Raw genomic sequence first — 55,741 nt, 5'->3', positions numbered from 1 at the left:
CGTTCGGCGAGGATGCGGCCGGTCGCGGTGATGCCGTCGACGCCGGGCATCCGCAGGTCCATGACGATGACATCCGGCGCGAGGCGGGCGGCCAGCGCGACGGCGTCGCGGCCGTTGCCGGCCTCGCCGACGACGGTCAGGTCCGTTTCGGCGTCGCAGAGCATCCGCAGCCCGGCGCGGATCAGCGGCTGGTCGTCGACGAGCAGGATCCGGATCACGCCGGCCCCGGTGAAGACAGCGGCGGCAGGACGGTCTCGACGCGCCAGCCGCCGGCCACGGGTCCGGCGGTGAGGCGGCCGCCGAGCACCTCGACGCGCTCCCGCATGCCGGTCAGGCCGTGGCCGCCGCCGGACGGCAGGCCGGGCGACACCCCGCCGCCGTCGTCCGACACCGACCAGATCAGGTCGCCGTCGACCAGCGTCGCGCGCAGCCGCGCCCGGGCCGTCGTTCCCGCGTGTTTCGCCACGTTGGTCAGTGCCTCCTGGGTGAGCCTGAGCACCGCGAGCCCGCGTACGGAATCCAGGGTGCCGACCTCCGGCGCGAGCGCGACGTCCACCGTCAGACCGGCCCGGCGTGCCGTCTCCACCGCCGCGGCCAGCGCCTCCGGCAGGGCGCCGGGCTCGATCGCGGTGAGCGCCGCGTCCGTGCGTACCGAAGGATCCCGCAGCACCGCGACCAGCCGGCGCAGGTCCGCCAGGGCCGCGGTGCCGGTGCCGTGCACGTCGTCGAAGACCTCGGCGACCCGGGGGTCGACGTCCGGCAGGACGTGCCGGGCGACGCCGATGCGCAGCACCATCGAGGCCACGTGGTGCGCGACGACGTCGTGCAGCTCGCGGGCGATCGCGGCGCGTTCGTCGGCGCGGGCCGCCCGGCTCTCCGACTCGCGCCGGCGCTGCTCCTCAAGCGCGCGTTCCTGTGCCTGGACGCCGAGCTCGCGGGTGGTCCGGACGACCAGCCCGAGCAGCACCGGCACGCCGACGACGATGAAGAGGCCGAAGATCGGCGCGGAGATCGGCGAGGGTCCCCGACCGAGGGTGAAGACCAGGTAGACCGCCGCGACCAGGCCGGCGCCGGACCACAGGATCCGGGGGCGGGGCGCCCACATCGCGAGTTCGAGGAGCGCCCAGCTGGCGCCCACCTGGTTGATCATCGTGTCGTCGATGAGGCGGAAGGCGAGCACCAGCAGCACGGTCTGCGCGACCAGGTTGAGCACCCGCCGGCGGTGCAGGACCAGCGCGCACCCGAACGCGATGACGGCGAGGATCCACTGCGCCGTGGTCGGCTCGCGGCCCGCGTGGGTGCCGAAGAGCAGGTAGCTGATGCCGCTGAGGTCGAGCAGCACCATCCGCACGAACGTGTCGCGCGCGTCGAAGAGCCGGCCTACCCATCCCACGCCGCCCACCCTAAGACCTCTCGGTCACCGGGTAGCGGGTCCGGATCAGCAGGTAGGACAGCAGGCCGAGCGGACCGAGCAGGATCGTGAGCAGCAGCACCGGCGACATGATCAGCGCCGGGACGCCGCGGTCCCGGCTGTCCAGCCAGGACCACCGGCCGGCGAAGAGGTCGAACGCGATCATGTGCGCCCAGGCCGCCGCCGCGCCGTCCGCGGTGCCGAGCAGGTCGCGCAGGCCGTCGAGGGTCGGCGACACCACGGCCGGGAGCACCTCGCCGAGCGCCGGGATCACCAGCAGGGCGTAGATCACCAGGCCGGGGAGCACGATCAGCGGCGACTCGACGATCCGCCGGGTCCACGACCAGCCCGGCAGCAGGATCATCAGCGCCCAGAACGGCGCCGCGAGCGTGAACGCCAGCCCGAACAGCGCCCCGGTCACGCCGAGCCGACCTTCTCGGCGCGGTTCGCCGCTGCCGCGGGCCCGGTGTCCGGGCGGCGGCGCCGGGCCAGCACCGCGACGGTCGCCGCGGCGACCGAGACGGCCAGCGCCGCCCAGGCGGTGAGGGTGAGCGCGTCCGGCCGCAGAAGCGGCTGACCGCGCAGCGCCTGCCAGGTCAGGAGCACGATCAGGATCCCGTACGCGCACCCGCCGACCAGCAGCAGCCGGGTCCGGGTGAGCTGGTCGAGCCGGGTGCCGAGCAGCAGGGCGAGCAGCGGCAGCGCCTGCAGCGCGTGCAGCCCGACGAAGTGGCCGATCCGCAGGTCCCCGCCGGTCGTGCTCCAGCCGACCAGCGGCAGGCCGGGGCCGCCGTCGGCCACCCCGACGCTGTGCGCGCCGGAGACGTCGTCGTAGCTGGGCGGCGCCTGGCCGGGCGGTGCCTGGCCGGGCATGACCATCGGGATCGCGGCCAGCATGCCGACCAGCGAGAGCCCGAGTCCCCAGCGGACGGCGTGCGCCGACACCCGGTCGGCGAGCCGCGCCCGGAGAATCACGAAGCCGAGCACGAAGTGCGCCAGGAACAGGATCAGGATCGAGGTGCCCATGACCTGGAACAGGGCCGAGTTCAGCGGCGTGCTGTTGTTGTAGTGGCTGGTCTGGCCGCGCAGCACCTGGGTGACGATCACGACGATCTCGGCGACCGAGGTCGCCAGGATCACGGTTGCCGCGATCTCGGCGACCCGGCTGCGGCGTGGCAGCAGGGAGAGCATCCAGGCGAGGGTTGCGGCGTACGCGACGAAGGACACCGCGAACTTGAACGGCTTGAGCCAGATCGGGGCGCCGGTGAGCACCCGGGGGTCGGTGAAGACGCCGATCCCGGCGATCACGGCGAGGACGGCCATCGCGGCGGTGAAGACCATCAGCGGGCGGTGCCAGCGCAGCACGTTTGTCATGCCCCGATGCTCGCGGCGCCGGCTGCGCGTTTCGCCCGTCCCGGGGCCGGTCCGGCGGCCTGCGGTCGGAGCCCGCCTCCTCCCTGCGTAGGAGGTGCCCGGTGGTCCGGATAGGACGTACGCTCCCGGCATGGAGATCGCCGGTCTGGTGCTGGCGGCCGGCGCCGGCCGGCGGTACGGCATGCCGAAAGCGCTGGTGGCGCACCGCGGCGTGCTGCTCGTACGCCACGCCGCCGCCGTCCTGAGCGATGCCGCGGTCACGCCGGCCCTCGTCGTCGTCGGCGCGCAGGCGGCGCGGGTCCGCGCGGCCGCGCCCGAATTGGCCTACGTCGCCAATCCGGACTGGGCGACGGGGATGGCCTCGTCGCTGCGCGCCGGCCTGGCGGCGCTGGCCGCCACGACGGCCGGCGCGGCGGTGGTCCTGCTGGTCGACATGCCCGGCGTCACCCCCGCGGCGGTACGCGCGGTGACCGCCGGCGCCGGGCCGGATTCGCTGGTCATGGGCGGGTACGACGGGCGCCGCTCGCATCCGGTGGTGCTCGGGCGCGACCACTGGGCCGGAGTCGCCGCGAGCGCGACCGGCGACCACGGCGCCCGCGACTACCTGCGCCGGCACTCGGCGCGGGTGCGGGTCGTGCCGGTCGGCCACCTCGCCGACGACGCCGACCTCGACGTACCGGCGGCGGCGCATCATGCGTGACGTCCTCGACGAGCTGCTGCGCGCCTGGCGCGCGGGCGAGGCCGCCGGCCTCGCCACGGTGACGGCGACCTGGTCCAGCGCGCCCCGGCAGCCGGGCGCGGCCATGCTCGTCGGCGCCGACGGCACGGCGACCGGCAGCGTCTCCGGCGGCTGCGTCGAGGGCGCGGTCTACGAGCTGTGCCGCGAGGTCGCCGCCGCGGGGGTGCCGCGGACGACCCGGTTCGGCATCACCGACGACGACGCGTTCGAGGTCGGCCTGCCCTGCGGCGGCACGATCGAGCTGTTCGTCGAGCGGGCGGGCTTCGCCGAGCTGCCGCTGCTCGCGGGCGAGGTCGCCGCCGGCCGGCCGGTGGCGCTGCTGACCTGTGTGGACGGCCCACCGGAGCGGGTCGGCCGGCACCTGGTCATCACTCCGGACGGCCGGCACGGTTCGCTCGGCGGCGACCGGATCGACGACGCGGCGACCGACGACGGCCGAGGGCTGCTCGCCGCCGGCCGCACCGGCCTGCTGCACTACGGCCCGGACGGCCAGCGGCGCGGCGCCGGGCTCGGCGTGCTGGTCACGTCGTTCGCGCCGGCGGCACGGATGCTCGTCTTCGGCGCCACCGACCACGCCGCCGCGGTCGCCCGGATCGGCGCGTTCCTCGGCTACCGGGTGACCGTCTGCGACGCCCGGCCGGTCTTCGCCACCGCGCGGCGCTTTCCGGAGGCGGACGAGGTCGTCGTCGACTGGCCGCACCGCTACCTCGCCGCCGAGTCCGGCGCCGGGCGCCTCGACGGCCGGACGGTGGTGTGCGTGCTGACCCACGATCCGAAGTTCGACGTACCGGTGCTGGAGGTCGCCCTGACGCTGCCGCTCGCGTACGTGGGCGCGATGGGTTCCCGGCGCACGCACGACGACCGGCTCAAGCGGCTGCGGGAGACCGCCCTGACCGCCGGCCAGATCGCCCGGCTCTCCTCGCCGATCGGCCTCGACCTGGGCGCGCGCACGCCCGAGGAGACCGCGGTCAGCATCGCCGCGGAGATCGTCGCGGCGCGCTGGAGCGGCACCGGTCACCGCCTGTCCGGCACCTCCGGTCCGATACACACCTAAGCCGCGTTGAGCTGGCTGACCAGGGATCGCAGCCACGGCTGCGCCAGGGCCGGCTCGCCGTCGACGGCCCGGGCGAGGGCGCGGCGGCCGTCACCGCTGCGCCCGTAGGAGACCACGGCGACCGCCTCCGCGAGTGCCTGCCGGGTCAGCTCATCGCGGCGCGGGCCGTCCGCGTCGGCGAGCCAGTCGCCCGGCCGGAACGATCTGGTGAGCTTCGTCTGGTGGTCGCCGAAGTAGGACCACACCCCGGGATCGAGGGACACGTTCAGGACCGCGCGCGCGGGCAGCCGGCGGGTCCAGGGCTCGTGCTGCTGCCACCGCCACGTCTTGGGGCTCGTCGGGCGGCGGATCGTGACGCCCACGAAACGCAGCTTCTTCCTGATCACCTCCCACGGCTCGCGGGACTCGACGATCCACTCGTCCAGCAGCGTGAACAGTTCGGAGAAGGTTCCGCCCTCGTCCACCACGTCGACGAACACGGCCGGGCGGGCACGCCGGGCCAGGGCGTACGGCGTGATGCCGAGGCCGGCCAGGAGTCGGCGGGCGGCCGCCCGCTCCTCGGCCGAGAGCGGCGCCCGCCGCCACTTCGTGCGGCGCACCCGTATGACGCGGCGCTGAAAAGAGAACGGCGCGCGGCCGACCCGGTTCGGCGCGGGCAGGTCCGCCAGGGCGCCGCCGAGGAGGTCGAACATCGAGTCCAGCGACCGGCCGACGAAGAACAGGTCGCCGTTGCCGCTGCGGGCCAGGACCTTGCCGGCGCACCGCACCAGGTCCGGCATGAACCACAGGCTGGGCTCGGCGGCGCCGTCGAGCATCGAGCCGAGCTCGTCCGGGCGGACCAGTTCCCGGCGGAACGGCTGGCCGTCGACCGGATCACTCATACCGCGAGTGTGACCACCGTCGTGGCGGCCGACCAGCGAATTCAGGCCACGAGCTGATCGTTAATGGGGTGCGGTCGGGCGCGGCGGCGGCGGACAATCACCGGCGTGCATTCGGCCGTCACGGTGACCCCCGCCCAGCTGCCCGGCCTGCTGCTTCACGTGGCGGTCGTGCGGCCGGTCTTCGTGTGGGGCGCGCCGGGGATCGGCAAGAGCTCGCTGGTGCGCGACTTCGCCGCGTCGCTGGGGCTGGACTGCGTCACGCTGGTCGGCACCCAGCTCGCCGCCGAGGACCTGATCGGCGTGCCCGAGCTGCGCGACGGCCGCAGCCGCTTCGCGCCGCCGGAGTCGATCGCCCGGGACGAGCCGTACTGCCTGTTCCTGGACGAGCTCAACTCGTCGAGCCCCGAGGTGCAGAAGGCGTTCTACTCGCTGATCCTGGACCGCCGGATCGGCGGCTACGAGCTGCCGGCCGGTTCGATCGTGATCGGCGCCGGCAACCGGTCCAGCGACAACGCGCTCGCCCGCCCGATGGCGTCCGCACTGGTCAACCGGCTGATCCACGTCCACCTGCGCGCGTCGCACGGCGACTGGCTGAACTGGGCGCTCGGCGCCGGCATCCACCCGTGGATCCTCTCCTACCTGGACGAACGCCCGGACCACCTCTGGGCCGCCCCGCCGAAGACGGAGGAGGTCTTCTCCACGCCGCGCAGCTGGCACATGCTCTCCGACGCCCTCCACTCGTTCGGCGCCGATCCGGACGAGGAGGCGGTGCGGCTGCTCGCCGCGGGCACGCTGAGCCCGGTGCACGCCGCGGCGTTTTGCGGCTACCTGAAGATCGTCCGGCACCGGTACGGCCTCGAGGCGATCCTGCGCGGCGACGCCGGCTGGCCCAAGGCCCCCGACGACCGCGACCTGCTGTACTTCCTCGCCGAGACGTTCCGGGTCCGGCTGGTCAAGGACCTGCCGGCCGAGAAGGAGAAGGCGCCGCCCGCGGTGCGCCGCTTCGCGCACCGGGCCAAGGCCCTGCTCGTCGAGCTCTCCGAGATCTCGCTGGAGTGCGGCCGGCTCGTCATCGCCGCCGACCCGGACGGCGCGCCCGTGCTGCCGGCCTGGTTCCTGGTCGAGGTCAGCCGCGACCTGCCCCGCCTGGTCGCCGGGCGGGCCTAGGATGGCCCGCCGCAAGCCGGCGCCGGAGCTGGACCCGAACGCGCTCGCGTTCGCCTCCGCCTGGAACGGTCTGCGATTCCACCCGATGTTCCGCCCGCTCACCGAGGGCTCGTGGCCGCGCCCGAGCGCCGGCGCGACACTGGCCGACGGCTCCGGGATCGGCTACGCGCGGGTCGCGACCGACGGCACGATCCTGGCCGGCCGGGCGCACCGGCTCGATGCCGACGAGTGGACCTGGGTACTCGCGCACTGCCTGCTGCACCTCGGCTTCGGTCACCTGGACCCGCGGCACGGCGACGACCCGGTGTTCCAGGACGTGGCGTGCCTGGTGGTCACCCGGTTCCAGCGCGCGGTGAAGCTCGGCCGGGAGCCGCAGCCGTTCCCCGCGGAGCTGCCGAACGGTGACGAGGACGTCCTGTCACGACTGTGGCGCCGCGACGGGGTGCCCGCCGGGCTCGCCGGCTGCGGTGCGGGACGGCCCGACCTGCTCACCCAGGCGACCACGTACCCGCCGGGTCGCGAGCCGCGGTGGCCCGAGCGGTTCGCCCTGGGGCTCTCGGCCGCCGCGGCCGCCGCCGTCGACGTCGCCGGCGGCGCGCGCTCGTCGCTGACCGGCGCGGCCGAGCCCCGCCAGGTCTGGGATCGGGCGCTGAGCTGGTTCGTCGGCTCGTACCCGCTGCTCGGCGCGCTGGCCGCGCGTTTCACGCTGGTCGCCGACGCCGACCTGGCCCGGGGCTGGGACATCTCGGTCGCGGCGGTCTCGGCCGAGGCCGGCGAGATCTACGTCAACCCGCTGCGGCAGCTGAGCGAGGCGCAGTGGCGGTTCGTGCTGGCGCACGAGATGCTGCACGCCGCCCTGCGGCACGGCGACCGGGTCGGGCCGCGCGAGCCGTACCTGTGGAACGTCGCCTGCGACTACGTGGTCGACGGCTGGCTCGTCGAGATGGGCGTCGGCGAGATGCCCGAGGGTCTGCTCTACGACCCGCGACTGGCGGGCGCGTCGGCCGAGGACGTCTACGACCGCATCGCCGGGGACCTGCGCCGGCTGCGCAAGCTCGCCACGCTGCGGGGCCGGGGCCTCGGCGACATGCTGGGCGAGCCGCTGCCCTGGACCGGTTCGCGCTCCGGCGGCGTCGACCTGGACGACTACTACCGGCGCGCGCTGCTGACCGGGTACGCGTACCACCAGCGCGACGGGCGCGGCCTGCTGCCCGGCGGGCTGGTCGAGGAGATCCGGGTGCTGGAGCAGCCGCCGCCGCCCTGGGACGTGCGGCTGGCGCGCTGGTTCGACGAGCACGTGCCCGCGCCCGAACGGCGGCGCGGCTACGCGCGGCCGTCGCGCCGCCAGGCCACCACCCCGGACATCCCGCGCCCGGGCTGGCACCTGCCCGAGGAGGCGGTACGGCGCAGCACGTTCGGGGTCGTGCTCGACACCTCCGGCTCGATGAGTGCCGAGACGGTCGGCAAGGCGCTGGGCGCGATCGCGTCCTACGCGACGGCCCGGGACGTGCCCGCGGCCCGGGTGGTGTTCTGCGACGCGGTGGCCTACGACGCCGGCTACCTGCGGGTCGACGACATCGCCGGACGGGTACGGGTGCGCGGGCGCGGCGGCACCGTGCTGCAGCCGGGCATCGACCTGCTGGAGCGGGCGGCGGACTTCCCGCCGGCCGGGCCGATCCTGGTGATCACCGACGGTGACTGCGACGTGCTGCGGATCCGCCGGGCGCACGCGTTCCTGATGCCGCGCGGCGCCCGCCTGCCGTTCACCGCGCGCGGCCCGGTCTTCCACCTCAGCTGAGCAGGCCACCCAGCTCGGCGAGGGACGCGATGCGGTGTGCCTCGCCGGGCGGGCCGTGGCCGAGGCGGTCCAGGTGCGCCGCGCGCAGGCCGGCCGCGCGGGCGCCGAGCACGTCGAGGGCGTGGTTGTCGCCGACGCTGAGCACCTCGCCGGGCGCGAGACCCCAGCGCGCGCAGGCCCGGCGGAACGCGTCCGGGTTCGGCTTGGCGACGCCGAGGTCGTCGACCGTGTAGATCGGACCCACCCGGCCGCCCAGCCCGGTCGCCTCGAGCTTCCGGCGCTGCTGGTCGCGGGCGCCGTTGGTCAGCACGGCGGTGCCGAGCCCGGCGGCCGCGATCGCCGCCAGGGCGCCGGCCACGTCGTCGTAGGCGCGCCATGCGCGCTCGTAGTGGGTCAGGTAGCCGGCGAAGACCTCGTCCAGCTCCGCGTCGCTGCCGCCCGTACCCAGAAAGTCGCGGAGCCGGCGGCGACGCTGCTCGGCGTAGCTGATCCGACCTGCCCGCCACTGCGCGAGGTGGGCCTCCTGCACCTCGCTCCACCGCGCGACGGCCTCGTCCGTCGGCGCCAGCCCGAGCGACGGCAGCCAGGCCCGCAGGCCGGCCGCGGCCGCGCTCTCGTGATCGACCAGCGTGCCGTCGAGGTCGAGCAGCACACCGCGCAATTTCACGGACAAGATCCTATGACCACCACCCCGGTGCCGCCCTAAACTCGGCGGCGTGGATGTGACGCCGATCTCACTGGGCACCTGGCCGACGCCGCTCGAGCCGGCGCCGCGGCTCGCCACGGCCCTGGCGCTGGACGAGCTCTGGATCAAGAGGGACGACCTGACCGGCCTCGGCGGCGGCGGCAACAAGGTGCGCAAGCTGCAGTACACCTGCGCGCAGGCGCTCAAGGCGGGCGCGACGACGCTGGTCACCACGGGTGCGGCGCAGTCGAACCACGCCCGGCTCACGGCCGCCGCGGCGGCCCGGCTCGGCCTGCGGTGCGTACTCGTGCTGGGCGGGCATCCGCCGGCGGCGGCCCGCGGCAACCTGATCCTGGATCACCTGGCCGGCGCCAGGATCGTGTGGGCGGGCGACGCGCCGGTCGCGGAGGCGGTCGCCGCGCAGGAGGGCTTCGTGATCCCGTTCGGCGGCACCTCGGCGTTCTCGGCGCTGGGCTACGTCGACTGCGCCCGCGAGCTGACCGTGCAGCTGCCCGACCTCGGCACGGTGGTGGTCGCGGTCGGCTCGGGCGGCACGATGGCCGGGCTGGTCGCGGTGCTCGGGCCGGGCCGGGTGTTCGGTGTGGACACCGGCGCGCTGCCCGACGCCCGGGCCGCGGTCGCGGGCCTGCTCGACGGCATGGGCGTGCCGGTCCGGGCCGAGGAGCTGCAGATCGACGGCACGCACGTCGGCGCCGGCTACGCGACGCTGACCGATCCGGTACGCGGCGCGCTCGAACTCGCCGCGCGCACCGAGGGCCTGTTCCTCGACCCGACCTACACGGGCCGGGCCATGGCGGGGCTGCGCGCGAACCCGCCGGACGGCAAGGTCGTGTTCCTGCACACCGGCGGCCTGCCGGGGCTGTTCGGCCACCCTGAAATCTAGCGGGACACGTTGTCGGTCGCCGAGAGCAGCGACTCCAGGTCCGCCCGGGTGGGCAGGCCCTCGCAGTCGCCCGGGACCGTCACCGCGAACGCACCGGCGGCGATGGCCGTCGCCAGCCGCGCGGCCGGGCCGGCGCCGGCGAGCCGGTCCGCGAGATAGCCCGCGACGAACGCGTCGCCCGCGCCGACCGGGTCGACCACCGTCACCTCCAGGGCTTTCACCGCGTGGCGCTCCCCCGCGATCAGCGCCGCGCAGCCCCGCGCCCCGTCCTTGATCACTGCCTCGTCCGGCCCCAGCTCCGCCAGGCGCTCGGCCGGCGATCCGCCCGACCCGAGCACCAGTTCGGCCTCGTCGGGGCCGGCGAAGACCACCTGCGCGCGGCTGACGAGGTCCCGCAGCACCGGCGCGGCGTCGTAGCTGGACCACAGCTTGCTCCGGTAGTTGACGTCCACCGACACCGTCACGCCGGCCGCCCGGGCGGCCTCGACCGCGTGGAAGACCGTCGCGCGGGCCGTGCCGCTCAGCGCCGGGGTGATGCCCGTGACGTGCAGGATGCCGGCCGACTGCACAGCGCCGGCCGGCACGTCCGCCGGGACGAGACGCGAGCCGGCGCTGCCGGCCCGGTGGTAGTCGACGTGCAGCAGGCCGCCCGTCCGGCGGTGCTTGACCATCAGGCCGGTGAACGAGGCGTCGCGGATCACCGTCGCGTGCACGCCCTCGCCCCGCAGCCGGCGCTCGATCAGGTCCCCGGTCGCGTCGCGGCCGACCCGGCCGATCCAGGTGGCGCCGCCGCCGAGGCGGGCCACGCCGATCGCCACGTTGCTCTCCGCGCCGCCGATGCCGAAGGCGAAGCCGCGGGCGAACTCGAGCGAGCCGATACCGTCCGCCGCGACCAGGCCCATCGTCTCGCCGAGGGTGACCAGGCCGCCGCTCATGAGCGGGCGAACGCGACCGCGGCGGCGGCGTGCCGCGCGCGGGCCGCGAGGCGCTTCAGGTCGCCGCCCGTCGCGGCGTCGCCGATCAGCGGGCCGCCCAGGCCGACCGCCGCGGCTCCGGCGGTGAGCCAGTCCGCGATGTCGGTGATCTCGATGCCGCCGGTCGGCATGATGCGCACCCCGGGCAGCGGTCCGTGCAGGTCCTTCAGGTAGCGGGGGCCGAGGCTCGCCGCCGGGAAGAGCTTGACCAGCGGCGCGCCGGCGCGGCTGGCGTTGAAGACCTCGGTGGGGGTGAACGCGCCCGGATAGACCGGCACCTCGAAGCCGTCGAGCGCCGGGACGTGCACGGGCGAGACGAGGAACGCCGCGCCCGCGTCCACGCTGGCCTTGGCGTCGTCGAGGGTGAGCACCGTGCCCGCGCCGACCGCCACGCCGGCCGGCAGCTGGCGGCGCAGGCCCGCGATGGCCTCGAAGGAGCCGCGGGACGTGAGGGTCACCTCCAGCGCCGTGATGCCCGCCTCGACGAGCACGTCGCCGATCGCCGCGAAGGCGTCGGCGGTCGGCGCCCGCAGCACGGCGACGACGCCGCTGCGGATGATCGCATCAGTGACCGAGATATCCGACATGGGCGCCTCCCGAGGTGTCCGCCGACGCCCTTCAGTGTCCACTAAGGCGACGAGATCATCCAGAGACGCGGGACTCCTCGGCCGCGGCGGGGGTCCGCCGGATGTACGAGCCCAGGCCGCGCCTCGGCGGCACCACCAGCGGCGCCGGCGGGGTCGCCTTGATCTCCAGCTCCTCGCGGACCGCGGCCTCGAACTCCTGCATCACCAGCGGCACGTGGCCCAGCATCTCGCGCACCGACTTGCCCGGGTCGACGCCCGGCGGCGGCGTGGGCCGCGAGGCGTACAGGCCCTCGATCAGCAGGTGTACCGCGAGCGCGGCGCTGCGCACCTGGCCGGAGGCGAGCAGGCGGACCTGCATGAGCGCGGGCCCGACGGCGTCGAGATACGCGAACGGACCCGGCGGCGGCCGGTCCCCGTCGTACGCGGCGCGCAGCCGGTAGGTGGCCCGCTCGAACTCGGTCATCAGCGCGATGTACGCCTCCTTGCGCTCGGCGTACCACCGTTTGGTCCGTTTGGCACGGCTGCGAGCGTAGCTGTCGCGGGCCGACACCAGCAGGGTCACACCCGCCCCGAACAGGGCAGACACGGCTGCGACGAGGGGAAGCCCCCACCACGGGATCTCAGACACCCGCCAACGGTAGCGATGCCCGCCCCGGCGGGAGCGGCGGAGGGTCAGATCGTGACCTGGGCGCGGCACTTGACCTCAACCCGGCTTCAGCTTGCAGAGTCGCCGCATGAGAGCAGCGGTATTCGACAGTTACGGCCCGCCCGAGGTGCTGCGCATCGCCGACCTCCCCGATCCGGAGCCGGGCCCGGGTCAGGTCCGGATCCGGGTACGGGCGGCCGGCGTGCAACCCTTCGACGTCGCCGTACGCCAGGGGTGGATCAAACGGGGACCGGAGCACTTCCCGCACCAGGTCGGCCAGGAGTATTCGGGGGTGGTCGAACTGCTCGGCGAGGGGGTCACGGGCCTGGCGCCCGGCGACCCGGTGCTCGGCTCGACCATGATGGCCGGCCAGGCGACCCACGTGGTCGTGCCCGCCGCCGACGTGGTGGCCAAGCCGCCGGAGCTGGACTTCCCGACCGCGGCGGCGCTGGTGGCGGCCGCGCAGACCGCCTCCGGCGCGCTGCGCGAGCTCGGGGTCGCGGCCGGCGACACGCTGCTGGTACACGCGGCGGCGGGCTCGGTCGGCACGATCGCGGTGCAGCTCGCCCGGCTGGCCGGCGCCACGGTGATCGGCACGGCCAGCCCGGCCAACCACGACCACCTGCGCCGGCTGGGTGCGCTCCCGGTCGCGTACGGGGACGGGGTGGTCGCGGCGGTCCGGGCGGTCGCGGATGGACCGGTGACGGTGGCGCTGGACGCCGCCGGTCGCGGCGCCATCGCCGCGTCGGTGGAGCTCGGCGTCCCCCGCGACCGCATCGGCACGATCGTCGACGACAAGGCGGCCGCCGAGTTCGGCACCATGGTGGTGCGGGCGGGCCGCTCGCCGGCCCGGCTCGCGGAGGTCGTCGCGCTCGCGGCGCGCGGCGTGCTCACCATGCCGGTACGGGCGTACCCGCTGACCGAGGCCGCCGAGGCGCACCGGGTCGTCGAGGCCGGCCACGGCCGCGGAAAGGTGGTGCTGATCGTGGAGCCGTAGGACGGGCGGCTCAGTCGTCGAGGACGAGGATGTGCTCGTCGACGTCCGCGCCCGTACCGATGCGGGTGGAGACCTGGGACGCGATCCGGCGGGTCAGCAGCTTGCGCAGGCCGGAGCGGCGCAGCGCCGACCACGTCGGCCGCGCCGCCCGGCGCATCCGGACCGCCTGCTCACGGACCGCGGGCTCGATGAGCGGAAAGTCCATGTAGACCGCGCGGTTCTCCGGCGAACCCAGGTAGGCGAACGGCCCCGAGTCGGCGAGGGTGCGCATCGGCGCGCCGATCATCGAGATGTTGCGGTACGCGCCGCGGTCGAGCATCGACACCGCGTGCCGCACGGCGCGGCGGCGGCCGATCACCACAAAGGTGCGGTAGAGCATCGAGCTGACCAGCAGCGACGACCGTCCACCCCGGTAGCGCGGCAGCACCGCGAGGGTCGCGCAGTCCCAGACCCGCTCGCCGTTCATGCCGTGCGCGGCCAGGATGGTGCCGACGTCGACGCCGATGTGCCGCGGCGCGTCGTCGATGGTCTTCACCCCGGCGCCGGCGCCCTCGATCATGCGAGCCACGCCCGCCGGGACCCCACGGCGCCGGTCGATCACCACGAAGAACAGGCTGTTCGCCTCGTACGGGCCGTACTCGGCGGCCATCACCGTGGCGTCGTTGCCGAACGTCTCCTCGAAGACCTGGAGTTCCAGGGCGCGCCCGACGCGGGCGAGCTCGGAGCCGGGGCCGACGACCGCCGTCACGAAACGGCCGGTGCCGGCCGGGTACGCGGCCAGGAACTCCGCGGTGATGCGCTGCATCCCGGCGGCGTCGAGGTCGTAGCGGACGGTCGTCGTGGTCACGCTCAGAACTCCTTCGAGACGATCTCGGTGGTCTTGAAGTAGTCCTTGGTGAAGTCGAGGACGACCTGCGGGTCGAACGCCTTGCAGGTGTAGATGTCCACGCTGAAGAACGAGATCGGGCGCTCCCACGAGTAGAAGTGCGCGCCGGAGGTCTCCCAGTGGATCCAGCCGGCCCAGCCGTACAGCTCGCTGACGTGGGTCACCGGTTCGATGATCGTGACCATGTCGGTCACGTCCGAGAGCTTCTTCAGGTAGTCCTTGATGTGCTCGTCGGTGATCACGAAGGTCGGGTAGCCCTCGACGACCAGGCGCTGACGGGTGATGGTCGGGGCGAGGTCCTTGAAGTCCAGCATTTCGTGCCTTTCGGGGTGCAGGCGACCGGGGGCGGTCGGGGGCGGCGGCGCGCTGAAGGTTGGCTTGCCGCAGGCGCGTAAAGATCACCGCGCGGAGGCGATGCCATACCACTTCGGCAGCCGGCGGCGGCGCATGAGAAATCGGACCTTCACCCCGGCGGGTACGTGACTGGGATCACTGGAACCGGCAACTCGGCACATTCCCGACTAGTTCGATTCATCCTGAGTTGGCCAAATCCAGTGTTTTCGCGGGGAGAGACGTGGAGAAGACGCACAGGCGAGTCATCGCCACGATGCTCGGCACCGCAGTCGCGCTCAGCGGCGCGGCAGCGGGTGCGGCGAGCAAGGGCGGGGGCGACTCTCGGCGGGAGGTAGCGGCGAGTCGGCTCAGCCGGGCGCCCACCGAGCCGACGCTGCAGACGATCGAGCTGGCCCCGGCGACCGGCTCGTCGGCGGGCGGCCGCGCCTCCTCCGCGGTCGGCGCCCGGGCGGTGCCCCGGCGCGCCACCCGGCCGTTCAGCCTCGTCGGTGCGACCTGGACCGACCCGCGCGCCGCGCTCGCCGGCGCGGTCGAGGTCCGCACCCGGCGGGCCGCGGACGGCAGGTGGACCGGCTGGCAGCCGCTGGAGGCCGACGGCGTCTCCCCCGCCGAGCCAGGTTCCCGGGGCGGCACCGATCCACTCTGGGTCGGCGCCTCCGACGGCGTGCAGGCGCGGGTCGCCGCAGGACCGGGCCGCGCCGCACCGCCGGCCGGGCTGCGGCTCGACCTGATCGACCCCGGCGATCCGCCGGCACCGGCGCCGGCGCCGCGCGCGGCACCGCCGCAGGGCACCGCGCGCGTCGCCGTCCAGCCACGGCCGGCGCCGCGGCTGGTGAGCCGGGCCCGCTGGGGCGCGGACGAGTCGATCGTGCGGGCCGCGCCGGAGTACTCGGCGGACGTGCAGGTCCTCTTCGTGCACCACACGGCCGGCACCAACGGCTACCGCTGCGCCGAGTCGGCCGCGATCATCCGCGGCATCCAGGCGTTCCACGTCAAGAGCAAGCACTGGGACGACATCGGCTACAACTTCCTCGTCGACCGGTGCGGCACCCTGTTCGAGGGGCGCGGCGGCGGGGTCGCCCGGGCCGTCGTCGGCGCGCACACCCTCGGCTTCAACTCGCGCAGCAGCGCGATCGCGGTGCTCGGCGACTACACCGGGCGCCCGGTGCCGGCGCGGGTCAAGCGGGTGATCGCGCAGGTCGCGGCGTACAAGATCGGGGCGTACGGGAACACGCCGGCCGGCCGGGTCGCGATGGTCTCGAACGGCAGCGACCGGTTCCGGATGGGCAGCCGGGCGACGCTGAACCGGATCGCCGGGCACCGCGACACCGGCAAGACCGAGTGCCCCGGCGACCGCCTGTACGGCCAGCTCGGCTCGATCCGCAGCATCGCGGCGGCCGGGCCGCGGAGCCTCGCGCTGACCAAGGTGAACGGCGCGAGCAGGTCCGGCCGTACCTGGTACACGCGCGGCGTGATCCGGCCGTTCTGGCGCGTCGGCACCCCGACCTCGCTCATGTACCGCTTCGACCTCCTGGTCGACGGCGCGCTGGCCGCGTCGGCGCCGGGCGGGCACCGCAGCGGGCCGCTGCGGATCCCGGCCGGGCGGCACAAGCTGCGGATCCGCGCGGTGGCGCTGAACGGCCGCACGTCGAACGTCAACGTGACGGTCGTGTCGGACCGCACGCTGCCGCGGTTCACCGGCGGCCCGAGCGTGCTCCTTCGCACCGGCTCGCTGAACGGGGTCGTACCGGTGCGCGTGCGCTGGGCCGCGGCCGACGCCGGCGGGCTGCGCCGCGTCACGCTCAGCGGTCCGGTCACCGCCGGCCTCGGTGCCGCCGCGAGGACCTGGGCCGGCACGGTACGCCCGGGGGTGCCGACCACCTACGGCCTGCGCGCGACGGACCGGGCGGGCAACGCGCGGTCGGTGACGGTCACCCGTACGCCGGTGGTCGTCGCGGAGTCCCGGGCCGCGCGGACCGGGGCCTGGCGCACGCTGGGCGGCCGCGCCTACCTGGGCGGCGGCGCCCTGCGCAGCACGGCCGCGAACTCCTCGCTGAGCTGGTCCTTCACCGGCCGGTCGGCGTCGCTCGCGGTGACCCGCACGGCGGCCTCGGGCCGGGTGCAGGTCTACGTGGACGGCCGGCCGGCCGGGATGATCGATCTGCGCTCGCCGCGGACGCTGAACCGGCGGGCGGTATGGACCCGGGCCTGGCGCGACAGCGCGCGGCACACCGTGCGGATCAAGGTGGAGGGCACCGCGGGCCGGCCGGGCGTCATCGCCGACGGGCTGGTCTACCTGCGGTAGTCGTCGTCCGGGTCGTGCCGCTCGGCCAGCTGCTGATCGAGCACGACCCGCAGGGACCGCATGGCGAAGTAGAGCCGCGACTTGAGCTCCTCGACACCCACCGCGCGGGCCGCCGCGGCGTCCTCGAGCGAGACGCCGCGGTAGAAGAGCTCGATGAGGATGTCCCGATGCGACGCGGCAAGGTCGTCCATCGCCGCGACGATCGTCGTGGCCTGTCTGGTGCCCCGGTCGGGCACGACGACCTGAGGCCTGTCGTCGTGCCCGGCCGGGGCGAACCGCTCACCGTCACGCAGCACCTTTCTGGCGGTCAAGACGAGCCACGGACGTACCGCGGACGCACGCTGGGGATAGCGTCCGGGGTCCTGAGCGGCGCGGTAGAAGGTCTCCTTGAGCACACTGCGGGCGGCCACCTCGTCGCCGCCGGTCAGCCGGCGCACGTAGGCGGCCAGCTCCTCGCGGTGCGGCTCCACCAGGCTGTCGAACGCCGCCTCGGCGCGGGCCTGCGCGTAGCGCTCGGCCGCGCTGCCCGGCGTCGGCGAGAACAGGTCGGAGTGCAGCGGTGGTCGGCCCGGCCGGTCGGCCGCGTGGCGGCCCATGTGCGCCCCCCTCTCTGTAGGTCGGCGTCCATGGTGATCCACCGGACCCGCCGCCGGACACGGGAGAAGTACCCGCGAGCCGGTATTCGGGTACGGGTCGGGTAGTTCCCCGGTGTCTCACGCGGCGGTCGCGACGAACTCTTGGTCGCTGGAGGACCAACATGCTGTGCGTGCACGTGCCGCCCTGTCCCGGGGCCACCCAGACCGACCACCACGCCGCGCCGGTGGTAGCCACCCACCCTGAGCAGGGCTGGAGCCTGCTCTGCAACGGCGTGGTGACGTTTGACGACGACGGCGAGCTGCTACCGGACGGCCGGGCGGTCGCCCCGCGCGTCGACGCCGGGCTCGCCCTCGTTCGCCGACTCGATGCATCCTTGGGCATCCGGTAGCCCACTTTCGGAGGTCACACCTACTAACGTGCTCCTATGAGCGCCGCCACAACCTCGCGCGGTCCCGTCGGCAACCTGCCCGCCGAGGTGACCAGCTTCGTCGGCCGGCGGCACGAGATGACCGCCGTCCGGCGGATGCTCTCCACCAGCCGGTTGGTCACCCTGACCGGCGCCGGCGGCGTCGGTAAGACCCGGCTCGGCATGCGCGTCGGGCGGGAGATGCGGCGCGCGTTCACCGACGGCGTGTGGCTGGTCGAGCTGGCCGAGCTGCGCGATCCGGATCTGGTCGCGGTCACCGTCGCCGAGGCGCTCGGGGTACGCGAGGAGTCGGTCAGCCCGGACGCGCCGGGCCTGGCCACGTTCCTCGCCGACCGGCAGGCGCTGCTGATCCTCGACAACTGCGAGCACCTCGTCGGCGCCTGCGCGGACCTCGCCGAGACCCTGCTGCGCGCCTGCCCCGACCTGCGGATCCTGGTGACCAGCCGGCAGGCGCTGCGGATCTCGGGCGAGGCGACGCTGACCGTGCAGCCGCTCTCGGTGCCGGAGCCCGACGCCGCCTGCACCCCGGCGGACCTGCCCCGCTACGAGTCGGCCAGCCTGCTGGTCGAGCGCGCGACGGCGGTGCAGCCCGGCTTCGAGGTCACGGACGCGAACTGCGCCACGATCACCGCGCTGTGCCAGGCGCTGGAGGGTATGCCGCTGGCGATCGAGCTGGCCGTCGCCCGGCTGCGGGTGCTGTCGTTGCAGCAGATCCTGGAGCGCCTGACGGACCGGTACCGCCTGCTCACGGCGGGCGCCCGCAACGCGCCGGCACGGCAGCAGACGCTGCGCGCGCTGATCGACTGGAGCTGGGACCTCTGCTCCGAACCGGAGCGCGTGCTCTGGTCCCGGCTGTCGGTCTTCTCGGGCGGCCTCGAACTGGACGCGGCCGAGCAGGTCTGCGCGGACGAGAAGCTGTCCGCGGAGGCGATCCTCGACCTGATCGCGTCCCTGGTGGACAAGTCCGTCATCTCCCGCACCGGCGACGGCCCCCGGGCCCGCTACCGGATGCTGGAGGTGGTCCGCGAGTACGGCGCCGCCCGGCTGGCCGACGCCGGGGAACAGCCCGCGATCGCGCGCCTGCACTGCGACTGGTTCGCCGAGCTCGCCGCGTACGGCGACGCGCACTGGGCCAGCCCGGACCAGGCGGCGCTGATGCTGCGGCTGCGCCACGAGCAGGCGAACCTGCGGGTGGCGCTGGAGTTCGCGGTCACCGAGGGCCCGCCCGAGACGGCCCTGCGCTTCGCCGCGGACCTGCAGAACCACTGGTTCGTCCGGGGCTTTCTCTCCGAGGGCCGGCACTGGCTCGACCGCGCCCTGGCGATGCCGGCGCCGCGGCACTGGACCCGGGTGAAGGCGCTGCGGGTGGCGTCGTGGATCGCCTGCGTGCAGAACGACCGGCCGCGCGCCTACGTGCTGCTGGCCGACGCCCGGTCGCTGGCGGGCAGCCTGCCGCCGTCGCCGGAGTCGGCGTTCATCCCGCTGGTCGAGGGCAACATCGCGATGTTCGGCGGTGACCACGCGCGGGCGCTGCCGCTGTTCGAGCGGGCGCAGGCCGTCTTCCGCGACATGGGCGCGCTCAGCGGCGAGATGTGGACGCTCGCGGTGCTCGGGCTCGCCCGCGGCCTGTCCACCGGCGACCCCGCCCTGGGCTACCCGGACCTGATGGCCTGCCGCGACCTCGCCGCCGCCAACGGCGAGGTGTGGTGGCGCTCGTTCGCGCTGTGGGCGCTGAGCGTGCTGCGCTGGCGGGCCGGCGACACGGCGGGCGCGGCCGATGCGGCGAAGGAGAGCCTCGAGGTCGGCAAGCTGGTCGAGGACGAGCAGTTCGGCATGGGCCTGGCGCTGGAGGCGCTGGGCTGGGCGGCCGGCAGCGAACGCCGGGACCAGCACGCGGCGCAGCTGCTGGGCGCCTCGGAGCGGGTGTGGCGGGCGATGCACGCGTCGCTGTCGTCGTTCCGCAGCCTGCACGACTTCCACCACGAGTCGATCCTGGAGATCCGCGGCCGGCTCGGCGACCGGGCGTTCGACACCGCGTTCCGGCGCGGCGCGGCGCTGACCACGGCCGAGGCCGTCGAGCTGGCCCTGGACCGGGCGCCCCGCCCCGCCGCGGCGGCGGTGCCGGCGCCGCGCGCCGAGGCGCCCGCGGTGCCGCCGGCCTCCGACGCGCGCCTCGCCGACCTGGGGCTGACGCCCCGCGAGCGCGAGGTGATCAAGCTGATCGCGGAGGGCCTGAGCAACCGCGAGATCGCGGCCCGCCTGGTGGTGGCGCAGCGCACCGCGGAGGGCCACGTGGAGAACATCCTGAGCAAGCTGAGCTTCACCTCGCGGGCGCAGGTGGCGGGCTGGCTGGCGGCGCGCCGAGATACCTGACAGGAGGTGTCAGTCTCTTTCGGCAGGATCGGTGTTGACGGCGGCGACCGGCGCCGCCGACAACAGAGAGGTTCTGCCATGCCCGGATTCGCGTCCCTGGCAATGATCAACCTTGACGCCGAGGACCCCGCGGCCCTGGCCACGTTCTACTCGCAGGTGCTGGGCTGGAAGTTACAGCACAGCGACGCGGAGTACGCCATGATCGGCGACGGCTCGACCACCATCGGCTTCGGCAAGGTGCCGGGCTACTCGGCGCCGGGCTGGCCGAAGGAGGCCGCGCCCAAGCGCTACCACCTGGACCTCTACGTCGACGACCTGGACAAGGCGGAGGAGCAGGCCTTGGCGCTCGGCGCGACCAAGCCGGCGGAGCAGCCGACGCCGGACCGCTGGCGCGTCCTGCTCGACCCGGCGGGCCAACCGTTCGACATCTGCCTGCGCTCCTGATCCAGCGCTGAGTGACGCGGGCCCGCCCGCGTCACTCAGTTGGCGTGCCAGATGGCGGCGTTCAGGGCGGTGGCGAAGGTGACCCACAGCCAGTACGGCACCAGCAGCCACGCCGCCGTCCGCGAGATCGGCCGGAACAGGTAGATCGTGGCGCCGATCAGCGCCCAGAGCACGACGATGTCGACCAGCGCCAGCCCGTACCGCCCGAGGCCGAAGAAGATCGGCGTCCAGGCGGCGTTGAGGGCGAGCTGCACCGCGTAGACGGTGAGCGCCGGGGTCCAGCCCGCGCGGCGCCAGGCCAGCCAGCCGGCGACGGCGATCATCGCGTACAGGATGGTCCAGACCGGGCCGAACAACCACGACGGCGGCGCCCACGACGGCTGTTCGAGGCTCTGGTACTCGCCTGCCGTGCCGGCGACGCCGAGGCCGCCGATGAGCGCGGCGGCGAGGGTGGCGGCCGCGAACGGGAGCAGGCCCCACCAGGCCGTCCGGCTCCGGTGAAGTACGTGAACGGTCATGGCCGACCAGTACCCGCGGCGCCGGAGCGGCTAACCTCCGAGCAGGCCGGCGATCATCCGGGCCGCGATGGCCTCGAAGCTCGGCGGCGGCGCCGTCGTCGTTCCCTCGCTCATCACCCGGGCGAGCTGCGGATAGGCCCCGCTCGCCACCGCCGCCTGCAGCCGCGCGACGTGCTCGCCCACCCGCTCGGAGTCGGTGACCCCGGCCCGGGCCTGCGCCAGCTCGTTGGTCACGTAGCTCGCCACGAACCCGGTGAGCAGCGCCAGGATCTCCATCTTCGCCCCGCCCGGCAGGCCGGTCGGCTCGAGCGCGACCAGCCCGCGCTCCAGGTAGCCGAGCAGATTGGGGCCGCCGAGCTGCCGGTTGGGCAGCGCGGCGGGCATCCACGGGTGCCGCAGCATCAGCGCGCGCTGCCAGCGCACCAGGCTCAGCAGGTCGTCGCCGCCGTACGCCGGGTCGAACTCGCTGACCTGCTCGAACATCAGGTCGAGCAGCTCCTCCTTGTCCCGCACGTAGGTGTAGAGCGACATCACCCCCGCGCCGAGGTCGGCCGCGAGCCGCCGCATGGTGAGCGCGTCCAGCCCGTCGGCGTCGGCGACGGCGATCGCGGCCGCGACGACCTGCGGCCGGGTGTGCGCGGGCGGGCGACCTCTGGGCACGGGCACCTCCGGGATGCTATTTTCAGTACAACGTACGGGAATGAGGTCCGGTTATGGAACGTCTGCCATTTTTCCTTCGACTGATGCGCCGCCGCGCGCGGGCGACGGCGCGATACGACGTCGAGTGGGAGCCGGGCCTCGAGGTGCCCGCCGCCGACGGCAGCATCCTGCTCACCGACCACTACGCCCCGGTCACCGACGAGCCCTGCCCGGTGCTGCTCGTGCGCAGCCCCTACGGGCGCGGCTTCCCGTGGAGCCTGCTGTTCGGCGCGGGCTTCGCCGCGCAGGGCTTCCGGGTGATCGTGCAGAGCACCCGCGGCACCGGCGGCTCGGGCGGCGACTTCCACCTGTGGCGCAACGAGGCCGCCGACGGCCAGGCCGCGGTCGAGTGGCTGCGCAAGCAGGAGTGGTTCCCCGGCACCTTCGCGACGATCGGCCCGAGCTACCTCAGCTACGTGCAGTGGTCGCTCGGGCTGGACCCGCCGCCCGAGTGGCGTGCCGCCGTCCTGCAGGTCGCCGCGCACGACTTCCACCAGGGCTTCTACCCCGGCCGGCAGGGCGCGTTCCGGCTCGAGCTCGCCCTGGTCAGCGGCACGGCGTTCTTCCACCAGTCGGCCGGCCCGGCCGCATACGCCGCGGCGATGCTGCGGCTCGCCGTGCACCTGCGGCGCGCCGTCCGGGGAGTGCCGCTGCTCGACGCCTACCGGCGTGCGCTCGGCGGCCGGCGGCAGGAGTTCGAGGACTGGGTCAACCACCCGTACCCGGACGATCTGTTCTGGGCCGGCTCCGACGCCGGTCCGGCGGCGGACCGGATGACCGTTCCGGTGAGCCTGGTCAGCGGCTGGCACGACCTCACCCTCGAGCAGACCCTCGACCAGTACGCCCGGCTGCGCGCCGCCGGGCAGGAGCCGACCCTCATGATCGGCCCGTGGACGCACACGTCGGCGTTCGACAAGGGCTGGCCGGAGCTGTTCGCGGACGCCCTCGAGCACCTGCGGGTGCACCTGCTCGGCGAGGGCGAGCGGACCACCCGCGTACGGGTGCATGTCGACGGCGAGTGGCGCGAGCTGCCGGAGTGGCCGCCGCCGAGCACGGAGCTGCGCCTGCACCTGCGCCCGGGCGGCGAGCTCGGCGAGCCGGCCGAGGGCGCAACCAGCTTCGACTACGACCCCGCGGACCCGACGCCGTCGTTCGCCGGCCAACTGCAGTCGCGCACGCAGGGCGCCCGCGACAACAAGCCGCTCGAGTCGCGCCCGGACGTCCGGACCTTCACCACCGGGCCGCTGCCCGAGGCCGTCGAGATCATGGGTACGCCGACCGCCGACCTCTACGCGACCGGCAGCACCGGCCACTTCGACCTGTTCGTGCGGCTATGCGACGTGGACCCCGCCGGCCGGTCGGTGAACGTGTGCGACGGCTTCGTCCGGCTCACCCCGGACCACGCGGACGAGGACCCGGTGCGCATCGTGCTCGGCGCGGCCGGCCACCGCTTCGCCGCCGGCCACCGGATCCGGCTGCAGGTCAGCGGCGGCGCGCACCCGCGCTTCGCCCGCAACCCCGGCACCGGCGAGCCGATCGGCACCGCCGTGCGGCTGGTCGCCACCCGCACGACGGTGCATCACGGCCCGGAGCACCCCTCGGCGCTGGCGCTGCCCGTGGTTTGACGCACCTCGGTCCCGGGGTAACAGGCCCGCCGCCAGGCTGTCCCCCACAGAATCGAGGCTCTCCGATGTCCGTTCAGGCAATCTTCTACCTCATCGCCGTCATCCTGCTCGTGCTCGCCGCCCTGCCGATCGGCACGCGCGGAGTCTCCCTGGCCCTGCTCGGCGCCGCGTCCGCGCTGCTGGCGTTCTCCTGGGACACGATCACGGCCGGCTGACCCGCCGGTAGACGACGACCTGCCAGGGTTGCAGGATCAGGTCGTCCGGTGCCGCGGCGTTGGTGAGGAGCAGTTCCGCTCCCGCCCACGCCGCGGCGTCGTCGATCTCGGCCCGGACCGTCTCGCCGGTGAAGTTGCCGATCACCAGCAACGTCGTGCCGTCGAGCGCGCGGGTGAACGCGTACAGCCGCTCGTCGTTCGGCAGCAGCATGGTGAAGTCGCCGTGCACGACCGCCGGCTCGGAGTGCCGCAGCTCGATCAGAGCGCGGTAGAAGTGGTAGACCGAGTCGGGGTCCTCGACCGCGGCGGCCGCGTTGAGCTCGGGATAGTTCGGGTTCACCGGCAGCCACGGCGTGCCCTTGCTGAAGCCGGCGTTCGGCGTGGCGTCCCACTGCATCGGGGTGCGCGCGTTGTCTCGCCCCCGCGCCCGCAGCACGGTCAGCACGTCCTCCGGCGCGCGCCCCTCGTGGGTGACCGCCTGCGCGTACTGGCCGAGCGCCTCGATGTCGCGGAAGTCGGCGATGGTGCCGAACGGCGCGTTCGTCATCCCGAGCTCCTCGCCCTGATAGATGTACGGCGTGCCGCGGTGCAGGTGCAGGACCGCGCCCAGCATCTTGGCCGAGCGCTCCCGGTAGCGCGGGCCGTCGTCACCGAACCGCGAGACGACCCGCGGCTGGTCGTGGTTGTTCCAGTAGAGACTGTTCCAGCCGACCTCGGCCAGCCCGGCCTGCCAGCGCCCGAGGATGCCCTTGAGCGTGGTGAGCTTCAGCGGGTACAGCAGCCACGGATCGGCGCCGCGGTCGACCCAGACGTGGTCGAAGCCGAAGACCATGTCGACCTCGCGGCGGGCCGGATCGGTGTAGAGCACCGCCTCCTGCACTGTCACGCCGGGCATCTCGGCGACGGTCAGCTTCGCGTCGCGGCCGGCGAAGACCCGCTCGTGCATCTCCCGCAGGAACTCGTGGTTGCGCGGCCCGTTCAGCCAGTACGGCCCGCCGTCGCCGTACGCCGAGCCGGGCCGGGGCACGCCGTCCGGCAGCGAGGTGTCCTTGGAGATGTGGTCGATGACGTCCATCCGGAAGCCGTCGACGCCCCGGTCGAGCCACCAGTTCATCATCGCGTAGACCGCGTCGCGGACCTGCTGGTTCTCCCAGTTGAGGTCCGGCTGCTTGCGGCTGAAGATGTGCAGGAAGTACTCGCCGCTGGCCGGGTCGTACTCCCACGCGGAGCCGCCGAAGACCGAACCCCAGTTGTTCGGCTCGGCGCCGGGCGTGCCCGGCACCATGCCCTCGCGGGCCGGGCGCCACCAGTACCAGTCCCGCTTGGCGCTGTCCTTGCCCGCGCGGCTCTCCACGAACCACAAGTGCTCGTCGGAGCTGTGGTTGACGACCAGGTCCATGACCAGCTTCATGCCGCGCTCGTGCACGCCGGCGAGCAGCTCGTCGAAGTCCGCGAGGGTGCCGAAGACCGGCTCGATGTCCTGGTAGTCGCTGACGTCGTAGCCGTTGTCGTCCTGCGGGGACGGATAGACCGGCGACAGCCAGATCACGTCGACGCCGAGGCCCGCGATGTGGTCCAGGTGATCGATGATGCCCCGCAGGTCGCCCATGCCGTCGCCGTCGGCGTCGGCGAAGCTGCGCGGATAGATCTGATAGACGACTGCGCTGTGCCACCAGGGGTTCTCCATAACCCCTCTTTAACACGCCGATCCACTTCATACTGGGCCCCATGAAGATCGCCCTGCTCGGACCGGTCGCCTGGCGCACCCCGCCGCTTCACTACGGACCCTGGGAGCTGATCACCAGCCTGCTCGCCGAGGGGCTGACCGAGCGCGGCGTCGACGTGACGCTCTTCGCGACGCTCGACTCGGTCACCAAGGCGGCCCTCGACGGCGTCTGCCCGAGCGGGTACGAGGAGTCACCCGAGCTCGACGGCCGGGTGTGGGAGGCGCTGCACATCGCGTACGCGCTCGAGCGGTCCGGCGAATTCGACCTCGTGCACAACCATCTCGACTGGCTGCCGCTGGCATTCTCCGGGCACTGCCGGGCGCCGATGCTGACCACCGTGCACGGCTTCTCGGGGAGCAACATCCTGCCGGCGTACCGGCGGGCCAAGTCACACTTCGTCTCCATCTCCGACGCCGACCGCTCACCCGACCTCGACTACGTCGGCACCGTCTACCACGGCGTCGACCTCGAGGGGCTGCCGTTCGACCCGGCCGGCGGCGAGGACCTGGTCTGCTTCGGACGCATCCATCCGGACAAGGGCACGCACAGCGCCATCGAGATCGCGCGCCGGGCCGGGCGCCGGCTGACGCTCTGCGGCATCGTGCAGGACCCGCGCTACTTCGCCGAGCGGGTCGAGCCGCACATCGACGGCGAGCGGGTGGTCTACCTGGGCTCGGTCGGCCCGGCGGACCGGGCCCGGATCCTCGGCGGCAGCGCCGCGCTGCTGCACCCGATCCTGTTCGCCGAGCCGTTCGGCCTCTCCGTGGTGGAGTCGATGGTGTGCGGCACGCCCGTCGTCGCGTACCGGAAGGGATCGATGCCCGAGGTCGTCGACGAGGGCGTCACCGGCCGCCTGGTGGACGACGTGGACCAGGCGGTCGCCGCCGTCGCGGGCATCGACCGGCTGGACCGGGCGGCGTGCCGGGCCCGCGCCCGGGCGCGGTTCGGCGCGGACCGGATGGTCGAGGACTACCTGCGGATTTACCGTGAATTGGGCAGCTGAAATGGCCGATCTTGTTAATGTCCTATTACCGAATTGCGGCATTTCCTTAGTCGCCGCTGAATAGCTGAGGTGTGCGCCGCGCTCTCTGCCCGCGCGCGCCGGTTCGTGCTGCGGGGAGGCAGCCGCCCGATCAGAAAGGCCCATTTCATGCCCGCCACGTACGGCTTCCTGAGCACCTATCCCCCCACGCAATGCGGTTTGGCGACGTTCAATGCGGCGCTCGCCAGCCACCTGACGGGCGGCGCGCCCGGCAGCGGTGTGGTCCGGCTGCTCTCGGCCGACGCGACCGGGGGCGGGCTGGAGGTCGACCGGACGGCGCCGCGGATCGTGCACACCTGGCACACGGACACACCCGGCGGCTGGGCGGCCGCGGCCAACGCGCTGAAGCGGTTCGACGTGGTGGTCGTGCAGCACGAGTACGGCATCTACCCGGGCGACGGCGGCGACGAGGTGCTGCCGGTGCTGCGCGCACTCAAGATGCCGACGATCGTCGTGCTGCACACGGTGCTGAGCAACCCGTCGCCGCTGCAGCGCACGGTGCTCGAGCGGATCGTCGCGACGGCCGACGCGGTCGTCACCATGACCGACACCGCGCGCCGGCGGCTGACCACCGGCTACCGGGTCGACGCGGAGAAGATCACGGTCATCCCGCACGGCGCGGGCAGCCACTGCGGCACGCCGCGCTCGGCGAGCGCCACCCCGCACCTGCTCACCTGGGGCCTGCTCGGCCCGGGCAAGGGCATCGAGTGGGCGCTGCGCGCGCTGGCCCTGCTCGGCGACCTCGACCCGCACCCGCTGTACACGGTCGCCGGCCGGACCCACCCGAAGGTGCTCGAGCAGCACGGCGACGTCTACCGGGAGTCGCTGCGCAAGCTCGCCGCGGAGCTCGGCGTCACCGACGAGGTCACCTGGGACGACGTCTACCACGACCAGGCGGCGCTGAGCCGGCTGATCCGCTCGGCGGACGCGGTGGTGCTGCCGTACGACTCCACCGAGCAGGTCACCTCCGGCGTGCTGATCGAGGCGGTCGGCGCGGGCGTGCCGGTGGTCGCGACCGAGTTCCCGCACGCCGTCGAGCTGCTCGCCGACGGCCCGGGCCTGCTGGTGCCGCACCAGGACCCGGAGGCGATGGCCGCCGCGATCCGGCACGTGCTGGCGCTAAGGGATTCGCCAGACCAGCTGGCCGGCTTCACCGGCGGCCCGACGCTGCGCTGGCCCGCGGTCGCCGCGCGCTACCAGGCGCTGGCCACCCGGCTGGTGCAGGACCGCACCCGCGTTGCTACGTCGGTTCCCGCGTGAGCATCTCCTTGCGGCTGGTACCGCCGCCCATCCGACTCGTCGACGCGCCCGAGCCCAGCTGGGCGCAGATCGCCCGCCTCTCCGACGACACCGGCCTGCTCGAGCACGCCCGCAACGCGATACCCCGGCGCTGGCACGGCTACTGCGTGGACGACGTGTCCCGGGGCCTGCTCGTCGCCGCCCGCGAGCCGCAGCCCACCGCGCAGGTGGTCCGGCTCGCCGAGCGGTACCTGGCGTTCCTGACGCACGCGCTGGCGCCGGACGGCACCTGCCACAACCGCATGGGCTACGACCGGGTCTGGCACGACGAGCCGAGCCTCGGCGACTGGTGGGGCCGGCTGGTGTGGGGGCTCGGCACGGCCGCGGCCCGCTGCCCGGTCCCGTGGATCCGGGCCGGGGCGGCCGAGGGGTTCGCCAGGGCGGCCCGGCAGCGCTCGCCGTGGCCCCGGGCCATGACCTTCGCCGGGCTCGGCGCGGCGGAGGTGCTGCGGGCCGACCCGCGGTCCCGCGCCGCGGCCTCCCTGCTCGGCGACGCCGCGACGGTCATCGGGCCGCCCGGCCCCGACCCCGAGTGGGTCTGGCCGGAGCCCGAGCTGACCTACGCGAACCCGGCGCCGGCCGAGGTGCTGATCCAGGCCGGCGATCTGCTCGGCGACGAGCCGCTGCTCGCCGACGGCCTGCGGATGCTCTCCTGGCTGTGCCGCATGCAGGAGCACGAGGGCCACCTCTCCACCGTCCCGGTCGGCGGTTGGCGGCCCGGCGTGCCGAAGCACCGGCACGACCAGCAGCCGATCGAGGCCGCCGCGACCGCCGACGCCTGCGCGACGGCGGCGGCGGTGACCGGGGACGAACGCTGGGACGCGCCGCTGTTCATGTCCATCGCCTGGTTCCTGGGCGACAACGACACCGGCACGGTGATGTACGACCCCCTGACAGGTGGTGGATATGACGGTCTGAAGCCGGATGGCCCTAATCTGAACCAAGGCGCCGAATCCACCCTCGCGCTCATCTCCACGTTGCAGCACGCACGCGCGTTGGCGAGCAGGAGCGCGACCCGACCGTCAGGCGGACTGGCATGACCGCAATCATGGATCCCAGCGACCTCGAGCCGACGTCGACCACCTCACTCGCCCTGCGTCACGCGTTGACGATGCAGCCGGACGGCCGCCGGGTCGTCATCAAGCTGTTCGTGCCCGGCGAGGACGCCCAGATCGGACAGAGCCGGGCCTCCTCGATCATCGAGCGCGTCCTGCGCCTCACCGAGGAGGAGAACGCCCGGCTGCTCGAGGACGTGCTGGCCCGGTTCGCCGGGCGCCATCACGACATCTGCGCGACCTTCCAGCACCACTACGACCTGGTGCAGCACCGGGTGCCGCCGGAGATCGAGCTGTCGCCGACGGCCCGGGCGCTGATCGGCGCGTACTTCAGCCACGAGTTCTCCGTCGAGGCGGCGGCGCTGTGCAACCCGTCGATGGTCCCGCACCCGGACCAGAGCGACCTGGCGCCGGGCGAGCTGCGCACCGCGATCAGCCTGCGGCAGATCGGCGAGGGGCACATCTCCTCGATCGGCTTCTGCTCCGCGATCCTCGGCCCGGACGACACGATCCGGCTGGAGGACCGCTCCGGCCCGCTGATGATCGGCCCGCGGGTCGGCGCCAAGCACCGGCGCGACCTGCTCGCCGCCGGCCTGGCCGAGGAGGACATCGACAACGAGATCACCGCCACTGTGCTGTCCTCGCTGCCCGACCGCTACGACGACGAGGCGTTCGAGGACGTCCTGCACAACCTGCCCGCCGAGCTGCTGGCCCGGCCGCTCGCCAACGAGACGCTGGAGCTGATCCGGCGCATCGTGGCCAGCGATTACGCGGTGACGTTCCCGGCCACCGCCCCGCTGCACCAGCGGGTGCTCTGGCCGGCCACGCCGGCCGAGAGCAACGGCATGGAGGACGCGCGCTTCGTGCAGGTCGAGGAGGAGGACGGGCGCACGGCCTACTACGCCACCTACACCGCGTACGACGGGCGGCACATCGCCGGCCGGCAGATACACACCCGCGACCTACGGCACTTCGAGGTGACCGCGCTGCGCGGCCCGGCCGCCCGCAACAAGGGCATGGCGCGGTTCCCGCGGCCGGTCAACGGGCGGCACCTGGCGCTGTGCCGCAGCGACGGCGAGACGCTGGGGCTGAGCGTCCGCGACGAGCAGAACCGCTGGCAGGAGGCCGTGCCGCTGCTCGTGCCGCACCGCGGCTGGGAGCTGATCCAGGTGGGCAACTGCGGGTCGCCGGTGGAGACCACCGCGGGCTGGCTGGTGCTCACCCACGGCGTCGGCCCGATGCGCCGGTACGCGATCGGCGCGATGCTGCTCGACCTCGACAACCCGGAGCTGGTCATCGCCGACCTGCCGCACGGGCTGCTGGAGCCGGACGAGATCGAGCGCGAGGGCTACGTGCCCAACGTCGTCTACTCCTGCGGCGGGCTCGTGCACGCGGGGCGGTTCTGGCTGCCGTACGGCGCCAGCGACGTCCGGGTCGGCTTCGCCAGCATCCCGCTCGACAAGCTCCTCGACGCCATGGTGCCGTTCGCCGACGGCCCGGGTGGGTCATGGCGGTCCTGAGGACTCCTCACGCGCGTCGTGCACCAGCAGGGCGACCTGCACCCGGTTCGTCGCGTCCAGCTTGGTGAGGAGCCGGGACACGTACGCCTTGACCGTCGCCGTGCTCATCCGCAGGGCCGTACCGATCTCCTGATTGGTGCGGCCCTGCGCCACGAGCGACGCGACGTCGCGCTCGCCGGGGCTGAGCCGCCGCAGCGCCGCGCGGGCCCGCTCCCGGGACGGGTCACCTCCGGCCGCCGCGACCAGGCCCATCATCCGGCGCAGCACCTCCGGCGAGAGCATCGGCTCGCCCGCCGCGACCCGCCGCACGGCCCGGGCGATGTCCGCCGGCGGCGTGTGCTTGAGCAGGAAGCCGCCGGCGCCGGCTCGCATCGCCCGCAGCACGTGCGCGTCGGTGTCGAACGTGGTCAGCACGATCACCTCGGGCGGGTCCCGGCGGGCGCGCAGCGACTCGGTCGCGGTCAGCCCGTCCATGCCCGGCATCCGGATGTCCATCAGCACGACGTCCGGGCGGTGGGTGTTGACCGCGGCGGCGACCTCGGTGCCGTCGGCGACCGCCCCGGCCACCTCGATGCCGTCGAACTCGTTGAGCATCATGGTCAGCCCGGCCCGCACGAGTGCGTCGTCGTCGACGAGCAGCACCCGCACCGGGGTCACGGCGTCCACGGCAGCCAGGCCCGGAGCCGGAACTCGCCGGCCGTCGTCGGCCCGTGCTCGAGGCGGCCCCCGGCGAGCTGCACCCGCTCGCCGATGCCGACCAGCCCGGCGCCGGCCCCCGGCAGCGTCTTCCCGCCGGCCACCAGGGCGTTGCCGACCTCGACGACCAGGCCCTGCTCGGCGTGGCCGGTGACCGCCACCCGCACGCTCGCGCCCGGTGCGTGCTTGCGGGCGTTGGTCAGCGCCTCCTGCACGATCCGGTACGCGTGCCGGCCCAGCCCGGCCGGCACCGGCTCGGCGGCGCCCAGCTCCAGCTCGACCCGCGCGCCGGCCTCCCGGGACTGCTCGATCAGCGCGGGCACGTCCGCGAGGGTCGGCTGGGGCCGGTCGTCGGCGGGCTCGCGCAGCATCCCGATGACCTGCCGCAGATCCTCGAGCGCCTCGTACGCGCTCTGCCGGATCACCCCGGCGGCCGCCCGCTCGTCCTGCGGCGCGTCCCGGCGCACCTCCAGCGCGCCGGCGTGCACGGCCAGCAGCGAGATCCGGTGTGCGAGCACGTCGTGCATCTCGCGCGCGATCCGCTCCCGCTCGCCCAGCCGTGCCTGCTCGAGGCGCAGCTGCTGGCCCTGTTCGGCCTGCCGGGCCCGCTCGTCGTACGAGCGGACGAGCTGCCGTTGCGAGCGGACCAGCATCGCGATCGCGACGACGATGACGTCCAGGAGCACCATGAACGTCACCGACTCCCAGTAGACGCGGGTCGGGCCGAGCGCGATCAGGTAGACGCCCGCGAGCGTGACGGCGTGCAGCGCGGCGACCCCGACGGCGACCCGGGCCGGCCGGTAGAGCGCGACGGCGAAGAGCGCGATCGGCGCGGCGCCCATCGGCATCCCGAAGAGGATGCCGAGCGGGATGAGGACGAGGGTCAGCGCGACCGGCCGGCTCCGGCGGAACAGGACCAGGCCGGCCACCGCGACCAGGCCGGCGACCAGCTCGGCCCACAGGGGCCAGCCGTCGCCCTCGCTGATGGTCGTCGCGAGGAAGAAGGAGCCCAGCAGCAGCGCGAGGACCGCCAGGACACCCTCGATCTGCCAGCGTCGCATGCCTGGACGGTACTGCGCCGCGGCCGCCGCGCGCAGTGGCCGGGTGGCGGTCACCATGTCGACTTTGGTCGACGCGGTCGCTACCTCCGCCGGTATCCGCCGCCCGGCGCGGGCCGGAGACTCTGCGGGTGTGACCGACGACTCGACGACCGTGGCGACACCGGTGTGGGCCCGCGCCGCGACCTGGGCCGCGCTGCCCGCCGGCGGTGCCGGGCTGGGCTGGGTCGTGCACCAGCTGCCGGACTGGATCCTGCGCATCCCGTTCGCGCCGATGCGCGGGCCGTTCCGGCTGGCCGCCCGGCTGCCCGAGCCGGAGGCGACGATCGGCGCCCTGCTGCTCGGCACGCTCGCCGGCCTGGTGCTGGCGTTCCTGGCCGACCGGGAGTCGCTGAGCGTGCGGATGTCGCACTCCGAGGTGACGCTGAAGCGGCCGGGCACCGTCCGGACGGTGCCGCGCGCCGAGGTGGCGGTCGCCTACCGCGAGCGCGACCGGCTGGTGCTGCTCGGGCGGACCGGGCGCGAGCTGGCCCGCGAGCCGTCACACCTGTCGTCCGCGCGGCTGGCGACGCTCTTCGGCCCGGCCTGGTCCGACCGGGACCCGTACGCGGACGCCTATCGGCGCTGGGTGCCGGGCCTGCCGGACGTCCCGGCGGAGGCGGAGGCCCTCTTCCTGGCCCGGCAGCGCGCGCTGGACGGCGGCGACGGCGACGACGCCGCGGAGCTGCGCGGGGAGCTGGCCCGGCTCGGCTTCGTGACGCGCGACGAGAAGAAGCGCCAGCACTTCCGCGTGACGGGCTGAGCCCTAGACGGTCGCGGCGACGACCCAGATGGTCAGCACGGCGAGGAAGTCGCCGTCCTCGCCGGCCCGGTCGACCTGGTCGAACCAGCGTTCCCGCAGGCCGTCCGGTGTCATCCAGGACTCCTGCGGCACCTGCGGGTTGACCATCGGCAGGACGACTGCCGCCGAGGCGGGGTCCGGGAAGTAGCAGGTGACCGGGGTCGCGCTGATGTCGTGCAGCCCGTAGCCGACCAGCCGCCGGCGCAGCGTGCGGCCCATGTCCACCTGGCGCGGGGTGAGCCGGCCGTGCATGTGTTCGACGATGGTCTGCGCCAGCCCGGCGTCCACGCCGTCGAAGGCGAGCGAGCCCCAGTCGGTGTCGAGCAGGCAGACCCGGCCGCCGGGGCGGGTCACCCGGATCAGCTCGCCGATCGCCACGTCCGCGTCGTCGACGTGCTGCAGGACCCGCTCGCACCACACCCCGTCGAAGCTGTCGTCCGCCAGGTCGAGGGCGGAGACGTCGCCGGTGAGGTACCGGATCTCGCCGCCGTCGTGCCGCTTGCGGGCCGCGGCCAGGGTCGCCGCCGAGTGGTCGAGCGCCACCACCTCGCCGCCGGGCGCCACCGCGGCCGCCAGCGCGCGGGACACGTCGCCGGCGCCGCAGCCGGCGTCGAGCAGGCGCTGCCCGGGCGCCGGGCGCAGCTCCCGCCACGCGGTGTCGCGCACGCGGCGGATCTCGGGGTGCCGGGACATCCCCTCGAGCGCCGCGACCAGCATGGCGATCATTTCCGGTGGCATCGAGTCGAGGTCCGCGAAGGGGGTGCGGTCCAGCTGTGCGGGCTCCATGGCACCGATACTGGCTCGGCGAGCGCGCCATCGTGACGGGCCGTCAACCTTCCGACACGGAACTTCGCTCTTTCGAGGTATCCGGGTTGTGGTGTGTTCCTGGACACCGTCCCACCCGTCGACGGCGATCGTGGCACGTAAGATCCCGAAACATGACGGCAACACGGATCGGTCTGGTCGGGTACGGCTCCGGTGGGCGGATCTTCCACGCGCCCCTGCTCGCGTCCGCGGAGGGCGTCGAGTTCGCGGGCGTGGTGACCCGTTCGGAACAGCGCCGCGAGGAGCTGGCGAAGGGGCACCCCGGCGTGCCCGCGTACGGCTCGATCGCGGAGCTCGCCGCCGCGGGCGTGCAGGCCGTCACGATCTCGACGCCGGCCGCGACGCACGCGGCGCTGGCCCGCGAGGCGATCGAGCTGGGCCTGGCCGTGGTGGTGGACAAGCCGTTCGCGCTGGACGCCGAGGCGGCCCGCGAGGTGACCACCCTGGCCGCCGAGGCCGGCGTGCTGCTCAGCGTCTACCAGAACCGGCGCTGGGACTCCGACCTGCTGACCCTTCGGCGGCTCATCGGTGAGGGCGCGCTGGGCGAGGTCCGCCGCTTCGAGTCCCGCTTCGAGCGCTGGGCGCCGGACCGCGCGCCGGGCGCCGCCGGCGGCGGCACGCTGCTCGACTTCGGCGCGCACCTGGTCGACCAGGCGCACCTGCTCTTCGGCCCGGTCTCCCGGGTGTACGCGGAGATGCGCGGCGACGGCGACCTGGACGACGACGTCTTCGTCGCCCTGCACCACGAGAGCGGCGTCGAGTCGCACCTGTGGGGCAGCTGGCGCCAGGCCGCCCCCGGCCCCCGCTTCCGGGTCAGCGGCACGACCGGCACCTACATCATCGACGGCGTCGACGGCCAGGAGGCCGCGCTGAAGGCCGGCCGCTCCCCCGGCGACCTGGGCGAGCGCTGGGGCGTCGAGCCGGAGCACGCCTGGGGCCGGCTGTACCGCGGCGCGACGGGCGCGCCCGTGCGCAGCGAGCGCGGCCGCTGGGACAGCTACTACCCGGCGTTCGCGGCGGCGGTCCGCGGCGAGGCGCCCCTTCCGGTCGACCCGCTGGACTCGGTCCGCAACATGGACGTCCTGGACACAGCCCGGATCAGCGCGACGACCGGCGAGACGGTGAAGCTCAAGGGCTAAGGACCCAGCACCCGGGCCTTCGCCAGCGAGTCGGCGAAGGCGTCGGGCGCCAGGTCGAGGCCGTCCGGCAGCCACGTCGGCTCGGCCAGCTCGGGCTCGGTCATCGCGGCGAGGATCGCGGACGGGTCCATGCCCGCCCGCAGCAGCGCGCCGAGCTCGCGCGGGTTGACACCCGCCGGCAGCGGCCCGTTGCCCAGGTCGGTGCCGTAGCGCACGGTCCCGCCGTGTGCCAGGAAGCGCCGCAGGTTGCCGATCGCCGTGTCCTGTTCCGGCGTCGGCCGGCCCCAGCCGTGTATGTCCAGGGTGCTGATCCAGGTCATCCGGGCGGCGGCGTCGCGCACCAGGGCGTCGTCGAGCTCCTCGGTCCACGGCGTGTGCGCGAGCAGCTCCACGCCGGCCTCGTAGGCCGCGGCGACCGTGCCCGGGCCCTCCGCGTGCGCGACCACCGGCAGGCCGCCGGCGTGCGCGGCGCGGACCAGCGCGGCCAGCGTCTCGGTCGGCAGCATCGGGCCGCCGGCGTGCGCGGTCACCTTGATCAGGGTCGCCCCCGCGGCCCGGGCCTCGCCGACCGCGTCGGCCGCGTCGTCCGCCGAGCGCACCTCGCGGCAGCTGCCGGCCGGCGCCCACGAGCGGTCGCTGGGATATCCGCCGGGAGCGATCATGAAGGGCCCGGCGTAGCGCACGCCGGGCGCACCCCGCGCGGCCAGCTCCGCGACCTGCTCCGGCACGCCGCCCAGGTCCCAGACGTACGCGATCCCGCCGTCCCGTACCGTCGTCAGGTCGACGAGCGCGGAGTGCACGTGCGCGTCGCGCAGGCCCGGCAGCACCGCGCCGGGCAGCCGGCGCGGCACCGCGCCGGCCGGGATCTCGGCGACCGGCACGACCGCCCGCGGACCCGGCCCCAGCCGCAGCGCGGCACCGGCGTGCGACCGCCCGTCCCACCAGATGGTGTCGGCGATCAGCCAGGTCACGATTGAGCCTTTTCAACGTGGCCCGGGCGGCAGCTCCCGGCACCGGTCAACGGCCCGGAAAGCTCTGGCCCGAGGCCAGGTTGAAAATTGCTCATTGCTTCTCGAGCAGGATGCGCAGCATCGAGAGCCCGCGGTAGACCTCCGCGAAGCTGGTGCTCAGCGGGGCCGGGCCGATCCGGATGCCGTTCGGGTTGCGGAAGTCGGGCAGCACGCCGTTCTCCCAGAGGGTGCCCAGCAGCCGCTTGAAGCCGGGGTGCTGCAGCGTCACGTGCCCGCCGCGGTGCGCCGCGTCGCGCGGGCCGGCCACCTCGACGCCGAGCGGCGCCAGCCAGCGGTCGGCCAGCTCGAGGACGTAGCCGGTGAGCAACACCGACTTGGCGCGGACCGCCCCGATGCCGGCCCGCGCCAGCATGTCCAGGTTGGCGTGCAGCGGGACCATCGCCAGGATCGGCGGGGTGCCGCTGAGCAGCGCCCGCGCGCCCTCGGCCGGCTCGTGGCCGGGGCCCATCTCGAACGACGCCCGGTGCCCCATCCAGCCCTGGATCGGCTGGCGCAGCTCGCCCTGCAGGTCGCGCCGCAGGTACGCGAACGCGGGCGCGCCCGGGCCGCCGTTGAGGTACTTGTAGGTGCAGCCGACGGCCAGGTCCGCGCCCCAGTCGTCCAGGTGCAGCTCGACCGAGCCGACCGAGTGGCTCAGGTCCCAGAGCGTCAGCGCGCCGGCCGCGTGCGCGATCCGGTTGATCTCCTCGGCCGGTGCGATCCAGCTCGACTTGTACGCGACGTGGCTGAACAGCACCAGCGCGGTGTCATCGTCCACCACCTCGGCGACCTGCTCGGCGGTGACGCCGGCGACCGGGTCGGTCTCGATCCACACCAGGGACAGGCCGCGCTCGGCGGCGATGCCCTCCAGCACGTACCGGTCGGTGGGGAAGTTGTCGGTGTCCAGCACGATCTTGCGGCGGCCCGGCCGGGCGTCGACGGCCGCCCGCGACATCTTGTAGAGCAGGACCGTGGTGGAGTCGGCGACCACCACCTGGCCGGGAGCGGCGCCCAGCGCAACCGTGCCGAGCCGGTCGCCGAGCTCGAGCGGCCACTGCATCCAGCCCTCGGTCCAGCCGCGGATGAGCCGGCCGGCCCACTGCTCGCGGACGAAGTCGTCGAGCAGCCGCGCAGTCTCCCGCAGCGGGCGGCCGAGCGAGTTGCCGTCCAGGTAGGAGATGACGTCGAAGCCGTCCGGGGTGATGAAGTGGTCGCGCAGGTGTGCCAGCGGATCGGCGGCGTCCAGGGCCTCGGCGCGCGCCAGCAGATCGTCGGTCATGCGTGTGCTACTCCGATTTCGGTGCGGACGACGTACAGCTCCGGGAAGAACGTCAGGTCCAGGGCCTTGCGCAGGAAGTCGACGCCGCTGGAGCCGCCGGTGCCGCGCTTGAAGCCGATGGTCCGCTCCACGGTCTTGAGGTGCCGGAAGCGCCAGAACTGGAAGTTCTCCTCAAGGTCGACGAACTCCTCGCAGGCCTCGTAGGCCTCCCAGTAGGCGTCCGCGTTCTCGTAGATCTTCACGAACACCGGCACCAGGTCCGCGTTGTAGCGGTACGGCAGGGTCACGTCGCGCTGCAGCAGCTCGGCCGGCACGTGGTGCCCGGCCCGGGCCAGGTAGCGCAGGAACTCGTCGTAGACGCTCGGCGCCTCCAGCGCCGAGACGAGCAGCTCCTTCGCGCCCGGGTCGTCGTCGAAGATCGACAGCATTCGCTTGTCCTTGTTGCCGAGCATGAACTCGACCGCGCGGTACTGGTACGACTGGAAGCCCGAGGAGGTGCCGAGGAAGCTGCGGAACTCGGCGTACTCCGACGGGGTGAGGGTGGCCAGCACCGACCACTGCTCGGTGAGGCAGCGCTGGATGTGCTTGACCCGGGCGAGGCCCTTGAGCGCCGGGCGCAGGTCGTCGGCGGCCAGCTGCCGCTGCACCGCGCGCAGCTCGTGCAGGATCAGCTTGAGCCAGAGCTCGGAGGTCTGGTGCTGCAGGATGAAGAGCAGCTCGTCGTGGTGCTCGGGGACGCTGACCGGGTGCTGCGCGGACAGGACCTCGTCGAGGTGAAGGTAACGCCCGTACGACAGATTGACCCTGAAGTCGCGGACGATGCCGGCCTCCATTGGCCGCTGGTTCGACGACACTCTCCCGCCCTCCTCAGATGATCAACCTGAAGGAGATCACACTAGCCGTCAGGTAAGGATCGGACCCCAGTACACCCACTGACCGTCGTGACGCACGAAGCGGCTGCGCTCGCGCATCTCGCCGGGGCGGCCGCCGTCGCGGTAGTGCGCCCGGAACTCCACCACGCCCTCGGTGTCGAAGAGCCCGCCCTGGGCCGATCCGAGCACGTCGAGGCCGGTCCAGCGCAGGTTCGGGTCGGGTTCGACGCGCGCCGGCCGGGTCGTGTGGTGCCACGAGCTGAGCAGGTAGGCGTGGTCGTCGAGCGCGAAGGCCGTGTACCGGGAACGCATCAGCGCCTCCGCCGTGGCCGGCGGCTCACCGCGGTGCGCACGCCCGCAGCACTCGCCGTACGGCCGGCCGAGCCCGCACGGGCAGGCGCCGGCGTCGTCAAGACCGCGCGGCGGCGCGGTGCGGCGGGGTGTGCGTCGGGCCATGGCTGCCATTGTCCACCTACCCGGCGGCCCGCGCGCCGGTAGTGGCGGATCCCCGGACTACGTCGCCCTGCGTACGGCCGGCTGCGTCGGCCGGGGAATGACCGGGGCCGCCCGGCTTGGCACGCTCCTGCGCATGGTCCTTCCACCGCGCTGGCGCAAGCTCGTCCTCACCGTGCACGTGATCACCGCCGTCGGCTGGCTCGGCGTCGATCTGGTCCTGCTCACGTTCGGCATCGCCGGGCTGGCCGGGGCGGATCCCGAGCTCGTCTACCCCGCGCAGAGCATGATCGGCCGGCTGCTCTTCACCCCGCTGAGCGTGCTGGTCTGGCTGATCGGGGTGGCCAACGCGGTCCTCACGCCGTGGCGCCTGTTCCGGCACTGGTGGGTGCTGGTCAAGCTGGTGCTCACCACGGTGATGCTGTGCCTGGTGCTGTTCCTGCTCTACCCCGGGCTGACCGAGGCCGGGAACCTCGCCGGCGCGCTGCCGCGACCGGAGCGGATCAACATGGTGGTGGCGCCGGTGGTCTCCAGCAGCCTGCTGATCTTCGCGACGGTGGTCTCCACCTACAAGCCCTGGGGGCGGGTCAGCCGGCCTGCTGCTCGATCACGATCTCACTGATCACCCGCTGACAGCGGTCCAGCTCCTCGATCAGGCCCTGCATCTCCTCGATCGCCGAGACGGCGTTCTGGGTGTCGCTGCGGATGCCGCCCACCTGGCCGCCGATCTCGTTGGTCGCCGTCGCGGTCTCGTTGGCCAGGTCCTTGACCTCGCTGGCGACGACCGCGAAGCCGCGCCCCGCCTCGCCGGCCCGGGCCGCCTCGATGGTGGCGTTCAGCGCGAGCAGGTTGGTCTGCTTCGCGATCGTCGCGATGAGCTCGACGACCTTGCCGATCTCGGTGCTGCTGGCCTCCAGCCGCTGGATCACCGCGACGGCGGTCTGTGCGGCGCGCACCGCGGACTGCGTGGCCGTCGCCATGTCGCTGCTGACGTTCGCCAGCCGGTGCACCGAGTCGCGCGTGCCCTCGTCCTGGAGGACGACGGTCTCCGCATACTGGCCCTGATCCTGGTGGTCGTCCCCGGATTCCCAGTCGGTCATCGCGCTCCGTCCATCACTGTCGTCCCTATATTTCAAGATTCGCACCTTCAAGGGCCGTTCGCGGCAATTTCGCCATCCTCCGCAAGACCTGTCAGTGATTCGTCCGGTGCTGCAAACACCTGTACAGCTTTTGCAGTGGGCTGACGTAAGATTCCGTCGTGACCAAACGTCTCGCCGAGGTGGCGAAGAAGGCAGGCGTCAGCGAGGCCACCGTCAGCCGGGTGCTCAACGGCCGCAGCGGCGTCTCCGAGGCGACCCGCGCGTCCGTGCTGACCGCCCTCGACGTGCTGGGCTACGAGAGACCCACGAAGCTGCGCGGCGAGCGCGGCCGGCTGGTCGGCCTGGTGCTGCCCGAGCTGCAGAACCCGATCTTCCCGGCGCTGGCCGAGGTGGTGACCGCGTCGCTGGCGCAGCGCGGCTTCACGCCGGCCCTCTGCGCACGCACCATCGGCGGCGTGCCCGAGCGCGACTACATCGAGATGCTGCTGGACCATCAGGTGTCCGGAGTGGTCTTCGCCGGCGGCTCGTATGCACTGGCCGACGCCGAGCACGGGCACTACCGGCAGCTGCTCGACCGGCGGATGCCGGTGGTGATGGTCAACGGCGGCGTCGACAACCTCGGCTTCCCGCACATCTCGACCGACGACGCCGTCGCCGTCGAGCAGGCGTACGGCCACCTGCGCTCGCTCGGGCACGAGAAGATCGGCCTGGTGATGGGCCCGGAGGACCACGTGCCGTCGCGCCGCAAGCTGGCCGCCGTCAAGGTGGCCGCGGGCTGGTCCGGCCCCGAGTCACAGTGGCCCGTCGAGCGCACCAACTTCTCCATGGAGAGCGCCCGGCTGGCCGCCACCCGGCTGATCCAGCGCGGCGTCACCGCGATGATCTGCGCCAGCGACGTGCTGGCCCTCGGCTCGATCCGGGCGGCCCGCCGCCTCGGCCTCGACGTGCCGCGCGACGTGTCCATCGTCGGCTTCGACGACAGCGCGCTGATGACGTGCACCGACCCGCCGCTGACCACCGTCCGGCAGCCGATCGAGCTGATGGGGCAGGCCGCGGTCGACGTCCTGGTCAACCAGATCGAGGGCGCCGCGGCGACCACCGACGAGCTGCTGTTCGAACCGGAACTGGTGGTGCGCGGATCCACCGGCCCGGCGCCGAGCGGCGACTGAGCAGGACATTCACCACCTTCACCGGGCGGGCCCTTCGGGGCCCGCCCTTCTTTGTGCCCCCAGTCACTGCCGTCGAGTTTTTTCGACTGTTGGTTGACTTCTTGCGGGACGCGGTTTGACTTTGTATCGTCACTGCCACGAAACAAGGCATCGAAGATCCCGCACATTTCGGACTTACCCATAGGCGCGCACCCCTCCAGGAAGGGCGTACTCCCCCATGTTCAAAACCAGGCTGCGCAGTGCCCTCGGGCTCCTGCTCGTCGCCGGAGTCGCGATGTCCGCCGCCGCGTGCGGCGACGGCGGCGACGACGCGACGGCGACGAAGGACGGCAAGGTCACGCTGGTGATCAACGGCCTCCCGCCCGCCACCGAGAAGGCGACGCACGACCGCTTCCTCGCCAACGTCGCCGAGTTCGAGAAGGCGAACCCGAACATCAAGATCGACGCCCGCGAGGGCAAGATGGACCCGCAGACCTTCCCGGCCAAGCTGGCCGGCGGCCAGCTCGAGGACGTCTTCTACGTCTACTTCACCGACCCGGCCAGCCTGATCGCCAAGCGCCAGGTGTCGGACGTCAGCAAGTACCTCAAGGACTATCCGATCACCTCGCAGCTCAAGCCCGAGGTGCTGCGGGTCTTCCAGGACGACAAGGGCGCGACGTACGGCCTGCCGTACAAGAACTACTCGATGGGGCTGCTCTACAACCGGGCCCTGTTCACCAAGGCCGGCCTCGACCCGAACAGCCCGCCGAAGACCTGGGCCGAGCTGCGCACGGCCGCCAAGAAGATCGCCGACCTGGGCGACGGCACGATCGGCTACGGCGACTACAGCAAGAGCAACACCGGCGGCTGGCACTTCACCACCGAGCTCTACTCCCTCGGTGGCGACGTGGCCGTCAACAACGGCGGCACCTGGAAGGCCGCCTTCAACAACCCGCAGGGCAAGCAGGTCCTGCAGCAGCTCAAGGACATGCGCTGGGTCGACAACTCGATGGGCCAGAAGCAGCTCCTCGAGTGGGCCGACCTGCTGCAGCAGATGGGCTCGGGCAAGCTCGGCATGTACCTCGCCACCGCCGACAACATCCCGACGATCGTCAACCAGTACAAGGGCAAGTACGAGACCTACGGTCTCGGCCAGATCCCGGACGGCAAGGGCACGCTGGGCGGCGGCGAGGGCTACATGTTCAAGGCGGGCCTGAGCCCCGAGAAGATCAACGCCGGCCTCAAGTGGCTGACCTTCTGGTTCACCTCGGCCGACCGTTACGAGGCCGAGAACAAGTGGGCGAGCGAGACCGACCAGCCCGTCGGCCTGCCCGAGCCGGCGATCTTCACCGGCGCGGCGGCGGAGACCCAGGCCGCGGCCGACAAGAAGTACGCCAACGTGCCGCAGGAGAACTACGCGCCGTTCGTCGCGGCGATGAGCGGCATCCCGGTCAAGCTCGAGCCGCCGAACGCACAGCAGATCTACGCGGCCCTCGACGTCGCGATGCAGAAGGTGCTGACCGACAAGAACGCTGACATCGACAAGCTCCTCGCCGACGCCGAGGCGCAGACCAACAGCATCCTGGCCAGCGTCAAGTAGCCGGCCTGGCCGCCGGCGGGCATCCACCCGCCGGCGGCCGACCCGGCACTCGTCCCACTGCAGACAAGGAACGACAATGGCGGTAGTCACGGCGGTACCGGGGCGCGGATCCCGGGTACACCGCCTGCGCCGGAGGATTCAGGACAACCTGCTGGCGTACGCGTTCATGGCGGCGGGCCTGGCGTGTTTCGCCTTCTTCTCCTGGTATCCGCTGGTGCGGGGCGTGATCCTGAGCTTCCAGCAGGACAACTTCGTCGCCCCGCCGTACTGGGTGGGCCTGGACAACTACCGGGCGCTCTTCGCCGACCCGCTGTTCTACACGGCCTGGAAGAACACGCTGCTCTTCACCGGGCTCGCCCTGGTCTTCGGCTTCGTGCTGCCGTTCTTCATCGCGGTGCTGCTCAACGAGTTCCGGCACTTCAGCGGGTTCTTCCGGGTCCTGGTCTACCTGCCGGTGATGCTGCCCCCGATCGTGGCGGTGCTGCTCTGGCGCTACTTCTACGACCCGGGCAGCGGCCTGTTCAACACCGTGCTGCGCGGCGTCGGGTTGCCGGAGTCGCAGTGGACGCAGTCCTCGAGCACCGCGATGATCTCGCTGGTCCTCGTGTCCACCTGGGCCAACCTGGGCGGCGCGACGCTGATCTACCTCGCCGCGCTGCAGGGCATCCCCGGCGAGCTGTACGAGGCCGCCGAGCTGGACGGCGCGAGCGTCTGGCAGCGGCTGCGGTACGTCACGCTGCCACAGATGCGGTTCATCATGCTGGTCCTGCTGCTGTTGCAGATCGTCGCGACGATGCAGGTCTTCATCGAGCCGTTCGCGCTGACCGGGACGTCGAACCCGGACACGGTCACCGTGCTCATCCTGGTCTACCGCTACGCCTTCACCGTCAACCAGGACTTCGGCCTCGCCGCCGCGATGAGCGTGCTGCTCTTCGTGGTGCTGGGCGTCTTCTCCGCCCTGTACCTGCGACTCACCCGGACCGGGGACTGAGGAGACCGCCATGACCCTGATCGCCCCGCCCCAGGCCCCGACCGACGACGTCACGCCGGCGCCGGCCGCACCGCGCCGCAAGCGCGGGCTGGTCGGCACCAGCCCGGCGAGCCGCACCCTCGTCTCCACCGTCGACCTGCAACGGCACCGCGGCCTGTACTTCACCGTGCTCGGCCTCACGATCGCCGTGTTCGTGCTGGTCTTCCTCGTGCCGCTGTACTGGATGTTCGCCAGCGCGGTGAAGTCACCGGCCGAGTACGCGCTGAGCACCCCGACGTTCATCCCGCACTCCTGGCACCCCGAGACGTTCGCGACCGCGTGGTCGAACATGCGCATCGCCAAGTACTTCGCCAACACGGTCCTCTACGCCGCCGGCGGCTGGCTCATCGTGCTGACCTTCGACGTCGCCCTCGCGTACGGGCTCAGCAAGCTCCGGCCGGTCTTCGGCAAGATCCTGCTCGGCGCGATCCTGGCCAGCCTGATGCTGCCGGCCTCCGCGCTGCTGGTGCCCGCCTACCTGACCGTCGTCGACGTGCCGCTGCTGCACGTCAACCTGCTGAACACGCCGTGGGCGCTCTGGTTGCCGGCCGCCGCGACCGCGTTCAACGTCTACGTGCTCAAGCGCTTCTTCGACCAGATCCCCGACGACCTGCTGGACGCCGCCTCGATCGACGGCGCGGGCCGGCTGCGCCAGCTCTGGTCGATCATCCTGCCGCTGTCCCGGCCCGTCCTGGGCGTCGTGTCGATCTTCATCATCATCGCGCTCTGGAAGGACTTCCTCTGGCCGCTGCTGGTGCTGCCGGATCCCGAGTCGCAGACGCTCAGCGTGGCCCTGCACCGGCTCGCCAACACCAGCCAGGTACCGCCGACCGACTTCATGGCCGGCCTCGCCATCGCCAGCCTTCCCATGATCGTCGTTTTCCTGATCTTCCAGCGCAGCATCATCGGCGGACTCTCCGCGGGCTCGATGAAGGGCTAACCCGAACCGGTTGGGCCGGGCGGTCAGCGTCGACCGCCGGGACCCGTGTGCCCCGACCACCTCGTCGAGACTTCAAGAAAGCAGGCAATCGTGGCTATTTCCGACCAGGATCCCTGGTGGCGAGACGCCGTCATCTACCAGGTGTACCCGCGCAGCTTCGCCGACAGCGACGGCGACGGCATCGGGGACATCGACGGCATCCGCGGCCGCCTGGACCACCTGTCGGACCTCGGCGTCGACGCGATCTGGATGAGCCCCTGGTACCCGTCCCCGATGGCCGACGCGGGTTACGACGTCGCGGACTTCCGCGACATCGACCCGGTCTTCGGCGATCTGGCCGGCGCGGAGGCGCTGATCACCGAGGCGCACGCCAAGGGCATCCGGATGATCGTCGACATCGTGCCGAACCACGTCTCCAGCGAGCACGTGTGGTTCAAGCGGGCCCTGGCCGACCCGGACGCGCCGGAGCGCGACCTCTTCTGGTTCCGCCCGGGGCGGGGGCCGGACGGCGCCGGGATGCCCACCGACTGGGCCGGCGAGTTCGGCGGCACCACCTGGACCCGGACCACGAACCCCGACGGCACCCCCGGCGACTGGTACCTGCACCTGTTCACCCCGGAGCAGCCCGACCTGAACTGGGACCACCCGGCCGTGCGCGCCGAGTTCGAGGACATCCTGCGGTTCTGGTTCGACCGCGGCGTCGACGGCATCCGGATCGACTCCGCCGCGCTGCTCTTCAAGGACCGCGACCTGCCTGCCGTGCAGGACGGGCGGCCGCACCCGTTCCACGACCTCGACGAGGTGCACGAGGTGTACCGCGCCTGGCGCCGGATCTCCGACAGCTACCCGGGCCGGGCGCTGATCGGCGAGGTCTGGATGCCGGAGGTCGACCGGTTCGCCAACTACCTGCGCCCCGACGAGCTGCACGCCGCGTTCAACTTCGACTTCCTCGGCTGCGCGTGGGACCCGCGGCTGATGCGCGAGTGCATCGACCGCACCCTGCACGCGCACGCCGCGATCGGCGCCCCGGCAACCTGGGTGCTGTCCAATCACGACGTCACCCGCCACGTCACCCGGTACGGCCGGGAGATGACCACCTTCAGCTTCGAGAACAACCTCGACGGCAGCCCGGTCGACCTGGAGCTCGGCACCCGCCGGGCCCGCGCCGCCGCGCTGCTCTCCCTGTCGCTGCCCGGTGCCACCTACGTCTACCAGGGCGAGGAGCTCGGCCTCTGGGAGAACGAGAACATCCCGGTCGACCAGCTGCAGGACCCGATGTACGCCCGCCGCGGGCACAGCCGCGACGGCTGCCGGGTGCCGCTGCCGTGGACCGGCGACGAGGCGCCGTTCGGCTTCAGCGCGGCCGAACCGTGGCTGCCCCAGCCTGCGGAGTGGAAGGACCGCACGGTGCAGGCGCAGACCGGCGACCCGAACTCGATGCTCGAGCTGTACCGGTCCGCCATCGGCGTCCGCAAGGCCGAGGCGGGGCTGCACCAGGACGCGATCGGGTGGCTGCCCGCCGAGCCCGGGGTCCTCGCGTACACCCGTGGGCGGGACTTCGCCTGCGTGCTCAACATGTCCGGCGCCGCGGTCGCGCTGCCGGACCACGAACTCTGCCTGCTCACCAGCGGTCCGCTCGACGGTGATCTCCTCCCCCCGGACACCGCCGTCTGGCTGCGCCTGCGAACCGGCGGCTGACCCCCTTCGGGCCCGCGCCGGATTCACCGCCGGCGCCCGCCCGGACAGCCGCCGTACCGCAGGGCGATCACGAAAGGAGTCGAACCACCCGGGGGCTTGGCCACCTGACGAAAGGGATCCCCATGGCCAACCGCACCGCTCCTAGATACCTGGCAGTTCTCACCGCCGCCGCGGTGGTGGCGGCGTCCGCCGCCGTGGCGATCACCTGGACCGCGTCCCCGGCTAGCGCCGCCGGCCTGTCACCGTTCGACATCGCCGGGCGCGGCGCGACCGTGCCGTTCGTCGAGACCGAGGCCGAGAACGCCGCAACCAACGGGACCCGGACCGGCACCAGCCGCTACTACGGCCAGCTGTCGTCGGAGGCGTCCGGCCGTGAGGCCGTCACCCTGGACGCCGCCGGCGAGTACGTCGAGTTCACCCTGACCAAGCCCGCGAACGCGGTCACCTTCCGCTACAGCCTGCCGGACGGCAACAACGGCGCCGGCCGGGACGCGACGATCGACGTGCGGGTCAACAACGCCGTCGTACGCTCGGTGCCCGTCACGTCGCGGTACAGCTGGTTCTACGGCGGCTATCCGTTCAACAACAACCCGGGCGACACCAACCCGCACCACTTCTACGACGAGGCACGCACCCTGTTCGGCACCACCTACGCGGTCGGCACCAAGGTCCGGCTGCAGGTCGCCTCGACCGCGCAGTCGCCGTCCTTCACCATCGACCTGGCCGACTTCGAGAACGTGCCGGGCCCGATCGGCAAGCCGGCGAACGCGATCGACGCGGTCGCCGACTACGGCGCGGACCCGACCGGCGCGACCGACTCGACCGCGAAGATCCAGGCGGCGGTCAACGCCGGCAGCGCGCAGGGCCGGACCGTCTACCTGCCGCAGGGCGACTACACGCTCTACAGCCACGTGATCGTGGACCGGGTCACGCTCGTGGGCGCCGGGCCCTGGTACACGGTGCTCGGCGGCCGGCATCCCACCCAGCGCAACCTGGCCGCCGGCATCTACGGCAAGTACAACAACGCGGGCGGGCCGTCGCAGAACGTCACGGTCCGGGACCTCGCGATCATCGGCGACATCCGCGAGCGGGTGGACGACGACCAGGTCAACGCGTTCGGCGGGGCCATGTCCAACTCGGTGATCGACAACGTGTGGATGCAGCACACCAAGGTCGGCGCCTGGATGGACGGCCCGATGGACCGGTTCACCATCCGCAACAGCCGGATCCTCGACCAGACCGCGGACGGGGTGAACTTCCACATCGGCGTCACCAACTCGACGGTCACCAACACGTTCGTCCGCAACACCGGCGACGACGGCCTGGCGATGTGGGCCGAGAGCATCCCGAACGTCGCCAACTCGTTCACGCACAACACCGTCGTCGCGCCGATCCTGGCGAACAACCTGGTCAGCTACGGCGGCCGGGACATCGTGATGACCGACAACGTGGTCTCCGACACGGTGACCAACGGCGGCGGCATCCACGTCGCCAACCGCTACCCGGGCGTCAACGGCGCGACCGGCGTGCAGGGCACCTGGACGCTGGCCCGCAACACCCTGATCCGGGCCGGCAACTCCGACTACAACTGGCAGTTCGGCGTCGGCGCGATCTGGTTCTCGGCGCTCAACGAGGCGTTCCAGAACCCGACGATCAACATCACCGACACCGACATCCTGGACAGCTCGTACGCGGCGCTGATGTGGATCGAGGGCCAGACCAACGGCATCCGCCTGGACAACGTCAACATCCAGGGCGCGGGCACGTACGCGCTGCAGGTGCAGGCGGCCAGCCAGGTCAGCTTCAACAACGTGCGGGCCAGCGGGATCGCCCAGGCCAAGCCGATACACAACTGCGTCGGGCCGTCCTTCCAGATCACCCGGACCGGCACCAACACCGGCTGGTACACGGACACGCCGGACTGCGGTCCGTGGCCGGCACCGCAGTGGGGCAACAGCACGACTCCGCCGACCACACCGCCCACGACTCCGCCCACGACTCCGCCCACCACGCCCCCCGCCACCGGAAACCTCGCGCAGGGCAAGGCCGTCAGCACGTCGAGCAACTCCGGGCCGTACGTGGGCGCGAACGGCGTGGACGGCAATGCGGCCACGTACTGGGAGAGCGCCAACGGCTCGTTCCCGCAGACGTACACGGTGGATCTGGGTTCCGCCCAGAGCGTCGGCCGCCTGGTCCTGAAGCTGCCGCCCGGCTGGGAGACCCGTTCGCAGACCGTGGCGGTCTCGGCATCGACCGACGGCGGGTCCTACTCCTCGCTCGTGGGTGCGACCGGCTACACGTTCAACCCCTCCAGCGGCAACACCGCGACGATCAACCTGCCCTCCGGCAGCCGTCGCCACCTGCGCCTGACCTTCTCGGCGAACACCGGCTGGCCGGCCGGCCAGCTGTCGGAACTCGAGGCGTACGCCGACGGCGGCACGACGCCACCTACCACCCCGCCGCCCTCGGGAAATCTCGCGGCGGGCCGCCCGGTCTCCGCGACCAGCCAAGTCGACGTCTACTCGCCGGCCAACACCGTCGACGGCAACGCGGGCACCTACTGGGAGAGCGCAGGCAACGCGTTCCCGCAATCCCTGACCGTCGACCTCGGCCAGGCCCGCGCGGTCTCCCGGGTCGTGCTCAAGCTGCCGCCCGCGGCCGCCTGGGCCACCCGGACGCAGACGCTGTCCGTGCTCGGCTCGGCCGACGGCTCGTCCTACAGCACCGTCAAGGCATCCGCGGGCTACACGTTCAACCCGTCTTCCGGTAACACCGCGACCGTCTCGTTCACCACCACGTCGCAGCGCTACCTGCGGCTGACGTTCACCGGCAACACCGGCTGGCCCGCGGGCCAGGTCTCCGAGTTCGAGGTCTACGCCTCCTAGCAGTCCCGCTCCCTCACGGAAGAAGGCGCGCATCCCCATGTCCAGATCAGTGAGAAAGATACTGTCCGCGGCCATCGCCGCCGGCCTCGTCACCGGGCTACTCCAGATCGCCGCCCCCGCCGCCCCCGCGGCGGCGGCCGGCCCCAACCTCGCCGCCGGCAAGGCGTTCACCGCCAGCAGCTCCACCGACGTGTACGGCGCCGGCAACGCGGGCGACGGCAACGCCAGCAGCTACTGGGAGAGCCAGAACAACGCGTTCCCGCAGTGGCTGCAGGTCGACCTCGGCGCCGCGGTCAGCGTCAACCAGACCGTCCTCAAGCTGCCGCCGGCCGCCGCCTGGCAGACCCGCACGCAGACCCTCTCCGTGCAGGGCAGCACCACCGGCTCGAACTTCGCGGAGCTCAAGGCGAGCGCGGGCTACTCGTTCAACCCGTCCTCGGGCAACACGGTGACCATCGACTTCGGCGCCGCCACCACCCGCTACCTGCGGCTGAACATCACCGGCAACACCGGCTGGCCGGCCGGCCAGATCTCCGAGCTCGAGGTGTACGGCCCCGCGACCGGCGACACCCAGGCGCCGTCCGCGCCGACCGGGCTGGCCTACTCCCAGCCCGCCGCCGGGCAGATCCGGCTCACCTGGAACGCCTCGACCGACAACGTCGGCGTCACCGGCTACGAGGTGTACGCCAACGGCGCACTGCGCACCACCGTCGCCGGCAACGTCCTGACCTACCTGGACAACCAGCCGGACAGCGCCACGGTCGCGTACTACGTGCGGGCCCGGGACGCCGCCGGCAACGCGTCCGGCAACAGCAACACGGTCACCCGTACCGGTCAGGGCGGCGACACCACCGCGCCGACCACGCCCGGGACGCTGACCTACACCCAGCCGGCCGCCGGGCAGATCCGGCTCGCCTGGGGCGCCTCGTCCGACAACGTCGCGGTCACCGGCTACGAGGTGTACGCCAACGGCGCGCTGCGCACCACCGTCGCCGGCAACGTCCTGACCTACACCGACAACCAGCCGGCGAGCGCGACCGTGTCCTACTACGTCAAGGCGCGGGACGCGGCTGGCAACCTGTCGGCGGCGAGCAACACCGTCACCCGGACCGGCACGGTCACCGACGGCACCAACCTCGCCGTCGGCAAGCCGATCACCGCGTCCTCGACCGTCTTCACGTTCGTCGCCACGAACGCCAACGACAACGACACGGCGACCTACTGGGAGGGCAGCGCCTACCCCGCGACGCTGACCGTGTCACTGGGCGCCAACGCCAGCACCAGCTCCGTCGTGGTCAAGCTCAACCCCGCGACCGAATGGGGTACGCGTACCCAGACGTTCTCGGTCCTGGGCCGCGAGCAGAGCGCCTCCGGCTTCACCACGCTCGTGCCGTCGGCGACGTACACGTTCAACCCGGCGACCGGTAACACGGTGACCATTCCGGTCAGCGCGACGGCGGCGGACGTCCGGCTGAGCTTCACCGCGAACACCGGCGCGCCCAGCGGCCAGGTCGCGGAGTTCCAGGTCATCGGCGTCCCCGCGCCGAACCCGGACCTCACCATCTCGGCGATGTCGTTCTCCCCGGCCGCGCCGGTCGAGACCGACACGGTGACCCTGTCGGCGACCGTGCGCAACGCCGGCAACGCGGGCAGCCCGGCCGCAGGCGTCAACTTCTACCTGGGTACGACCAAGGTCGGCACCGCCGCCGTTTCCGCGCTCGCGGCCGGCGCCTCCGCGACGGTCACGGCGAGCATCGGCGCGCGCGACGCCGGCACGTACGTGGTCAGCGCCAAGGTCGACGAGGCCGGAACGGTCATCGAACAGAACGACGCCAACAACTCGTACACCAACCCCACCAACCTCGTAGTGGCACCGGTCAGCAGCTCGGACCTGGTCGCCTCCGTGGTCAGCTGGTCGCCGGGCAACCCGTCCGCCGGCCAGACGGTCACCTTCTCCGTCACCCTCAGGAACCAGGGCACCCAGGCCTCGGCCGCCGGCGCGCACGGTGTCACGCTCACCGTGCTGTCCGACTCCGGCGCGACGGTCCGCACCCTGACCGGCTCGTACTCGGGCACCCTGGCACCCGGCGCGTCCTCGCCGGCGATCAACCTGGGCACCTGGACCGCCGTCAACGGCAAGTACACCGTCCGGACCGTCGTCGCCGACGACGCCAACGAGCTGCCGGTGAAGCGGGCCAACAACACCAGCGAGAAGCCGTTCTTCGTCGGCCGCGGCGCGAACATGCCGTACGACATGTACGAGGCCGAGGACGGCCAGACCGGCGGCGGCGCCGCGGTCGTCGGCCCGAACCGCACCGTCGGCGACCTCGCCGGCGAGGCATCCGGCCGCCGGGCCGTCACCCTCAACTCGACCGGCAGCTACGTGCAGTGGACGACCCGGGCGAGCACCAACACGCTCGTCGCCCGCTTCTCCATCCCCGACAACACCACCAGCTCCATCAACGTCTACGTCAACGGCACCCTGAACCGCACGCTGCCGCTCACCTCGAAGTACGCGTGGCTCTACGGCGACGAGCGGGCGCCGCAGAACTCGGGCACCGGCCCGCGCCACATCTACGACGAGGCGAACATCCTGCTGAACGGCACCGTTAACGCCGGCAGCGTGATCAAGCTGCAGAAGGACTCCGGCAACGGCGGCAACATCGCGATCGACTTCATCAACACCGAGCAGGTCGCGCCGGTCGCCAACCCGAACCCGGCGACCTACGTGGTGCCGGCCGGCTTCGACCAGCAGTCGGTGCAGGCGGCGTTCGACGCGGCCCGGATGGACAGCGGCAAGGTCGGCGTCTACCTGCCGGCGGGCGACTACCAGACCTCGAACAAGTTCCAGGTGTACGGCAAGGCGATCCAGGTGGTCGGCGCCGGACCGTGGTACACGAGGTTCTACACCCCGCAGACGCAGTCCGAGACCGACGCGGGCTTCCGGGCCGACGCCACCGCGAACGGGTCGACGTTCAAGAACTTCGCGTTCTTCGGCAACTACACGATCCGCATCGACGGCCCGGGCAAGGTCTTCGACCTGGCCAACGTCTCGAACATCACCATCGACAACATCTGGGCCGAGCACACGGTCTGCCTCTACTGGGGCCTGAACACCGACCGCATGACGATCAAGAACTCGCGAATCCGCAACCTGTTCGCCGACGGCGTCAACATGACCAACGGCAGCACCGACAACCTGGTCGACAACAACGACGCCCGGGCCACCGGCGACGACAGCTTCGCGCTGTTCTCGGCGATCGACGCGGGCGGCTCCGACGAGATCAACAACGTCTACTCGAACCTGTCCTCCACGCTGACCTGGCGCGCCGCGGGCATCGCGGTCTACGGCGGGTACGCCAACACGTTCAAGAACATCTACATCGCGGACACCCTGGTCTACTCGGGCATCACCATCAGCTCGCTTGACTTCGGCTACCCGATGAACGGCTTCGGCGCGAACCCGCCGACCGTGTTCGACAACATCTCGATCGTCCGGGCCGGCGGCCACTTCTGGGGCGACCAGGTCTTCCCGGCGATCTGGGTCTTCTCCGCGTCGAAGGTCTTCCAGGGCATCCGGGTGAGCAACGTCGACATCGTCGACCCGACCTACTCCGGCATCATGTTCCAGACCAACTACGTGGGCGGGCAGCCGCAGTTCCCGGTCAAGGACACCGTCTTCACCAACGTCTCGATCAGCGGTGCCCGCAAGAGCGGCGATGCGTACGACGCGAAGTCGGGCTACGGCATCTGGGCGAACCCGCTGCCGGAGCAGGGCCAGGGGCCGGCGGTCGGGTCGGCGACGTTCAACAATCTGCAGCTGAGTAACAACTTCAAGGACATCGAGAACCCGACGACGACCTTCACCATCATCCGCAACTGACGTACGGATACTGGGCGGGGCTCGCACCCATGGTGCGGGCCCCGTCCGTTGTGGCATTGGTTGCGCTTGGACGGGTGGGGCCGGGGGGGGGGGGGGGGGGGGTGGGGGGGGGGGGGGGCCCCCCCCCCCGGCCCCACCCTTGCGTGGTCTCCTCTTGCGGCCAGGGTCTTGGTTGCTCAGTGCTGGGTGCATGGGCTGGCTGGCGGTCACGGTGCGGTTGGTGGTCTGGCTTCGCGGTGGTGGCTGGGGTGGGGGATATTGTCGGGCAGGCCGGGGTGGGTGGTGGGTCAGGCAAACCGACCGCGCCGGTCCCGGTTAGTGACTTGATCGCAGGGCTGACGTCTCGTCGCAGACTGAAGGCCTGTTGTCGCGGATCGCCACGGTCACCGGGGGCGGAGTTTGACGGAGACGGCCACGTCGTCAAGTTCTGCCCAGCCGACCGTCCCGTGGTAGTAGTCGTCATTCTTCTCCCACAGGAAGCCGCCCGGGATGGTGTGGGCGGCATCGTTGTTCGGGCCGCGCCACCAGATCGCTCGGACATCGTCGCCATCGCGGGCCTTCAGCTCCAGGACGCCGCCGCCCCGGTGGCGGGCGGTCGTGGTGAAGGAGACGGCCAGCGCGACCTGTTCGTGGGGCACCAGGACAGTCCAGAAACCGGGGAAGTCCTCGCTGGCGCCGGGGCCCTCAGCGTCTGTCGCCACTTGTGTAACCGCAACCTCCGCGGCTCGGGTCCGGCCCCGCGCCGTTTCGTATCCCTGCTCGTCGTGTAGCTCGGGGGAGATCCAATGGCGGGGTCGGCACGGGGTAGCGGGGAGGCCGACCCCGCCATTGGAGGCTGGGGCGTCAGAACGTGGTGATCTCCACCCAGAAGGCGTCGTTGCCGAGGATCCGGTTCCTCCGGTAGAACTGGCCGAGGTCGCTCCCGGCCCTGGAGTTGTCCCGCGCGTCGACCATCCGTCGACTGAAGTCTCCGGCGCCCTCCATCGCGGCGCCCTGCGAGGTGGAGGCGAAGGGGTACTCGTCGCAGCTCTTGCCGGTCGGCCGCGGCAGCGACCTCGGGCAGGCCGCCTCCCGGTTGGCGGCGATGTTGGTGTCGCTGGTGGTGCGTCGCAGCTTGGTGCCGCCCGGCTGCAGTCCCCAGTGGTGGGTGGTGGCCGCCTGGGTGTCGCGGATGTGCTCGGCGGTCTCGTTCACCCTGTCGTCGGCGAGGCTGAGCGTGAACGTCGGTTCGAACTCGGGGTACACGCAGCCACCGTTCCTGGTGTTGTCGATCACCGTTGAGGAGTCGCAGCGCACCATCGGCAGTTGATACGGCCGGACCGTCTCCGAGACGGGGATCTGCGGGTTGCGGGACGCGAACGTCACGCTCGTCTCCTGCGTGGTCTCGGCATTGCCGGGGCCTTCCGACTCCGGTTGGTACACCACCGTCTTGGGATCGCCGACCGTGACGTTCCGCGGCACGGTGAGCTCGTCGGCGTCACAGAGGTCGTCGCAGGTCAGCCCCGGGGTAATGACCACGCCGGCGACCAGCTCGCCGCTGGCCGACAGCACGTCGAGCGTGAACTCGTGCCGCCATTTGCGAGTGGTGTAGCGCAACTCGCTCGCCTGGGTGATCTGGATGACCGCGGTGCCGACCAGCGTCCCCTGCGGCATCCGGAAGATGTCGTACTGGTACCGGTTCATCACGCAGGCATGGAGCCGGTCCTTGCTCACCACGCCGAGCACGCACGGCACCGGCGAGTCCGCCGCGGCGGGCGCCGGTGCCCGCTGCGGCCTGGTGCCCGTCGAAAGCTCGGTCACGCAGGTCACGGTCGGCTGCCCGCGGGCGGGCGCGAGGCAGCCGGACGGCAGCGCCGCGGCGACCTCGACGGCCGACGCCACCGCGATGCCGCCGCCGGCGACCAGGCCGACGGTGACCGCCGCCACCCGACGCCACCAGATGTTGTTCCTCATTGGATGTGTCCCTCCACCGGCATCCGTTCAGGTGCCGTGCCACATGGTGCGGCTCCGGGACGGCCGGCCACATCCGAGTCGGCACGGACCTTCCGCAGTGGACGGGATACGTGCATACCCGGATGCACGGCGGTCGGCGGTCCGCGAGGATGCGGCGACCCGGTGCCTACGGCCGGTTGCCGTATCTGCGGCGGAGTGGGTCGGGGCGGATCAGGCCTGCTTGGCGGACGAAGATGCGGCGGCGGGCGACCGTGTGGCCGTTGTGGTCCAGTTGGTAGCCGTCCAGCCAGACCCAGCCTGCGTAGGTCGGCCGGGCGTCGACGCGCATTACCCGGAACACGAAGCTGGCGCGGCCGGTGAACTGCACGCTGGCGGCCCGGCCGACGAGCACCACGTCGCCGGGGCGGACGGTCCGCTCGGCAGTCATCACGTCTGTTACCTCCAGGTTGGGCGGCGCGCTCGTCGCGCCGCCCTCTCTGGCCGTACGGAGTCGATGTTGCCGTCGGCCGGGTGCGGCGCGGAGTTCCTTCGCTCGAGACGTGGAGGGCAGTCGTTTCGCTATGCGGCGCCGTTGATGATCCGGCTGCGTACGCCGTCGGTCACGTGGTACATGCGGGCCTCGGCCAGGTCGAAGTAGAGGCCGACCATGGTCAGGCGGCCCGCGTCGACGGCGCGGAGCACGCTCGGGTAGGTCAGCAGGTTCGCCAGCTGCTGCTCGACGTTGGCGATGATGCACTCCTCCTGGTGTTGCCGGCCCGCCAGGTCGATGCCGGCCGAGCCGAGCCAGGTGCCCAGCGCCGACTGCGCGTCCGCGGCGCCGGCCATCATCGCGCCGACCGCGCCGCAGCCGGAGTGGCCGCAGACCGTGATCGTCGTGACGCCGAGGACGTCGACCGCGTACTCGATGCCGGCGCCGATCGAGGTGTCGGCGGCGCCGTACGCGGGGACGATGTTGCCGACGTTGCGCAGGCAGAACAGGTCGCCGGGGCCGCTGGTGGTGATCAGGTTGGGCACCAGGCGGGAGTCAG

Annotated in this window: 53 protein-coding genes (2 of these 53 cut by a window edge); 26 read left to right on the top strand and 27 right to left on the bottom strand. The window is 72.6% G+C overall.

Features of this window, described 5'->3' with window-relative positions; all coding sequences use genetic code 11:
- The 4 genes in view from ACIBSW_RS29290 to ACIBSW_RS29275 are tightly spaced (at most 10 nt apart) and all read right to left on the bottom strand, a layout consistent with a single transcriptional unit that may run on beyond the window.
- Positions 1-218: the 5' portion of a response regulator transcription factor gene (locus ACIBSW_RS29290; protein WP_354722056.1), read on the bottom strand. The gene continues 406 nt to the left of window position 1, outside the view; the window shows 218 of its 624 coding nt (coding positions 1-218); the start codon lies at positions 216-218; its stop codon lies beyond the left edge, outside the window.
- Positions 215-1,393 (bottom strand): histidine kinase, encoded by a 1,179-nt coding sequence (locus ACIBSW_RS29285; RefSeq protein ID WP_354722055.1) that lies wholly within the window; start codon positions 1,391-1,393, stop codon positions 215-217. The genes ACIBSW_RS29290 and ACIBSW_RS29285 overlap by 4 nt, the downstream gene beginning before the upstream one ends.
- A gap of 10 nt (positions 1,394-1,403) precedes the next feature.
- Positions 1,404-1,832: an ABA4-like family protein gene (locus tag ACIBSW_RS29280; RefSeq protein ID WP_354722054.1), complete on the bottom strand. Its 429-nt coding sequence runs from the start codon at positions 1,830-1,832 to the stop codon at positions 1,404-1,406.
- Positions 1,829-2,785, bottom strand: coding sequence for a hypothetical protein (locus ACIBSW_RS29275; protein ID WP_354722053.1), 957 nt, complete (start codon positions 2,783-2,785; stop codon positions 1,829-1,831). The genes ACIBSW_RS29280 and ACIBSW_RS29275 overlap by 4 nt, the downstream gene beginning before the upstream one ends.
- Before the next feature lie 130 nt (positions 2,786-2,915).
- On the opposite strand from ACIBSW_RS29275, the gene ACIBSW_RS29270 reads away from it, so the two are divergent.
- Positions 2,916-3,485 (top strand): NTP transferase domain-containing protein, encoded by a 570-nt coding sequence (locus ACIBSW_RS29270; RefSeq protein WP_354722052.1) that lies wholly within the window; start codon positions 2,916-2,918, stop codon positions 3,483-3,485.
- Positions 3,478-4,578 (top strand): XdhC/CoxI family protein, encoded by a 1,101-nt coding sequence (locus ACIBSW_RS29265; RefSeq protein ID WP_354722051.1) that lies wholly within the window; start codon positions 3,478-3,480, stop codon positions 4,576-4,578. Before ACIBSW_RS29270 ends, ACIBSW_RS29265 begins: the two co-directional genes overlap by 8 nt.
- Here ACIBSW_RS29265 and ACIBSW_RS29260 read toward each other — a convergent pair.
- Positions 4,575-5,459, bottom strand: a complete 885-nt coding sequence (locus ACIBSW_RS29260; RefSeq protein ID WP_354722050.1) for a hypothetical protein — start codon at positions 5,457-5,459, stop codon at positions 4,575-4,577. The two genes, ACIBSW_RS29265 and ACIBSW_RS29260, sit on opposite strands and share 4 nt — an antisense overlap.
- Before the next feature lie 123 nt (positions 5,460-5,582).
- Here ACIBSW_RS29260 and ACIBSW_RS29255 point away from each other — a divergent pair, with 123 nt between their 5' ends.
- Together ACIBSW_RS29255 and ACIBSW_RS29250 are read left to right on the top strand one after the other, a co-directional pair.
- Positions 5,583-6,626, top strand: coding sequence for a MoxR family ATPase (locus tag ACIBSW_RS29255; RefSeq protein ID WP_354722084.1), 1,044 nt, complete (start codon positions 5,583-5,585; stop codon positions 6,624-6,626).
- A 1-nt stretch (position 6,627) separates the two neighbouring features.
- On the top strand, positions 6,628-8,424 hold the full coding sequence (locus ACIBSW_RS29250) for a DUF2201 family putative metallopeptidase (protein ID WP_354722049.1): 1,797 nt from the start codon (positions 6,628-6,630) through the stop codon (positions 8,422-8,424).
- On the opposite strand, the gene ACIBSW_RS29245 is transcribed toward ACIBSW_RS29250, so the two are convergent.
- The gene (locus ACIBSW_RS29245) at positions 8,417-9,091 is read right to left on the bottom strand and encodes an HAD family hydrolase (protein ID WP_354722048.1); all 675 of its coding nucleotides are present in this window, start codon (positions 9,089-9,091) and stop codon (positions 8,417-8,419) included. The two genes, ACIBSW_RS29250 and ACIBSW_RS29245, sit on opposite strands and share 8 nt — an antisense overlap.
- Before the next feature lie 49 nt (positions 9,092-9,140).
- Here ACIBSW_RS29245 and ACIBSW_RS29240 point away from each other — a divergent pair, with 49 nt between their 5' ends.
- Positions 9,141-10,013 carry a pyridoxal-phosphate dependent enzyme gene (locus tag ACIBSW_RS29240; RefSeq protein WP_354722047.1) on the top strand — a complete coding sequence of 291 codons (873 nt, stop codon included), beginning with the start codon at positions 9,141-9,143 and terminating at the stop codon, positions 10,011-10,013.
- On the opposite strand, the gene ACIBSW_RS29235 is transcribed toward ACIBSW_RS29240, so the two are convergent.
- Genes ACIBSW_RS29235 through ACIBSW_RS29225 form a run of 3 tightly spaced genes read right to left on the bottom strand, consistent with a single transcriptional unit; the run spans position 10,010 to position 12,202 of the window.
- Positions 10,010-10,948, bottom strand: a complete 939-nt coding sequence (locus tag ACIBSW_RS29235) for a sugar kinase (protein WP_354722046.1) — start codon at positions 10,946-10,948, stop codon at positions 10,010-10,012. The genes ACIBSW_RS29240 and ACIBSW_RS29235 overlap by 4 nt on opposite strands.
- Positions 10,945-11,574, bottom strand: coding sequence for a bifunctional 4-hydroxy-2-oxoglutarate aldolase/2-dehydro-3-deoxy-phosphogluconate aldolase (locus tag ACIBSW_RS29230; protein ID WP_354722045.1), 630 nt, complete (start codon positions 11,572-11,574; stop codon positions 10,945-10,947). The genes ACIBSW_RS29235 and ACIBSW_RS29230 overlap by 4 nt, the downstream gene beginning before the upstream one ends.
- A 55-nt stretch (positions 11,575-11,629) precedes the next feature.
- Positions 11,630-12,202 (bottom strand): hypothetical protein, encoded by a 573-nt coding sequence (locus ACIBSW_RS29225; RefSeq protein WP_354722044.1) that lies wholly within the window; start codon positions 12,200-12,202, stop codon positions 11,630-11,632.
- A 106-nt stretch (positions 12,203-12,308) separates the two neighbouring features.
- On the opposite strand from ACIBSW_RS29225, the gene ACIBSW_RS29220 reads away from it, so the two are divergent.
- Positions 12,309-13,217: an NADP-dependent oxidoreductase gene (locus tag ACIBSW_RS29220; RefSeq protein WP_354722043.1), complete on the top strand. Its 909-nt coding sequence runs from the start codon at positions 12,309-12,311 to the stop codon at positions 13,215-13,217.
- Between the two features lie 10 nt (positions 13,218-13,227).
- Here ACIBSW_RS29220 and ACIBSW_RS29215 read toward each other — a convergent pair whose 3' ends face one another.
- Both ACIBSW_RS29215 and ACIBSW_RS29210 read right to left on the bottom strand, forming a co-directional pair.
- Positions 13,228-14,064 (bottom strand): hypothetical protein, encoded by an 837-nt coding sequence (locus ACIBSW_RS29215; RefSeq protein WP_354722042.1) that lies wholly within the window; start codon positions 14,062-14,064, stop codon positions 13,228-13,230.
- A gap of 2 nt (positions 14,065-14,066) precedes the next feature.
- The gene (locus tag ACIBSW_RS29210) at positions 14,067-14,417 is read right to left on the bottom strand and encodes an S-adenosylmethionine decarboxylase (RefSeq protein WP_354722041.1); all 351 of its coding nucleotides are present in this window, start codon (positions 14,415-14,417) and stop codon (positions 14,067-14,069) included.
- Between the two features lie 260 nt (positions 14,418-14,677).
- Between ACIBSW_RS29210 and ACIBSW_RS29205 the strand changes: the two genes are divergently transcribed.
- Positions 14,678-16,762 carry an N-acetylmuramoyl-L-alanine amidase gene (locus ACIBSW_RS29205; RefSeq protein ID WP_354722040.1) on the top strand — a complete coding sequence of 695 codons (2,085 nt, stop codon included), beginning with the start codon at positions 14,678-14,680 and terminating at the stop codon, positions 16,760-16,762.
- Here the strand turns inward: ACIBSW_RS29205 and ACIBSW_RS29200 are convergent.
- Positions 16,750-17,358 carry a hypothetical protein gene (locus ACIBSW_RS29200; protein WP_354722039.1) on the bottom strand — a complete coding sequence of 203 codons (609 nt, stop codon included), beginning with the start codon at positions 17,356-17,358 and terminating at the stop codon, positions 16,750-16,752. The genes ACIBSW_RS29205 and ACIBSW_RS29200 overlap by 13 nt on opposite strands.
- A 164-nt stretch (positions 17,359-17,522) precedes the next feature.
- On the opposite strand from ACIBSW_RS29200, the gene ACIBSW_RS29195 reads away from it, so the two are divergent.
- The 3 genes from ACIBSW_RS29195 to ACIBSW_RS29185 all read left to right on the top strand — a co-directional run bounded on the left by ACIBSW_RS29195 (position 17,523) and on the right by ACIBSW_RS29185 (position 20,603).
- Entirely contained in the window at positions 17,523-17,747 is a 225-nt protein-coding gene (locus ACIBSW_RS29195; RefSeq protein WP_404799508.1) for a DUF5999 family protein, read from the top strand.
- Between the two features lie 36 nt (positions 17,748-17,783).
- The gene (locus ACIBSW_RS29190; RefSeq protein ID WP_354722037.1) at positions 17,784-20,159 is read left to right on the top strand and encodes a LuxR C-terminal-related transcriptional regulator; all 2,376 of its coding nucleotides are present in this window, start codon (positions 17,784-17,786) and stop codon (positions 20,157-20,159) included.
- A gap of 78 nt (positions 20,160-20,237) precedes the next feature.
- Positions 20,238-20,603 carry a VOC family protein gene (locus tag ACIBSW_RS29185; protein WP_354722036.1) on the top strand — a complete coding sequence of 122 codons (366 nt, stop codon included), beginning with the start codon at positions 20,238-20,240 and terminating at the stop codon, positions 20,601-20,603.
- Between the two features lie 35 nt (positions 20,604-20,638).
- Here the strand turns inward: ACIBSW_RS29185 and ACIBSW_RS29180 are convergent, their stop codons facing one another.
- Positions 20,639-21,121, bottom strand: coding sequence for a TspO/MBR family protein (locus ACIBSW_RS29180; protein ID WP_354722035.1), 483 nt, complete (start codon positions 21,119-21,121; stop codon positions 20,639-20,641).
- A gap of 30 nt (positions 21,122-21,151) precedes the next feature.
- Positions 21,152-21,787: a TetR/AcrR family transcriptional regulator gene (locus tag ACIBSW_RS29175; protein ID WP_354722034.1), complete on the bottom strand. Its 636-nt coding sequence runs from the start codon at positions 21,785-21,787 to the stop codon at positions 21,152-21,154.
- 77 nt (positions 21,788-21,864) lie between these two features.
- Here ACIBSW_RS29175 and ACIBSW_RS29170 point away from each other — a divergent pair, with 77 nt between their 5' ends.
- Together ACIBSW_RS29170 and ACIBSW_RS29165 are read left to right on the top strand one after the other, a co-directional pair.
- Positions 21,865-23,445 (top strand): CocE/NonD family hydrolase, encoded by a 1,581-nt coding sequence (locus tag ACIBSW_RS29170; protein ID WP_354722033.1) that lies wholly within the window; start codon positions 21,865-21,867, stop codon positions 23,443-23,445.
- Positions 23,446-23,510: 65 nt separating this feature from the next.
- Entirely contained in the window at positions 23,511-23,660 is a 150-nt protein-coding gene (locus tag ACIBSW_RS29165) for a hypothetical protein (protein WP_354722032.1), read from the top strand.
- Here the strand turns inward: ACIBSW_RS29165 and ACIBSW_RS29160 are convergent.
- Positions 23,647-25,347, bottom strand: coding sequence for an alpha-glucosidase (locus tag ACIBSW_RS29160; protein WP_354722031.1), 1,701 nt, complete (start codon positions 25,345-25,347; stop codon positions 23,647-23,649). The two genes, ACIBSW_RS29165 and ACIBSW_RS29160, sit on opposite strands and share 14 nt — an antisense overlap.
- A 41-nt stretch (positions 25,348-25,388) precedes the next feature.
- Here ACIBSW_RS29160 and ACIBSW_RS29155 point away from each other — a divergent pair, with 41 nt between their 5' ends.
- The 4 genes from ACIBSW_RS29155 to ACIBSW_RS29140 all read left to right on the top strand — a co-directional run bounded on the left by ACIBSW_RS29155 (position 25,389) and on the right by ACIBSW_RS29140 (position 30,303).
- Positions 25,389-26,390, top strand: a complete 1,002-nt coding sequence (locus tag ACIBSW_RS29155) for a glycosyltransferase family 4 protein (protein ID WP_354722030.1) — start codon at positions 25,389-25,391, stop codon at positions 26,388-26,390.
- A gap of 147 nt (positions 26,391-26,537) precedes the next feature.
- Positions 26,538-27,689: a glycosyltransferase gene (locus tag ACIBSW_RS29150; RefSeq protein WP_354722029.1), complete on the top strand. Its 1,152-nt coding sequence runs from the start codon at positions 26,538-26,540 to the stop codon at positions 27,687-27,689.
- On the top strand, positions 27,686-28,768 hold the full coding sequence (locus ACIBSW_RS29145) for a glycosyltransferase (protein WP_354722028.1): 1,083 nt from the start codon (positions 27,686-27,688) through the stop codon (positions 28,766-28,768). The genes ACIBSW_RS29150 and ACIBSW_RS29145 overlap by 4 nt, the downstream gene beginning before the upstream one ends.
- Complete coding sequence (locus ACIBSW_RS29140) at positions 28,765-30,303, top strand: glycoside hydrolase family 130 protein (RefSeq protein ID WP_354722027.1); 1,539 nt, start codon at positions 28,765-28,767, stop codon at positions 30,301-30,303. Before ACIBSW_RS29145 ends, ACIBSW_RS29140 begins: the two co-directional genes overlap by 4 nt.
- Here ACIBSW_RS29140 and ACIBSW_RS29135 read toward each other — a convergent pair.
- A complete protein-coding gene (locus tag ACIBSW_RS29135; protein WP_354722026.1) occupies positions 30,289-30,969 on the bottom strand; it encodes a response regulator transcription factor in 681 nt (226 codons plus the stop codon). The genes ACIBSW_RS29140 and ACIBSW_RS29135 overlap by 15 nt on opposite strands.
- Complete coding sequence (locus tag ACIBSW_RS29130; protein WP_354722025.1) at positions 30,957-32,060, bottom strand: histidine kinase; 1,104 nt, start codon at positions 32,058-32,060, stop codon at positions 30,957-30,959. Before ACIBSW_RS29130 ends, ACIBSW_RS29135 begins: the two co-directional genes overlap by 13 nt.
- Before the next feature lie 130 nt (positions 32,061-32,190).
- Between ACIBSW_RS29130 and ACIBSW_RS29125 the strand changes: the two genes are divergently transcribed.
- A complete protein-coding gene (locus ACIBSW_RS29125; RefSeq protein ID WP_354722024.1) occupies positions 32,191-32,859 on the top strand; it encodes a hypothetical protein in 669 nt (222 codons plus the stop codon).
- A 3-nt stretch (positions 32,860-32,862) separates the two neighbouring features.
- Here the strand turns inward: ACIBSW_RS29125 and ACIBSW_RS29120 are convergent, their stop codons facing one another.
- The gene (locus ACIBSW_RS29120) at positions 32,863-33,684 is read right to left on the bottom strand and encodes a methyltransferase domain-containing protein (protein WP_354722023.1); all 822 of its coding nucleotides are present in this window, start codon (positions 33,682-33,684) and stop codon (positions 32,863-32,865) included.
- Between the two features lie 152 nt (positions 33,685-33,836).
- Between ACIBSW_RS29120 and ACIBSW_RS29115 the strand changes: the two genes are divergently transcribed.
- The gene (locus tag ACIBSW_RS29115; RefSeq protein WP_354722022.1) at positions 33,837-34,862 is read left to right on the top strand and encodes a Gfo/Idh/MocA family oxidoreductase; all 1,026 of its coding nucleotides are present in this window, start codon (positions 33,837-33,839) and stop codon (positions 34,860-34,862) included.
- Here ACIBSW_RS29115 and ACIBSW_RS29110 read toward each other — a convergent pair.
- From ACIBSW_RS29110 to ACIBSW_RS29095, 4 genes are all read right to left on the bottom strand, one after another.
- Positions 34,859-35,833 carry an amidohydrolase family protein gene (locus tag ACIBSW_RS29110; protein WP_354722021.1) on the bottom strand — a complete coding sequence of 325 codons (975 nt, stop codon included), beginning with the start codon at positions 35,831-35,833 and terminating at the stop codon, positions 34,859-34,861. The genes ACIBSW_RS29115 and ACIBSW_RS29110 overlap by 4 nt on opposite strands.
- Before the next feature lie 91 nt (positions 35,834-35,924).
- Positions 35,925-37,151, bottom strand: a complete 1,227-nt coding sequence (kynU, locus tag ACIBSW_RS29105; RefSeq protein ID WP_354722020.1) for a kynureninase — start codon at positions 37,149-37,151, stop codon at positions 35,925-35,927.
- Complete coding sequence (locus tag ACIBSW_RS29100; protein ID WP_354722019.1) at positions 37,148-37,984, bottom strand: tryptophan 2,3-dioxygenase family protein; 837 nt, start codon at positions 37,982-37,984, stop codon at positions 37,148-37,150. The genes kynU and ACIBSW_RS29100 overlap by 4 nt, the downstream gene beginning before the upstream one ends.
- Positions 37,985-38,053: 69 nt before the next feature.
- The gene (locus ACIBSW_RS29095; protein ID WP_354722018.1) at positions 38,054-38,479 is read right to left on the bottom strand and encodes a YchJ family metal-binding protein; all 426 of its coding nucleotides are present in this window, start codon (positions 38,477-38,479) and stop codon (positions 38,054-38,056) included.
- Here ACIBSW_RS29095 and ACIBSW_RS29090 point away from each other — a divergent pair.
- Positions 38,478-39,098, top strand: coding sequence for a hypothetical protein (locus tag ACIBSW_RS29090; protein ID WP_354722017.1), 621 nt, complete (start codon positions 38,478-38,480; stop codon positions 39,096-39,098). The genes ACIBSW_RS29095 and ACIBSW_RS29090 overlap by 2 nt on opposite strands.
- Here ACIBSW_RS29090 and ACIBSW_RS29085 read toward each other — a convergent pair.
- The gene (locus ACIBSW_RS29085; RefSeq protein WP_354722016.1) at positions 39,064-39,576 is read right to left on the bottom strand and encodes a methyl-accepting chemotaxis protein; all 513 of its coding nucleotides are present in this window, start codon (positions 39,574-39,576) and stop codon (positions 39,064-39,066) included. The genes ACIBSW_RS29090 and ACIBSW_RS29085 overlap by 35 nt on opposite strands.
- 158 nt (positions 39,577-39,734) lie before the next feature.
- Here ACIBSW_RS29085 and ACIBSW_RS29080 point away from each other — a divergent pair, with 158 nt between their 5' ends.
- From ACIBSW_RS29080 to ACIBSW_RS29050, 7 genes are all read left to right on the top strand, one after another.
- On the top strand, positions 39,735-40,745 hold the full coding sequence (locus ACIBSW_RS29080; protein ID WP_354722015.1) for a LacI family DNA-binding transcriptional regulator: 1,011 nt from the start codon (positions 39,735-39,737) through the stop codon (positions 40,743-40,745).
- A gap of 217 nt (positions 40,746-40,962) precedes the next feature.
- Positions 40,963-42,324, top strand: coding sequence for an extracellular solute-binding protein (locus ACIBSW_RS29075; protein ID WP_354722014.1), 1,362 nt, complete (start codon positions 40,963-40,965; stop codon positions 42,322-42,324).
- 76 nt (positions 42,325-42,400) lie between these two features.
- Positions 42,401-43,315 (top strand): sugar ABC transporter permease, encoded by a 915-nt coding sequence (locus tag ACIBSW_RS29070; RefSeq protein WP_354722013.1) that lies wholly within the window; start codon positions 42,401-42,403, stop codon positions 43,313-43,315.
- 10 nt (positions 43,316-43,325) lie between these two features.
- Positions 43,326-44,294: a carbohydrate ABC transporter permease gene (locus tag ACIBSW_RS29065; RefSeq protein WP_354722012.1), complete on the top strand. Its 969-nt coding sequence runs from the start codon at positions 43,326-43,328 to the stop codon at positions 44,292-44,294.
- Positions 44,295-44,390: 96 nt separating this feature from the next.
- Positions 44,391-45,992 carry a glycoside hydrolase family 13 protein gene (locus ACIBSW_RS29060; RefSeq protein WP_354722083.1) on the top strand — a complete coding sequence of 534 codons (1,602 nt, stop codon included), beginning with the start codon at positions 44,391-44,393 and terminating at the stop codon, positions 45,990-45,992.
- Between the two features lie 122 nt (positions 45,993-46,114).
- Entirely contained in the window at positions 46,115-48,877 is a 2,763-nt protein-coding gene (locus ACIBSW_RS29055) for a discoidin domain-containing protein (protein ID WP_354722011.1), read from the top strand.
- Between the two features lie 49 nt (positions 48,878-48,926).
- Positions 48,927-52,760 (top strand): discoidin domain-containing protein, encoded by a 3,834-nt coding sequence (locus tag ACIBSW_RS29050; protein WP_404799492.1) that lies wholly within the window; start codon positions 48,927-48,929, stop codon positions 52,758-52,760.
- A 383-nt stretch (positions 52,761-53,143) separates the two neighbouring features.
- Here ACIBSW_RS29050 and ACIBSW_RS29045 read toward each other — a convergent pair whose 3' ends face one another.
- From ACIBSW_RS29045 to ACIBSW_RS29030, 4 genes are all read right to left on the bottom strand, one after another.
- Positions 53,144-53,461: a hypothetical protein gene (locus ACIBSW_RS29045; protein ID WP_354729140.1), complete on the bottom strand. Its 318-nt coding sequence runs from the start codon at positions 53,459-53,461 to the stop codon at positions 53,144-53,146.
- Positions 53,462-53,603: 142 nt separating this feature from the next.
- A complete protein-coding gene (locus ACIBSW_RS29040; protein ID WP_354729138.1) occupies positions 53,604-54,713 on the bottom strand; it encodes a NucA/NucB deoxyribonuclease domain-containing protein in 1,110 nt (369 codons plus the stop codon).
- Positions 54,714-54,879: 166 nt separating this feature from the next.
- On the bottom strand, positions 54,880-55,140 hold the full coding sequence (locus tag ACIBSW_RS29035) for a hypothetical protein (protein WP_354729136.1): 261 nt from the start codon (positions 55,138-55,140) through the stop codon (positions 54,880-54,882).
- A gap of 131 nt (positions 55,141-55,271) precedes the next feature.
- Positions 55,272-55,741, bottom strand: the 3' end of a protein-coding gene (locus ACIBSW_RS29030) for a SulP family inorganic anion transporter (protein ID WP_354729134.1). The gene runs 1,651 nt beyond the window's last position; only the last 470 of its 2,121 coding nucleotides appear in the window; the start codon falls outside the window, past its right edge; the stop codon is at positions 55,272-55,274.

The sequence above is a fragment of the Actinoplanes sp. NPDC049668 genome (assembly GCF_044465445.1).
Taxonomy (GTDB): Bacteria; Actinomycetota; Actinomycetes; order Mycobacteriales; family Micromonosporaceae; genus Actinoplanes.
This window is presented reverse-complemented; position numbering and strand designations above follow the sequence as displayed.

What these genes read in the sequence shown, in the direction of transcription:
- ACIBSW_RS29055 (WP_354722011.1), top strand. Translation starts at nt 46,115, where the DNA reads ATGGCCAACCGCACCGCTCCTAGATACCTGGCAGTTCTCACCGCCGCC.
- ACIBSW_RS29230 (WP_354722045.1), bottom strand. Translation starts at nt 11,574, where the DNA reads ATGTCGGATATCTCGGTCACTGATGCGATCATCCGCAGCGGCGTCGTC.
- ACIBSW_RS29040 (WP_354729138.1), bottom strand. Translation starts at nt 54,713, where the DNA reads ATGAGGAACAACATCTGGTGGCGTCGGGTGGCGGCGGTCACCGTCGGC.
- ACIBSW_RS29170 (WP_354722033.1), top strand. Translation starts at nt 21,865, where the DNA reads ATGCGCCGCCGCGCGCGGGCGACGGCGCGATACGACGTCGAGTGGGAG.
- ACIBSW_RS29235 (WP_354722046.1), bottom strand. Translation starts at nt 10,948, where the DNA reads ATGAGCGGCGGCCTGGTCACCCTCGGCGAGACGATGGGCCTGGTCGCG.
- ACIBSW_RS29165 (WP_354722032.1), top strand. Translation starts at nt 23,511, where the DNA reads ATGTCCGTTCAGGCAATCTTCTACCTCATCGCCGTCATCCTGCTCGTG.
- ACIBSW_RS29160 (WP_354722031.1), bottom strand. Translation starts at nt 25,347, where the DNA reads ATGGAGAACCCCTGGTGGCACAGCGCAGTCGTCTATCAGATCTATCCG.
- ACIBSW_RS29100 (WP_354722019.1), bottom strand. Translation starts at nt 37,984, where the DNA reads ATGGAGGCCGGCATCGTCCGCGACTTCAGGGTCAATCTGTCGTACGGG.
- ACIBSW_RS29075 (WP_354722014.1), top strand. Translation starts at nt 40,963, where the DNA reads ATGTTCAAAACCAGGCTGCGCAGTGCCCTCGGGCTCCTGCTCGTCGCC.
- ACIBSW_RS29190 (WP_354722037.1), top strand. Translation starts at nt 17,784, where the DNA reads ATGAGCGCCGCCACAACCTCGCGCGGTCCCGTCGGCAACCTGCCCGCC.
- ACIBSW_RS29250 (WP_354722049.1), top strand. Translation starts at nt 6,628, where the DNA reads ATGGCCCGCCGCAAGCCGGCGCCGGAGCTGGACCCGAACGCGCTCGCG.
- ACIBSW_RS29180 (WP_354722035.1), bottom strand. Translation starts at nt 21,121, where the DNA reads ATGACCGTTCACGTACTTCACCGGAGCCGGACGGCCTGGTGGGGCCTG.
- ACIBSW_RS29115 (WP_354722022.1), top strand. Translation starts at nt 33,837, where the DNA reads ATGACGGCAACACGGATCGGTCTGGTCGGGTACGGCTCCGGTGGGCGG.
- ACIBSW_RS29085 (WP_354722016.1), bottom strand. Translation starts at nt 39,576, where the DNA reads ATGACCGACTGGGAATCCGGGGACGACCACCAGGATCAGGGCCAGTAT.
- ACIBSW_RS29070 (WP_354722013.1), top strand. Translation starts at nt 42,401, where the DNA reads ATGGCGGTAGTCACGGCGGTACCGGGGCGCGGATCCCGGGTACACCGC.
- ACIBSW_RS29095 (WP_354722018.1), bottom strand. Translation starts at nt 38,479, where the DNA reads ATGGCCCGACGCACACCCCGCCGCACCGCGCCGCCGCGCGGTCTTGAC.
- ACIBSW_RS29155 (WP_354722030.1), top strand. Translation starts at nt 25,389, where the DNA reads ATGAAGATCGCCCTGCTCGGACCGGTCGCCTGGCGCACCCCGCCGCTT.
- ACIBSW_RS29130 (WP_354722025.1), bottom strand. Translation starts at nt 32,060, where the DNA reads ATGCGACGCTGGCAGATCGAGGGTGTCCTGGCGGTCCTCGCGCTGCTG.
- kynU (WP_354722020.1), bottom strand. Translation starts at nt 37,151, where the DNA reads ATGACCGACGATCTGCTGGCGCGCGCCGAGGCCCTGGACGCCGCCGAT.
- ACIBSW_RS29210 (WP_354722041.1), bottom strand. Translation starts at nt 14,417, where the DNA reads ATGCTGGACTTCAAGGACCTCGCCCCGACCATCACCCGTCAGCGCCTG.
- ACIBSW_RS29275 (WP_354722053.1), bottom strand. Translation starts at nt 2,785, where the DNA reads ATGACAAACGTGCTGCGCTGGCACCGCCCGCTGATGGTCTTCACCGCC.
- ACIBSW_RS29270 (WP_354722052.1), top strand. Translation starts at nt 2,916, where the DNA reads ATGGAGATCGCCGGTCTGGTGCTGGCGGCCGGCGCCGGCCGGCGGTAC.
- ACIBSW_RS29265 (WP_354722051.1), top strand. Translation starts at nt 3,478, where the DNA reads ATGCGTGACGTCCTCGACGAGCTGCTGCGCGCCTGGCGCGCGGGCGAG.
- ACIBSW_RS29140 (WP_354722027.1), top strand. Translation starts at nt 28,765, where the DNA reads ATGACCGCAATCATGGATCCCAGCGACCTCGAGCCGACGTCGACCACC.
- ACIBSW_RS29200 (WP_354722039.1), bottom strand. Translation starts at nt 17,358, where the DNA reads ATGGGCCGCCACGCGGCCGACCGGCCGGGCCGACCACCGCTGCACTCC.
- ACIBSW_RS29035 (WP_354729136.1), bottom strand. Translation starts at nt 55,140, where the DNA reads ATGACTGCCGAGCGGACCGTCCGCCCCGGCGACGTGGTGCTCGTCGGC.
- ACIBSW_RS29065 (WP_354722012.1), top strand. Translation starts at nt 43,326, where the DNA reads ATGACCCTGATCGCCCCGCCCCAGGCCCCGACCGACGACGTCACGCCG.
- ACIBSW_RS29090 (WP_354722017.1), top strand. Translation starts at nt 38,478, where the DNA reads ATGGCTGCCATTGTCCACCTACCCGGCGGCCCGCGCGCCGGTAGTGGC.
- ACIBSW_RS29185 (WP_354722036.1), top strand. Translation starts at nt 20,238, where the DNA reads ATGCCCGGATTCGCGTCCCTGGCAATGATCAACCTTGACGCCGAGGAC.
- ACIBSW_RS29150 (WP_354722029.1), top strand. Translation starts at nt 26,538, where the DNA reads ATGCCCGCCACGTACGGCTTCCTGAGCACCTATCCCCCCACGCAATGC.
- ACIBSW_RS29220 (WP_354722043.1), top strand. Translation starts at nt 12,309, where the DNA reads ATGAGAGCAGCGGTATTCGACAGTTACGGCCCGCCCGAGGTGCTGCGC.
- ACIBSW_RS29260 (WP_354722050.1), bottom strand. Translation starts at nt 5,459, where the DNA reads ATGAGTGATCCGGTCGACGGCCAGCCGTTCCGCCGGGAACTGGTCCGC.
- ACIBSW_RS29120 (WP_354722023.1), bottom strand. Translation starts at nt 33,684, where the DNA reads ATGGAGCCCGCACAGCTGGACCGCACCCCCTTCGCGGACCTCGACTCG.